The sequence below is a fragment of the Sphingopyxis sp. 2PD genome (assembly GCF_005503695.1).
In the GTDB taxonomy this organism is placed as follows: Bacteria; Pseudomonadota; Alphaproteobacteria; order Sphingomonadales; family Sphingomonadaceae; genus Sphingopyxis.
On sequence record NZ_SCMU01000006.1, the window covers coordinates 55,968 to 112,830 of the forward strand.

Below are 56,863 nucleotides of genomic sequence, written 5' to 3' on the forward strand. Positions count from 1 at the left end.
AGATCCAGCCAGTTGCGTCTTCAGGGCTCGAGGATGATCTTCAGGGTTCCCGCCTCCCGGCGGTCGAACATCGCATAGGCTTCGGCGCCGTCTCGCAGCGGCAGCCGATTGGAGACATAGGTTTCCGGCTTGAGACGCCCCGCCTGGACAAGTGGAAAAAGGGTCGGCAATTCTTCGGGGACCGAGCAGGTCCCGACCCGGAATGTGAGCCCTGCCGCGAACGCGCGTTCGAGCGGAAAGGCGAAACGGCGCGATTGCTGCACACCGATTACCGAGACGGTGCCGCGCGCCCTTACCAAGCGTAATGCCATATCGACCGTCGCGTCGCTCCCGACCACCTCGACGACGGAATCGAGTTTACGTCCTTTCGTCGCCTCCCGGATCACGGCGACGGCTTCGTCAGGGTGCAGAGCGACGGCGCCCGCCGCTGCCGCCAGCGCGCGCCTTTCTGGAACGGGATCGATGGCATATACGATATGGGCGCCCAGCACGAAGGCGGAGTCGACCGTCATGAGGCCGATCGGCCCCAAACCAATTACGGCGACGCTGCTCCCCGGGGCGATATCGGCGCTGCGCGCACCGAACCAGGCGGTCGAAAGGGCGTCTGTCATCAGCAGCGCCTGCTCTTCCGATATCCCTTCCGGGATCAGCACCGCATTGGCGTCCGCGCTGGGGACGCGAACGGCCTCGGCCTGCGAACCTTGAAGCGCGGCGGACAACCCGTAGCAGGCCGCTGCGCCATTCTCGCACCCGATCACATTGCCCGACAGGCAGGGTCGGCAGGCGCCGCAGCCCGCTGCTGCGGGGATCATGACCCGGTCACCGACGCGGAGCCGCGAGACGGCGCGTCCGGTTTCGACCACTTCGCCGACCGCTTCGTGACCGACACAAAAGCCCCGATCCTCGGAAAATCCGTGACCATGATAAATGTGTAGGTCGCTTCCGCAGATCGAGCAGGCGGTGACCCGAACGATGGCGTCGCCCGCCTCGACCGGCATCGGATCGGCCATGCTTTCGTAGCGGATATCCCCTGCCCCGTGATAAAGCAGCGCCTTCATGCCGGCCTCCTACTTCGCCATCGCCGAATATTCGGCGATCTTCTGCTTCCCGAGCTGCGACATGTGCACCTCGTCGGGACCGTCCGCGATGCGCAGATAGCGATTGAGGGTGAAGAAGTAGGCGATCGGGGTGTCGTCGCTTACGCCCATTCCGCCATGAACCTGGATGGCCCGATCCGCGACGGTTTGCGCCATTTGCGGAGCGATCACCTTGATGGCCGCGATCAGATCCTTGGCAACCTTGTTGCCATAGCGGTCCATGGCGTCGGCAGCCTTGAGCGTGAGCAGGCGCGACATCTCGATTTCACAGAAGCTGCGTGCGACGTCCTGGCGGATGCTACTTTGATCGGCGAGCTTCTTTCCAAAAGCGACGCGGCTGTCCGCGCGGCGCGCCATGATCTCGAGCGCGCGCTGCGCCTGGCCGATCGAACGCATGCAGTGGTGAATACGTCCCGGCCCGAGACGCCCTTGCGCGATCTCGAACCCCCGCCCCTCACCAAGAATGAGATTTTCCTTCGGTACGCGTACATTGTCGAAGCGCAGTTCGCACTCGCCGCCCGGCGAGTTCATCGATCCGAAGACGGTCTGGTTGCGCACGACCGTGATCCCTGCCGTATCTCGCGGCACGAGGATCTGCGAATGTTGGGCATGGCGGGGAGCATCGAAGTCGGTCTTTCCCATCACGATGAAGATCGCGCAATCGGGGTGCATCGCATTCGAAATCCACCACTTCCGGCCGTTGATGACATAGTCGTCGCCGTCGGGCTTGATGGACAGCTCAAGATTGGTGGCATCGGATGAGGCGACCTGCGGCTCGGTCATCACATAGGCCGAGCGAATCTCCCCGTCGAGCAGGGGCTGAAGCCACTGCTGCTGCTGATCGGGGGTCCCGAATTTCGCGAGCACTTCCATATTGCCCGTGTCGGGCGCGGAGCAATTGAACACCTGGCTCGACCACGGCGATCGGCCCATCACCTCGGCAAGTGGAGCATATTCAAGATTGCTGAGCCCGGGCGAGAAGCGGCCATATTCGTGTGGGAGGAAGAGGTTCCACAAGCCCTGAGCACGCGCCTCGGCCTTGAGGGCGGGCATTCCAGGCCACTCCTGCCACAGATTCCTCTGGTCGTGGATGAAGTGGTAATACTCTTCCTCATTGGGGTAGATATGCGCATCCATGAACGTTTCGACCCTCTGCAGGAGGTCACGGACCTTTTCGCTATGTTCGAACTGCATGTGTATCTCCTGTCAGAATGGCAAATCAGAGCGTCAGGCCACCATCGACGACCAGCGTGTGGCCGGTGACGTAGGAAGCGAGCGGGGATGCGAGGAATATGGCGGCACCCGCCATATCGGCGGGCGTCCCCATGCGTCGCTGCGCGATCGTGGCGAGCGCGCCGTCGAGACGAGCGGAATTCTGGGTCGTGATCCGTGTCAATTTGGTATCGACGAGCCCCGGAGCGAGACCATTCACCCGAATCCCGTCACCGGCAAAAGCCTGGCCCAGCGTTTTGGTCAGACTGATCGCGGCCGCTTTGGACGCGGCATAAGCCGGGTTTCCGATATTGCCGCGCAAGCCGGACGTCGAGCTCACGATAATAATCGACCCGCCGGACGCCGAAAGCAGTGGCCGGAACTTGCGCGCGCAATGCATCAGGCTGTCGATATTGACCGCCATGACACGATCCCACCCTTCGCGCTCGAACTCCTGGCGCCGATATAATACGGTTCCCTGCGACAAAATGAGGGAGTCCAGCGTGTCGAAGGGAATCTCCGCCGTCTCGATAGCCTCGGGCGTCCCGACATCGACGCAATGATAGCCCAGTCCTTCAAGGTCGGACCCTTCATCGGCGCTGTAGTCGGACGCAGAGGCGCGCGTCCCCCAGATATGAACATTGGCGCCGCGGGCGCGAAACCCTTGGGCTATGCCGTTGCCGATCCCGCTCGATCCGCCGACGACGAGAATATTGCGTCCGCTAAAATCGGTATCGTCGATCATCATCTTTCCTTTTCAACGAATGATGCTGAGGGCGCGCTCGAACAGAGCGAGCGTGTGCGCGTGAAGCCGTTCGCCGGTTTCTCGCGGCGCCTTTCCGGCACAGGCCCGCGCAAAGCTCCCTTCCAGAATGATGCCCAACTTGTAGCAGGCGAGCACGATGTACCAGTCGAGAGCCGCGAGATCCCGGCCGCTTGACGCTGCGTAATGCGCCGCGAGGTCGGCAGGAGATGCAAGATCGGTGAGCTGATTTGCCATGGCGTCCGTGGCGAAGGATGAGCCATCGGTCGGCCATGTCGCGATCAGCCAGCCGAGGTCGAGCAGGGGGTCGCCAATCGTGCTCAATTCCCAATCAACGAGGGCTGCGAGTTCCCCGCTGTCCGGCCGGATCATCACATTTGCAAGATGCGCATCTCCGTGGATGATCCCCGGTTGAAATGCGCTTGGGCGATGGCGATCGAGCCAGGCCGCCACCGCGTCCACCCCCGGGATGGCGCCAGGCCCCGGCCACCCGGCTAGATCGGCATAGCTTTCAAGCTGGCGGCGCCAACGCCCCACCTGGCGTTCCAGGAAATTCTCGGGCTTTCCAAAATCCGCGAGGCCGACCGCCCGATAATCGAGCGCGCCGAGTGCGGCGATCGCCTCGACCACGGCGAGGCCCATGCGGCGGCGCAGCAGCGGCTCGCGAGCGTGCAAGGCGGGGAGCCCGGACATCGGGTTGAAGCCATCGACCGGCTGCATGAGATAGAAAGCAGCGCCAAGGATCGTCTCGTCGCTAGATCCGGCGATGAAGCCAGGGTGAGGAACATCGCTACCGCGCAGTGCCTCGAGGACGCGCATTTCGCGGCGCATCGTCTCATTGGATCCCGCGCGCAGGACCGGCGGCGGCCGGCGGAGAACAAATTCGGACGGCCCGCGATGGAAGCGGAGGAGAATATTCTGGGTTCCGCCAGCCAGAAGCCGGACGCCGGAAATCGAGCCACTTCCAAGGCTCCGGGCTTCCATCCAGCGATCAAGCGAAACAAGATCGACACCCTCCACCGCGCCCTCCGATATTTAATTAATTGCTTGTATAATCGCATTTGACGGCCGCGCATGTCAATGCCAATCCGGAGGCGCGAATGGCGGCGAAGCACGGAAGCGCGCGCGCAATTTGCGCGACGCCGTCGATTGGCTCGATGGCGCTTCTCAGTTTTCGATCATGGAGGTGATGGTGAATTCGATCGAATTGGAGGGCCGCGTTGCGATCGTGACGGGCGCGGGAAGCGGGATAGGCCTTGCCGTGGCAAAGCAATTGCTTGCCGCCGGCGCCGAGGTACTTGCGACCGATATCGATGCCTCTCGCCTTGAGTGGTGCGATGGCACCAAGGGAACGCACGCCTGCCGGCATGACGTGACAAGCGAAGCCGATTGGGAGACGGCGATCGGCTTCGCCGAAAAGCTCGGCCGGCTCGACATTCTCGTGAACAACGCCGGCATCATGCTCGACACGCCTTTTGCGACCGCTCCTCTCGACGATCTGAGAAGGCAATATCGGATCAATGTCGAGGGTCCGTTCATGGGGATGCAGATGGCACTGCCGCTTTTGTCGATGCGTCGTCAGGCGGACGGCACGTCAACCGCCGCCATCGTCAATATCTCATCAATCTATGGGACGGTGGCAGGGGACCGTTATGCCGCTTATAGCGCGAGCAAGGGCGCAATCCGTATGTTGAGCAAGGCTGTCGCGGTCGAACTGGCCGAGCGTGCCGTAAGAGTGAATACAGTGTTGCCGGGTCCGACGGCAACCAGGCTCGGCGCCCATCACGAGAGACCTACCGCCGCGAACGGCGAACCAGCGTGGGTGGAGCAGGTTGTTGCCGCATGGAACAGCAAGATTCCCGTGGGCCGGATGGGCAATGTCGATGACATCGCGCCGTTGGTCGCGTTCTTGGCAAGCGACGGCGCACGCTACATCACGGGTTCCGAGTTCATCGTCGATGGTGGCTACACCGCGGTTTGAGCATCCCGTCGGCGCATCGGCCTGCCCCTTTCGCGCAAAGGGAGGGTCGAAACGCCATCAAGACAGTCCAGACCGGCCATGACATCATTTCCCATTATATTTGACTCAATGGTGGATCGCATAATATAGATACTTGCATCATTTTTGTCGAATTTGAGAACCAAATGCCGACCATAATGTCGAGCAACACAGAGAGATGGGAGAATGGGATGCCTAAGTTTGACACGCTCATCAAAGGTGGCACGATCGTCGATGGCACGGGCTCGCCGCGGTTCGTGGGCGATATCGGAATCAAAGACGGGATCATAACGGACATTGGCGCCGGGATCAGCGGCGACGCGAGCGATGTCATCGACGGCACCGGGAAGATCGTCGCGCCGGGGGTGATCGACGCCCATACGCATTATGACGCTCAACTGCACTGGGATCCCTATGCCACAAACTCTGGCTGGCATGGCACCACGACAATCGGCGTGGGGAATTGCGGTTTTGGCTTTGCCCCCTGCCATCCGCAGGACCGGGAGCGCTACATGCAGATGATGGAGACCACCGAACAGGTTCCCGTAAATGCGATGCGGACAGCGCTCGGCTGGGACTGGGTCAGCTTCCCCGAATGGATCGAGCATCTCAAGCGGGTGCCCAAGGGGGTCAACGTCGCCAGCTATGTTCCCCTCAATCCGCTCCTAATCTATGTGATGGGCCTCGAAGCAGCGAAAAGCCGTCCGGCAACTGCGGAAGAGCGGGAGCGCATGAAGCAGGAACTGCACGCCGCCATGGACGCGGGCGCAATCGGCTTCGGCTTTTCCTACCAGGGCGAGCATAACACCCACATCGACTGTGACGGCACCCCGATGCCGAGCGACACGATGAGCCGCGAGGACATTCTGGCGCTCGCGGAAGTGCTTCGCGAGCGCGGCGAAGGCTCGATCCAGGCCCTCGTCGATACCCCGGGTGCGCGCTTCGGTGAGATCGCGCTAGAGGTTGCACGGGTGTCGGGCCGGCCCGTCCTCCACAATGTCGTCATCGTCAACGACTTTCTGCCCACTTATCATGAGGAAGTCCTCGCTCTGGTCGACAAGGCGCGGGAAGAGGGGCTGGAAATCTTCACCCAGACCCTGACCACGCGCGGCTGGAACGAATTCAAACCGATGGACTGGGATATCTGGAACATCATCCCCGAGTTCCGCGAATTCACCTTCGCGGGCGATCGCGCGGCAAAAGTCGCAAAAGCGGCGGACGAGGATTATCGCACGCGCTTGCGCAACGTGTACAGGCCTGAACTGCTCGCACCGGCCGGCGGACCGCTCGAGCATTATGTCCTGAACGACGCTTGCGGCGTCGCCCCATGGAACCAGTATGAAGGCAAGTCGGTCGGCGAAATCGCGGCCGCCGTTGGCAATCGGCCCACGATCGACGTGTTTATGGATATCGTGGTCGATACCAATGCCGACAGCGATTTCCTCGTGGCCGAAGGCATGAGCTTTGACGACGAGAAAGTCGCACAGGTTCTCAAACATCCGTTCACCATTCCGGGAACCTCGGACGGCGGAGCGCATGTGAAATTCTGGGCTGGCGGTCAATATTCGACGGACGCGATCATCTGGATGGTTCGCGAGACCGGGTTGATGACGCTTGAGGAAATGCACTACAAGCTCAGCGCGGTTCCGGCAGAAGTGCTCGGACTCCACAACCGGGGCACGCTGGCAGCGGGGCAAGCGGCCGATCTTTTCATCTACGACTATGAGGCGCTCGACTATCCGCGGCTCAAATATGAGATCGCCCATGATCTTCCCGATGGCGACTGGCGGCGCGTCTGCAAGCCCCAGGGCATCGAGCGGGTGATGGTGAATGGCGAGACGACCTTCGTCAATGGCACCGAGTGCACTGGTGCGACACCGGGCCGACTGGTCGGGTCGGGCGGTGCCGACATGGATGAGCAGCTGATGCATCCAATGGCGATCGCCGCAGAATGATAGTGAATCTCCGGAAGGGGGCGCAGGCCGTCCCCTTCCACAGGGTCGCTAGTGCGGAGCCCGTGAGCCCGAGTCCCGGCACCTCGGCCGGGTGGGGTCAGCGTTTTCTGGAGACCAGGGCGATATCGAGATTGTGCTTGGCGACCGAGACGATCTCGACCGTTTCTACCCGGTGTACGCCGGATCGCCGCCGTAAATGCATGTGAATAATATCTGCCACGGCCTGACGACTTTGCGCCGCCACGAGCAGAACGATATTGAAGCGTCCTGTCATCAAGGCAGCAAAACTCACTTCGTCGAAACTGGCCATCGCCTCGACCACGTCGCGCGCCGTTTCGGGAGATGTCTGAACCCGCACCAGAACAGCGGTGGTCATTCCCAACGCGGCTGAATCAGCCACCGCCGTGATCTTCGCAGCGCCCGAATCGGACAGCTTCTTCAGGCGTTTACGGACCGCAGTGTCCGAGATACCCAACAGGCGCGCCGCTTCGCGGTTACTGATGCGCGCATCTTCGGCGAGGAGGCCAATGATACGCTGGTCCAGATCATCGAGGCGCATCATTCGGATCCCAGCTTGCCAAAGCGGGGATCCAGTTTCACGATCTCCAGCGCCGTATTGACCTCGTAGGAGGCGATGCCTTCGATCTTCGCAATCTGCTCGTCGACGATCCGCTGGAGCGCAGCGCCATCGGGCGCATTTATATTGGCGAAGATGTCCGGGCTGCTCATCGCCACCGAAACACTGGTGCATGCATCGAGCTTGGCGAGGTCTTCAGCGACATTTTCGGGCGTGCGGCCTTCAACATTGAGATCGACCAAAGCGAACACCGAATAACCCAGAGCGCGCATATCGCGCTGCATCATGACGCGCAGGATATTGGCATCTTCGAGCGCCCGGATCCGGTTCGCCACAGTAGGTTCGGAAACGCCGAGTGTTTCCCCGATGTCCTTGTTCGTTCTGCTCGGATTTTCCTGAAGCGCGGCAATGATCGCCCGATTGAGATCGTCGAGGATGTCGCTGCTCATGGATATCGCCCGTTTCCAGTTAGCCCGCTCCGGCGGATGCCGGCCACGTCTCCGTATCGGTTGTCAGCGCAGCACGCCAGCCCGGAAGTTTGCTCGCAATTCCCGGAGCCGAGCACGGACTTGGGCGGCTCCGGCTTAACGGCCCTCCCCAACCGCCCAAATCGCTTCCATACCAGCGAGGAATTCATCGCGCAGACCATCGGGAAAATTGCGCGACATCGACAGTTGGACGACCAGAAGCGGCAGCGTCACCGCCCTGCGGAAAAACTCGAAATGCTCGACCCTGCGACCCGTCACGCTTTCATAATGGGCCACCCAGCTCGCGTCATCGGGAATCCTGGCGGCGACTTCGGGCGCCGACACAGCTCGATAATAGGAATTTGCCATACATTGCATGGCAATGTCGTAAGCCGGAGCAACGATACCCGCGAGTTCCCAGTCGATGATCGCGCGTACCTCGTCGCCTTCGAGCATGTAATTGCCGAGACTTGGATCGCCATGGATCAGCGCCAGGTCATCATGATGAATATCGGGCTGGTTCGCAAACAGCCAGGACCGCAACCGCTCGAGCCGCTCGCGATGCGGCGGCTGCACCCACTCGACGGTTTCCCAATACCAGTTGATATAGCGTTCGAAATGGGTCCGGCCCGCAGCCTGGCGAACGCAGGACGCGACCGCGCTGCCTTGCCAGTCGGCGCCATGCACGCTGCCCAGGGCCCGGAAAATCGATGCGATCCGCCGCTCGCGCACATCGGGCGCCGCGTCGCCGATCAGCCCGGCGCTGAAGGGCGACGCGTGCGCGACATCGCCTTCGACCTTCTCCATGATGAAGCCCGGCAGCCCGAGCACGGCGCCGTCGGGATCGATCCAGCGCGCGCGCGGAACCGCAAGCCCGGCATCGGCCAGACGCGCCTGCAGTTCATATTGCTGCCTGATGCCATAGTCGAAGAATATGCGGCCCTCGTTGCGGAGCGGCGCATAGCGCAACACGAGCGGCTCGACCTTGCCCTCCAATATTGCATCGAACACGACAACGCCGCTCGACGCGCCCGCATTGGCGCCGCCACCGCGAACATTGGCGATTTCCACCGGCCCCGCGATGTCCGGCTGCTGTGCCAGGAAGCGGGCAATGTCCGCCGGGTCTATATCGGTAAAGTCCGGCTTGGTCGCCCGCATCACGCTCGCGATAACGTCCGGTTTCGGTGTCTCCGCCATCGCGCGCCTCAGTTCGCGCCGAGCTTCATCGACAGGCGGATGCCATAGGTCCGTGGCGGCGAGAATTGTCCGGAAACATAGGCCCCCGTTGCCGCTGCGACGCGGCTGTAGGCATAAAGCTTGTTCGTGATATTCTCGGCGAACAATTGCGCCTGGAACCGATCGCCCGGCGACGACCAGCTCAGGCGGGCATTCAAGATCCAATAAGGCGCTTCGCGGGTTTGCGATTGGAAGGGCGCCTCCCCATTGAACACATCATGGAAGATTTGGCTGGTGTAGGCCGCTTCGCCCCGGAGGGTGAAGGCGCCGGCGTTCGCGGTCTCTATCCGCTGCTGCGCTCCGAAGTTGAGCTTCCATTCGGGGGCCCGGATAAGGCGGTTCCCTTTGATGTCGAGCGTCGCAAGGCCGAGCGGGTCCTGGAGAAGCTGGCTGCCATATTCGCTGTGGATCCACGAACCGGACCCATCGAGCGAGAATCCGGCAAGGCCGCGCGGCGCGAGCATATACTCGGCCTCGATGCCGTAAAGCGTCGCATCGGCGGCATTCCTGATCGTCGAGGAATTGTTGAGATAGGTCGTGAACTGGATGTCGCTGAAATCATAATAGAAGCCCGCCAAATTGACGCGCAGCTGATTGTCGGCGAGCGTCGACTTGAGCCCGGCTTCGTAGGACCAGAGGATTTCGGGGTTGAAACTCCCCGTGCATTCCGCCGGATTGAACCCCCCGGCCTTGTAGCCCCGCGACACCTTTCCGTAGAGCATCGCGCGATCCGAGAGGTCGAAATCCACCCCGGCCGTTCCGGTCCACGCGGTCCAGCTCTTCTTCGACTGGGTTTCGCACAAGGCCGCAGTCGGTACGAAGTTGGAGTGGAGCCGCCGGAAGACGTCCTTTTCATCGCGCGTGTAGCGAAGGCCCGCGGTCACCCGCAACCGATCCGCGATCCGGTAGGTGACTTGACCGAAGCCCGCCAGCGAGGAGCTTTTCTGCTCGGCACCGAAGCCCAGAAAGGCGACGGGCGTCGGTTGCCCGCCATAAAGGGTATTGCCGAGCAGCGGATCGGACCCGAGGAGGAGGAGATTGGGGATGAGAGGCTGCGACAGGTCGAAGACCGGTGGCGGTGCCGCGGTGCCCAGGCTGGCGGAGGCAATGATGAGATCGCCGAGCGAGGGCAGATAGATGTCCGCTTTCAGACTTGCGCGGTCGTGCAGGTAAAAGACTCCTGCGAGCCAGTCCAGCCGGTCGTCGAACGCCTTCCCCGAGATATTCACTTCCTGCGTGAACTGCTTCGAGGTTTGCTGGATCGGATCCTCGTAGAGAATGGCCGCACTGCTGCCGTCATTGTCGGTCTGGATGAACAATTTGCTGAACCGATAAGCCGTGATCGACTTCAGCGATACATTCCCGATGTCCCAGTCGAGTGTCGCACTGGCCCCGCGAAGATTGACTTCGGTCCGCGACGGAAAGTCATTGGCAATGCGGGTCGATTTGGTGGGATCGCCTCCACGCAGCCCGGGCTCCGAGAGGCCAAACAGGTCGGAGATGCTTCGATTCCCCAGCAGCGCGAGGTCCGAGGGCGACAGGAGGCCGGGAATTCCGGCGAGCGCGGTTCCCGGAAGGGAGAAAATTCCGGTCGGCGTTTCGGGTGAGATGCTCGACGGCGTCGGGAGCGCATCGATGAACTGCTGTACCGCGGACGTAACCTGCCGTGACATGTCGCCGCGCAAGGTCAGCTTGATGTCGCTCGACGGCTCGATAAGCAGCGCAGCCTGGCCGCTCAGATGGTCGTTGGCATCGTACCGCTTGCCGTCGAAGACATTGAAGCGGTAGCCGTCTCTCCGGTCATATTTCACCGAGACCCGTGCTGCCACCTTGTCCGGCACGATCGCACCGGTTGCCCCGGCTTCCACCGCGACGCGATCGTAATTTCCATAAGTGAAGGCAAGATTGGCAGCCGTGTCGTAGGACGGCGGCTTGGTGATGTAATTGATCGTCCCGCCGGTCGAATTGCGACCGTACAGGGTACCTTGCGGGCCACGCAGAACTTCGATGCGCTCGAGGTCGAAGCTGGGGACGCTCTGGGCAAAGAGCTGACCCATGTAGACGCCGTCCTGGAACGTCGCGACCGTCGGCTCGCCGGCCGTAACCGTCAGGTCGGAGCCGATGCCGCGCATCGAAAGTTGCGAGTAGCCGGTAAGCTGGGCGAACACCAGCGACGGAACATTGTACTGCAACTGCTGAACGCCGTTGATCTGCTGCTGCTCCAGCGTCTCGGATGTGAAGGCGCTGACCGCAACGGGCGTGCGCTGGAGCGACTCGCTTCGCTTCTGGGCCGTGACGATGATTTCGCCCAGCTGCGACGGTTCGTCGGCCGCAGGCGCTTCGGGCGCCGTTTGGGCCCGCGCTGCCCCAGCCCATGCCAACACGCCGATCGACGCACAAAGTGCCAGTGCCTTGCTCCGCATTCCAATTCCCTCCAGGAAGCCGTCTCGCGGCTCGCCGTCGGCAGCGCTGCTGCCGCGTCGATGGAGCCTGAGACGCGATGATGAGGGGATGAGGCCATCCGCGATAGCGCGCGCCGATCGATGCATCTGCCCATCCGGTCTCTTGCCGTAGCGCATTGTCAGCCTCCTCCCATTGACCGCCGGAGATTGCCTCCGTGCATTCGCGACCCCGAAGGTTCGCGAGCTTCATAGTGGTGGCATCATTAGGATTAATGTCAACGCAAAATATATATACGATCGTCCATATAGTTATAATTCGACCTTAGAGCGCCATCAGGGGTTGGGGCAAGCTTCTCCCGCGGCGCGTTCCTGCGCCTTGCTGTTCCGGGCATGGCAAAAGGAGACGTACGGCACGGCCGACGCCTTCGATATCGATCGGGCCAGTGCTGACCGGCAGTCGGCTAAGTTGCGGGACGCAGGCTCTTCACCACGGCGTTGGCGAGATAATTCGAATATCCTTGCTTCATGGGCTCGTCGATCGCGCCGATGCCGAAGATATGCTGCATTTGATAACGGCCATGGAAGAATTGATCGCAGGCACCGACGATGTGAAAATAAAGATGAAGCGGATCGACCTTTGCGAAAACTCCCGAGGCCTGCCCTTCGGCGAGGATGTTCCGGAGAATCGTTGCCGCCCGCTTGCTGAACTCCTCCGCGATCAGCGGACCGTAGGTTTCGGGCTCTTCGGTGACGAGTTGGTGGGTCAGCGGGTTGATGAACGGGTAAGTGAAATAGCTGTCGATCATCCCGCGAACGAAGCCCGACAGCTTCTCTTCAGGCGACAATTGTCGCTGCGAGAAGGCATCGAGCTTTGATATGTCGCCGCCCAGAACCGAGCGAAGCAACTCCATCATCAGCCCCGCCTTGTTGCCGAAATAGTAGCTGATCAGAGCAGAATTGAGATCGGCCCGCCGTGCAATATCGGCGAGCGAAACATCAATTGATCCTCGCTCAACCATGAGATTGGCCGTTGCCTCAACCAGCCGATCGCGCGGCGGGGTTTCCGGCTCGGCTGTCTTGGCCCGTCGGCCTCTTGGTTTCATCGCAGGCGCCCTCATCGATCTCCCCAGCGCTTCCTGAATTCGGTCCCGTCGTGCCGACAGGACTCAAGCATACCAGCCGCACCGGCTTTAACAATGGCATAGCGACCGCCTGGGCCGCGCGGCGATGCCAGTATTGCACTTGGAGACCGCGGCGCAGTCTCGCAGGTAGACCAGGCTCGAAAATGGCTTGAGGCGATAAAAACATCTCATGCTCTGTATCAGCGGTTCCCCGAGCCGCTCCGTCCTCGCTTTGCGCCACATCGCAAGATTGCCCACCTGGAGCCCTTGGCGCGCGGAATGACCGCACCGCCGAGATGCAAACTTGTCATCGTTTAATTAATCGAGTAATTTTAGGCTCGGACCGCGGCCGGCTCGATCCTGCGAAGATCGGGTTTTGATCCCGAATCCTGAGGCCTCGAGATGTTGAAGGTAAAAAAATAGTGGAGAGACCGATGAGCCTGTATTCTGCGATTGATTTGCCCCATCACCCTGGAAATCATCCGTTCTGGCAGGAATCCTGGGTATTGGTGTTTCGTGATCCGGACACTGGCCTCGTCGGCTTCCTGCGCACGGGATCCTATGTGAATCAGAAGACCACGCAGACGCATTGGGGGATGGCATTCCCCGACGGAACCCGCTTCCGTCGCCACCTGCTCGACCGTCCTCTGGAGGCAGGCGATCGAACCGATGTCATGGCCAGTTCCGGAACGATGCGATTCACGATTCCCGATATGGAATATTGTCGCTTCGAGGCGTTCGACGACGATGCGGAAGCGGACCTGCGCATCTATGATTGGTATCCTTCGCAGGAATGGGAGGTGGTCGGAGGACCGGGTCATGGAACATTGACTTCGGGAGGCGACGATCATGGCCACCCGGAAAGCGCCGGCCGGGTGGAAGGCCGCGTCCGGATCGGCGACCGGGTGGTCACGATCGAGAATGGCATCGGCTACCGCGATCATGGCTACGGACCGCGCCCGCTACCGATGTTTCGCTCGGCGCGCTGGCATGCCGGCACGGTGGGCGAGAAGCTGAGCTACTCGCTGCTCACGATGCAGGCCGAGGATGGCGCCTTCGCCAAGATGGGCTATGTGATGCTCGATGGAAAGCGCGAGCCTATCCGGGATTTCCATACCGTCAATTGCACGCTGGGCGACGGCCTCTCGTCGATCGGCGGCTGGACTGTGGCGCAGCTCGAGAACGGCCAGACCCTTCGTATCGACGTCGAAGCTGTCGATGGCGTCGTGACTTCCACAGACCTCAACAATGGCGGTCCGAACTCTTCTCCGGCAGGGATCGAAGTTCTGTCTATCCCCAGGTGGCAAGGCCTGGAGGGCGTGTGCGATTTCAACATGATCGATAATGCCCATCGCGGCAATCAGGCGGTGTCGCACCTCTTTCTCGCCAACACGAACGACGGAATTTCCCAGCGGGGATTTGACCCCTCCTGGCTCCGCTAAAAAAGGCAGGCGACCGCGTATGTAACTGCTGCGGTCGCCGCAGCCGCAAGGACTCGCGATCTCGCGAGCGTCGCAGTGCGGAGAGGACGCTCGGGGTCGAGCGAACAAGTGGACCCTAAATTTCAGTCGATCGTGCCCGACGGCGGCAGCAAAATCTCCAGTCCGACCCTGGCGGCCAAATCCGCGGCGATCTTCGGCCCGCGTTCGATGACTGGCAACAACTGGCGCAATATGGGCTCCGGGAAATGCCGGAACGTCAGCACGTTGATGACCGCCAGCCGATAGGCCGTAAACAGCTCGAAATAGGGCATGTTGCGAAGCTTGCGCCCCGACAGTCGCTCATATTCTGCAATCCGCTGCTGATAACTCAGCGTCCCTTCCAGAGCCGGGACATCATTCTGGATGATCTGGTCGCCCATATGCGTGAAACAGACATCGCATTCGGGCGTCCCGAGAAAGCTCATCTCCCAATCGACCACGGCCGACACCGCAGTCCCGAGATAGAGATAATTGCCGAAGTTCGCGTCGCCATGACACAGGACCGTATCAATGTCGGCCGGCTCATTTGCGACGAGCCAATCCCGGAGCGGTCGCAGCGCTTCGAGATAGGGCTTGCAGTCGGCATATTCGAGCGAATCCCAATACCAATTTACCTCGCGCTCGATCGGACGCGCACCCGCCGCGCGCTTTTCCAGCCATTCGAGCCCGAGCGCCCGCCAGTCCAGCGCATGCACGCGCGCGAGCGCTTCGAGATAGCCCAGTTGCATCTCGCGCCGCGCTGCCGGCTCAGCGTCGGCGATGATGCCCGAAGTCATCCAGGTCATCGGCGCGCTCGCCCCCTCGACCATTCCCATCACATAGCCCGGGCGACCGAGAAGGTTGCCGTCCGGATCGAGCCAGATCTGTGGCGGAACCGGCACATCGGTGGCTTCAAGCGCGCGCTGCAGGTTGAACTGCGCGGTGACGTCATAGGCGTGGAACAGGCCGCGCGTCGGCATGAAACGCAAGACGAGACCCGACGAGCGCGGCTCGCCGTCTTCGGTCCAGCTTGCCTCGAACAGAAGAGTTCCGTTCGAACCACCCGCAGCTGTGCCGACTTCGCGCACGTTGGCGACTCGGACGTCCGAGACTCCCGCCTGCGCGCCGATAAACTGCATGAGCCGGTCGCCCCATTGATCGGGAGTGGTTTCGGCGAACCGCGCACCACGCTGATGCTTGACGATAGCTGCGCCAATCTGATCGACATCGAGTTCCGACATGACTCTCCCGTTTCTGTTCTGCCGCGCGGCCGGCTCTCGACCGCAGGTTGGCGCCCATCGCCCAGGCGGGATCCTCGGGCGATCATCCGCGGTGCTCGAACGATTGTGCCATGTTTCGTGACCGCAGACGACGCTCCCGCAACGAGGGCGAAGCACCATCGGGCCGATTGAGCAGCGAAAGTCAACGGATAATTAATTGAATACCTAAAAAATTCGTGGCGCGTGCCCGCTGCCCGTTCCTCCGCCGCAACGCACCGTTAAACCCGCCGCAGCAGCAGCCCTGTTGACGGCGGAAAGAAAATATAATTAGATGAGTAATTAATGAACGAACGATTTCCCGGGTTTCGAGGAATCGCGCGCAATGCGCAATGAAGGGACGAGGCCATGGAAATTTCGAAACTGTCACCGCTGCCGGATGATGTCGAGCTTCCGCACGATCCTGGGGAAGATCCGCAATGGCAGGAAAGCATTGTCCTTGGCTGGGCCGATCCCTCCCAGGAAATCGGCGGCTTCATCCGGATCGGCCATCAACCGAACCTCGGCCTTACCCGGTCCTGCTTTGGCGTGACCTCGCGTAACGGGCTCAACTATTCCCGCACAGCTGAAGGGCTTCCCCTTCGCGAAGCCGACCGGTCCGTCGACACGTTCCATGCCGATGGTTTCCAGTCCGCCACATTCGGCGTCCGCTCAAGCCGGTGGCGTGCCAGCGACGAGAATGTCGATCTCGATATCCAGGTCCGCGATGTGCACGCACCCTATGATTTCTGGGACCTCACTGGCATGCGGAACGAAACGAGCCGCGTGATGGCAGCCAATCATCTCCAGGCCGGCGGCACTTTTTCCGGGTCCGTTCGGATCGGCGACGAGCCCGAGCGCGCCATTTCGGGCTTTACCTATCGCGACCATAGCTGGGGCCCACGGCACATGGATAACCCCAATGCCGACATGTCTGCCGCCTGGTGGCTCGTGGGCTCGCTTGGTGAGGATTTTTCTTTTGGCTTCGGCGGCGGGCGTATGCGCTCCGGGCTCGAAAGTCTTTTCGGCTATATCGTAAAGGATGGCGAAGTGGACACCGCCGTGATCGAGGATGCGTCCGTGCTGATGGCATTTGACGGGCTATCCAATCGGGGCGGAACCGTCGTGGCCGTTTCGGAAAAATTTGGCCGGCTGACGTTCGAGGCCGAAGGATATGGCAATGTCTGGCTGGAACTTGGTCAGAAGCATTTCGAGATGGCGATGCCATGCACAATACGTTGCGGCAATCGCACGGGCGGTGGCCTCATCGACACGATCTTGAACCCACGCAATGGAACCGATCGTCCGACCTTCGTGGCGAGCGGCAGACTCGACAACGGTCTTTACCGCAGCCGGGCCGGGTTGAATCATCCATGAGCGGCTCGCAGACGATCGACCGCGAGGCGATGCGGAAAGGCCTTCGGGCCTGGCTGCGGCAGAAATTCGCCGAACTGGGCGACCTGACCTTGTCGCCCCTGCGTTTTCCCAGCGGCACGGGTAACTCCGCTGAAACGATGTTCGCTACCATGGCTTATGAAGCCGATGGCGAACATCGTGAACGCGCACTCGTCATCAGGCGACAACTCGCCGGGACGGACCTTTTCCTGGACGCCGATATCAGGCTGCCGCACCGGATGATGGAGGCGCTCGCGCTCCACCCCCATATTCCTGCCCCGCGCGCGCTCGGTGTCGAACCCGACCCGGCGCCGATCGGGAGCCCCTTCCTCGTGATGGAGGCGATCGAAGGACGGGTCGTTGACCAGGTGCCGAATTATAACGTCGAAGGGTGGCTCGCCGATTTGCCGATCGAACAGCGACGCGACATATGGCTGCGAGCGATCGGAACGCTGGCGCGGCTCCACCGGATCGACTGGCGGCAAGGCTTTTCCTTTCTGGACGACCGCCAGCGGGGCGAACCCGGCATCGATCAGTTCCTTGCCTGGACCAGAGACTGGTATATCTGGGCCAAAGCTGGTCGCCGGCTCGAAGTTGCCGACGCCGCCCTCGACTATCTCATGGCAAACAAGCCCCGGGACACCGATGTCAGCGTCCTTTGGGGCGATCCGACACCTGCCAATATGATGTTCGGACCCGACCTCAGCGTAGCAGCCCTGATCGACTTCGAAATGGCTTCCCTCGGTCCCGGCGAAGCAGATCTCGCATGGTGGCTCGAGGCCGAGGAAAATTTCTCGACGCTGTCGGGGGTAGCGCGGCTCGAGGGTCTGCCAAGCCGCGCCGAGATCATCGCCCATTACCAAGCCGAACGCGGTCGGCCGGTTGCCGATCTGGACTATTATTCGATGCTCGCCTGGTTCCGCATGAACATCGTGGGAATTCGCTTCTCGGATCGCCTCGTCGGCGAAGGGCGGATGCCAGCGGGGACGGACGTGCTGACAAACAATCCCGCGACGATGCTGATGGCGCGCAAACTCGGTATGCCGGACGCATCGCCGGGCGAAGGTTTCATGGCGATGGTCAATGGCATGGCCGGTGCGGGGGCGTGATCTTTAGTCATTACAAACAGAAAAGAAGGGATTGAGGTAATGGAAGCCGTGTTCTCGGATCATTGGGATTGCCCGCACCAGTTCAGCGACGAACCTAGCTGGCAGGAGAGCGATTGCTACTGGTTCTATGATGTCAAATTGGGCGTGGGAGGCTTCCATCGCATCGGCCAGAAGCCGAACAAGGGCACGGGCCAGCTGATGCTGTTCGTCTTCAAGACGGGCGGTGAACGCTTTGTCCTCAACAGCGCCCCGCGCAACGAGGTAAAATTAGGTGCGGACGCGCGCCAGTCCCGCAAGCAGGTCGTTGGCAGCCACACGGCCGAGGCTCTCGGCGACGGCAGGATGCGCTACACCTGGGACGAGCCTGAGTCTTCGGCTGATATCGAATTTTACGAGAGCTTCTATACACCGCGCAACTGGCCGTCGGGCAAGAATACAGAGCATTTCGAAGAAGCTACCAATTCCGATGGTCACCTCGAATGCGGCGGCCGCATTCGCGGGAAAGTCCGAATTGGCGACAATGAATATGAAATTGACGCTCTTGCCCATCGCGACCGGTCATGGGGGAAGCGCAGCGACAGCGCGCCCATGATGCATCGATATCGCATGTATACCGGCACCTGTGGTTCCGAACTCAGCTTCGCGGGCTTCTTTCTCGATTTCAACGAAACGACCCCGATGACAATGGGCTTCGTCGATCGCAACGGCAAGCAGGAGGCGATCACCAACCTGCGGGTTGCCGTGACCTTTGATTATGATGGCCTGACTCCGCTCGGGAGCATCGGCATCATGACGCTTGAGTCCGGCGAGCAGCTCAGGATCGAATCCAAGGTCGTTCAGGGGTTCCTCACACCTCTGCCGGCGATGGGCACATTCTCGCAGGACAATATCTCGACCTTTGAATATGGCGGGAAAACAGGGTTCGTCGATCTCGAAATGTGTACGAATCCTGGCCGGGGTTCATATATCCCGAACCAGGCGGACGTCAGTTTTCTTGCGATTGCCGAGGGGCTCAGCAAGGCCGAGGATTATATTATTTGAATCGACGTGGGTTGCCGGCGCCCGGAAAAGGCGCCGGCACGGCGACGCCCAGCCGGCAATCGCGTTTGAGAATGCGCGAAAGTGCCGGACCCGATGCTAATGATAGAGGGGCCGCGCAGCTGGCAAGCTGCGCGGTCCCTGTCCATTGTGTTGCTTCTCGGGCCGGGTGCTGTCCGCCATGCCCCGATCCGCGGCGTCAATCGCCGTATATGCGTTTCGCGTTGGCGAGTTCGGCATGAAGGTGGGCGAGATAATAGGTCCAGACCTGTTCGAAGGCTGGCTGGAAGCTCCGCCCCGATAGCAGGATGCACTGCGTCTTGAAGAGAGGAAACAGTTTGAAAAAGTCATAATGTTCCGCCGGAGCGCCGGCCTCTTCCTCGAACCGAGCAAGATATTCTGCCTCGGTCGGTGTCCCGTCGACATGCTTGTCGAGCTGTTTCATCGTCTCGGTGAGGAAGACGATGAGCGCAAGGTCGGCCTCATTATGGCCGAGATAGGCGAGTTCCCAATCGAGCACCGCCGCAAGCCGCCCGTCGCGAAACATCACATTCGCGATCTGGGAATCGCCCTGTACAAGCGTTCCCTCGCGAACGGCTGGCTGGTGCGCGACCATCCAGCGGTGAGCCTCGACGATGGGCTCGAGCTTCGGATCGTCCGGCTCGGAGCTTAGCCTTGCTTCCGCGAGGAACCAGTTGAGTTCGCGTTCGATATCGGTTTCACCGCTTCCGCGCGCGAGCAGATGCGGCAGTTCGTCGCGTCCGATCGCCTCGCGGCGCAGGCGACCATGAAAGCCAGCGGCCTCGAGCATCATCGCCTTGCGCGCTTCCGGACTGACGTCGGCGAGCGGCCCCTTGGAGTACATTGCGGACGCGGGAGGCGTGCCCTCGATCCGCGCCATGACGAAAGACGGATAGCCGACAGCGGAACCGTCCGCGTCAAGCCATAGCGGCTCGGGCACGGGCAGACCGCGCTTGTATGCCGCGACGAGAGTCAGGAACTCGTCAGAAAAGCTCTTCTGCTTGATCATGGTCGTGCCAGGTGCGTAACGCGCGACCATGTCTTCCCGGCGACGCTCGCCGCTCCGCCCGAACTCGGCCGTGAACAACAGAATGCCGTTACTGGCACCGGATGATTGCGGGACAATGAAATTGCTGAGCGTGACGGGGGGTTCGATGCCGGGCTGCGCAGCAATGAAGGCTGCCAGCCGATCTGCGTCAATTTCCGGGTAGCCCGACTTCGCAGCCGCGACCGACTTGTCGTAGAACCCCTGCAATTCTTCAGTTTCCGCACTCATTTCAAATCAACTTTCCGTGTTCAATATTCTTCGGCGACGGGCCGGCCCGCAGGCCGGCCCTGGTGCCTCAGCGGATTTTCAGTGCCAGTTCCACACCATAGGTGCGTGGCGGATTATAGACCCCCGTGACCCCATTGAGCTGCACCACAGTCCCCTGGATATAATTTGTCTTGGTGATGTTCCGGACAAAGCCACGCACGGTGACCAAATCATTGGGTTCGTACGTCACGAATGCATTATACAGTTCATATGCCTTCTGCCGCAGCGAGGGATCATTATATTCGCGGAGGCGGTATCCGCTTGTAAAATAGGCCTCGCCGCGAAGCGTGATCTTGCCCGAACCGACGGGAAATTCGAGTTGCGTGCCGATCGTACCGGACGCACCCGGAGCCTTGTTGAGAGCCCGTCCCGCCAAATCGGTACCATCGGGCTCGCCAAAGATCGCGCCACCCGTCGACAGGAAGCGCTTATATTCGCTGTGTACGAAGCTCGCGTTGCCATCGAAGCTCAGCATATCATTGACCTGCAGCCGCCCGTCGATGTCCAGCCCGTAGATCTCGCTTTTCGGAGCGCCTACGACATTGGTCCCGAATATCGTCGACTGCTCGACCGAGATATTCTTGTAATCATAGTAGAAGGCCGAGAGGTTAAGCGTCGCACGCCTGTCAAGAAACCGCGTCTTGAGTCCCGTCTCGATGGCGTTGACCGTTTCCGGTTTATACTGATTGCCGCAGGTACTGTTGGAAAAGCCGCCGGACTTGTACCCACGCGACAACTGCCCATAGGCCATGACATCGTCCGACAGATCATGCTGCAGGCCTATGCGTCCCGTAGCCGACCAGTCGGTCACGCGCTGAAGCGGTGCGCCCGGACTGCAATCGGTCTGAACGACCGTGCCGCCGGGAAGCTGGAACGTCACCAACAGATCATTTTGCGACCGCTCGTAAAGACCCCGGACGCCACCAAACAGCCGGGTAGCGTCGCTCACGCTGATCGTGGCATCTGCGAATATGGAGGCGCTTTCGCGCTTCGAGCGGCCGTTGGACACACGGATGAGTGCGGACGGGCTGCCAAGCAGCCGTCCGTCGAGGGTAACTGAGCCGGTCGTTCGGTTGATTTCATTATAGTAAAAGGCCCCCACCAGCCAGTCCACCGGCCCACTGTCGCCCTTGAGGTTGAATTCCTGTGAGAAGGTCGAAACCCGGACACCCTGGGCGATCGGAATGGTCAGATTTGCAAAGATCGGGTCATTCGGATTTCCTTGCGCCAACGAGTCCAGCGAATTGTAATTGACGCGCAGGCGAGAAGCGCCGGTGATCGAGACAAGATTTACGTTGCCGCCGAGATCGAACGTGTTTTTCAGCGATGCCAGCGCGATGGACCGATTGCCGTCAAAAATGAGCGGTGAGTTCAACCGGCGAGGGGTGACGATCGTATCCTGGATCGGCAAGGACAGGCGGTTGAGGTCATAGGGCTGACGCACCGGGCCGTTGCTGGCTTCGCGCCGGTAGGTCAGGCGCGCTTCCATATCCCACCCGGGCGACACGTCGGCGTCGATACCGAAACGGCCACCGATGTAGCGCAGATCGTCGAGATCCTGGCCGGTCTGGAGATTCTTGACATAGCCATCGCGTTGGCCACCTTCGATGTAGAGCCGCGCGCGCACTCCGTCGCTAAGCGGGCCGCTGACATAAGCCGAGCCTTTGAGGTCGTCATAATTCCCGTAGCCCGCCGTAACGCCCGCTTCGAACTCGCGGGTAGGCGCCGCCGATATGAAGTTGACGATACCCGCCGTGGAATTCTTGCCGTAAAGTGTCCCTTGCGGGCCACGCAGCACTTCGATCCCGCCAAGGTCGAACTGGCCGAGGCCAGCGCCCTGAGGGCTCGAAAGATAGACGCCGTCGAGATGCAAGGAGACCGAATTTTCGCCCGCGCCGGTCGTGAAGGTGGTGCCGACGCCGCGAATGGAAATGTTGGAGTTGCCGGAAACAGGGTCGAACTTGAGGCCCGCAACCGCCCCCTGAAGCTCTTCAAGACCGCCAATCTGGCGATCCTCGATCATGCCCGCGTCGAGCGCGTTAATTACTGCAGGAACATCTTGGAGATTCTGGGACCGCTTCTGAGCTGTCACAATAATTTCGTTTAGCCCCGTCGAACTTCCATCGGTGTTGGCCGAGGCATCACGGCTTGCTGGCGCCTCGCTTCCCTCGATAGTGTCAGCCGCGCTGGCAGACGTCGATACACCGAGCATGATGCCCGCCATTGCCAACGCGGACACTGTGGCAAGCTGGTTTGATCGATTAATCACTTCAGTCTCTCCCTTCCCATTCGCGCGTCTCGGCGCGCATCCTTATTTTTGCGGGCTGTGATCTTTGAGGCGCAGACATGCAGCGTGCCCAGCGGCTAAGCGGTAGGCGCCGCACACCCGGCTAAAATCTTCAAAAATATATGATTTTCCATCCTCCCGTCGACTAGCTCAAGCCAGCCCCGAAACCCGCATAGTTTCAACTGGTCTGCGCCAGCATTCAGGCATAAATCCCCCAAGTGGTCATAATTGTCAATATAATAACGTTTTCGCCCAGTTTGCTTTTCAATTCGCCCCTTGAGTTGGGCTGATTGATCGGAAAATGAAGTTTGATCGCACCCCGCAAAGCGCTCGATCCTGATTTGCCGGCAGACTTGTCCGCGCCGGAAACGCAGCATCCGCCACATCAGAAATGGCAACACGCCGCTAAGAGGGACCTGGGCCGGCAAGATCGGGACCTTGGCAAAGCAGTTGTTACGGCTCGACCTGATGCTGCTCGATAAGCTTGGATATCCGCCCTTCAGACGAAGGGAGGGCGCTGCTCCCTCTGATCAGCAAGGCCTATGAGCGCTTCAGTGTGCACATCACTACAAACCCCGCGTTAGCAGACTGGCCCATCATCTTCGGTGATCCCAAGATGACTACGGCGCTGCTCGACCGCGCGATCTCGTCAGGACCGGGGAGGAAAGCCAGCGATGTCAAACGGCGTTCAAAAGGGACCCCCGATCGGCGTCGAAGAGGGACCCCTTTTTCGGATATGATGCTGGTTAGTTGAGGGTCGCCTTGCGCTGCGTGCGGCGGAGGGCGGGCGTAGCCCGACCGGAGGCGCGCGCAGCGCAAGATAGATTTTTGAAGGCGCCGAAGGTGGCGGTCAGCTGCGGTTTTTGAAGCGCCAGCTGTCGTTGCCCGTCTCGATGATATCGCAGTGGTGGGTGACGCGGTCGAGCAGCGCCGTAGTCATCTTGGGATCACCGAAGACGGTGGGCCACTCGCCGAAGGCGAGGTTGGTGGTGATGATGACGCTGGTGCGCTCATAAAGCTTGCTGTTGAGGTGGAACAGCAACTGCCCTCCGGAGCGGGCGAACGGCAGATAACCGAGCTCGTCGAGCACGATCAGGTCGAGCCGCGACAGCTGCGCCGCCAGGGTCCCCCCCTTGCCGATCCGGGTCTCCTCTTCGAGGCGTGTCACCATCGACGCGAGCCTTTGTGCCGTGGGCACGAGGTTTTTACGCCCTAGAATCCGGTGATTGCTGGGTGATTGCTGGGTGATTGCTGGTTGGATTACCACTGGGATTATTCCCCATAAAATCTATATTTTACAATATTTTAATTGAATAGGGGCATGAAATCTGGTATTTTCGCTACCGGCGCCGCTAATCACCAAATTCGCGACGCACATACAAATGGGGCGGCCTCGTTATGAGTGCCGCCCCAGTTTAGTGGAACCGTCGGGGAGAGGGAGAGGACGGTCCGGAGATTGGTGTCAGTATGTCTTAGCGCGAAGCCATGCGGCTTTCGGTTTCGACTTCGGCGACGCCGGCAATCTTCAGCGCGGCGCGGAACTGCTTGGCGGCGGCGCGTTCATTGCCCGCTTCGCACAGCTTCTTGCCGGTCGAAACGAAGCGCTTGGCGCTCGCCTGCTTGCCGCCTTCGACGCCGGTCGCGGCGACATGGGCCTGTTCGGCCAAGCCAGCGCAACGATAGTCGCCGCCCGACTGGGCGTAAGCGGGGGTTGCGGTTGCCATCAGGCCGGTGAACGCCAGCGCCGAGGCGGCGACAATGGCGAAAGCGGCAGGAAAGCGGCGGAAAGAGGAGATCTGATAGGCCATGGGAGAGATTCCTTTCGTTTTGTTGTGCAACCTTTTTAGGCGCGGTTGCGCAGATAGATAATCCTCTATAATCTGCAAGTGCTTTGAAGCAGGATTTAACAATCCCCCATGGGGCGCTCGACGGGATCGAAGCTTTCCTGCGCGTCGCGGAAAGGCGCAGCTTTTCCGCCGCCGCATCCGACCTCGGGGTATCCCCATCGGCGATCAGCCAGACGATCAAGGGGCTGGAGGCGCGCGTCGGCGCGCCCTTGTTCATGCGCACGACGCGCAGCGTCGGGCTGACCCAGGCGGGCGAGATGTTCTTCGAGCGCGCCGCCCCTGCCTATTCGGGACTAGCCGAGGCCTATGAAGCCGCCCGCAACCTGGGCAACCGGCCCGCCGGACGGCTGCGCATCAACCTGATGCGCGGCGCGATCCAGCCAATGTTCGAGCCGATCCTGGCGGGTTTTTGCGACGCGTACCCCGAAATCGAGCTGGAGATTTTTGGCGATGACGGCCTGAGCGACCTCAGCGCCGGGGGCTTCGATGCCGGAGTGCGGATGGGCGAATCGCTCGACGCCGATGTGATCGCGGTGCGGCTGACGTCGCCGTTCCGTTTCACCGTCTTTGGCGCCCCAAGCTATTTCGAGCGGCATGGCCGTCCGCGCGATCCGGCTGACCTGCGCCATCACCGCTGCGTCCGGTTGCGGCTCGCGAGCGGGGGATTGCTGCCCTGGTCGTTCATGGAAGGCAATCGCGAAGCCGAAGTGCCGGTAACCGGCCCGGTGATCGTCAACGAACAATCGGCGATGATCATGGCGGTGCGCAGCGGCGTCGCGCTGGGCATAACGGCCGAACCGGTGCTGAAGGAACATATCGAACGCGGCGAACTGGAAGTCGTCTTGGGTGAACGTGCCGTGTCGACCGCGGGGCTGTTTCTTTATTACCCGAGCCGCAAACAGGTCATGCCGAAACTGCGCGCGTTCATCGACTACGCGCGCGACCATCTGCCCGACGACCTGAGCCGCTGACCCGCCGCCGACCGCTCCATTGGGCGCGCAAACAAATCCCTTCATCGGCAGCAGAAAAATTGGACTCGCATCGCGCGCCGAATCCCGGCAGCAGGTTGTCAACTAAAAGGGTTGGGATGATTTGATGAGCGAATTTTTTGCGACGATCGACTTTACCGCCCTGCTGCCCTTCATCCTGATTGGCTTTGCCGCGCAGCTGGTCGATGGCGCGCTGGGCATGGCGTTCGGCGTGATCTGTAACACGCTACTCGTCGCAGTCCTTGGTGTACCCCCGGCGACCGCGTCGGCGCGCATCCATGTCGTCGAGATTTTCACGACCGGCGCGTCGGGGCTGAGCCATTTGTTCCACCGCAACATCGACTGGCCGCTGTTCTGGCGGTTGTTGATTCCGGGCGTGATCGGCGGGGTGCTGGGCGCCTATGTCCTGACCTCGCTGCACGCCGATGTCGTGAAGCCTTTCGTCCTTGGGTATCTGGTGCTGATCGGCGTGTGGCTGCTGGTGCGCGGCCTGCTTTACCCGCCGAAAATCTCGAAGCCGAAGGTCGTTGCCCCGCTGGCGGTCGTCGGCGGCTTTCTCGACGCCGCGGGCGGTGGCGGCTGGGGACCGGTCGTGACGTCGAACCTGCTGGTCCAGGGCGGCGAACCGCGCAAGATCGTCGGCACCGTCAACAGCGTCGAATTTTTCCTGGCCGTCGCGGTATCGGTCGCGTTTATCGCCAATCTGGGGTTCGAGGAGATCCTGGGCCCGACATTGGGCTTGATCATCGGCGGCGTCGCCGCAGCGCCGCTGGGCGCCTATATGGCCAAGCGTTTTTCGCCCAAGGTGATGCTGGTGATGGTCGGGGTGGTGTTGACCGCGACGAGCGCGTTCGGGTTGTACCGGGCGTTGATTTGATAGAGCCGTCGGTTACGGAACCCTGATCCTCCCTGTGGCGAAGCCATGGGGAGGTGGCAGCACGAAGCGCTGACGGAGGGGCTGTTGCGCTACCGTCGTCGCCCCTCCACCGTCGCCTGCGGCGACGGTCCCCCTCCCCATCGCTGCGCGACAGGGAGGATTTAACATTCGCTACCCGTTGGCCCGCCAACCACTCAATTCGCCGGCTTCGTCTCGTCGATCTTTTCGACCCATTCCGGGTAAAAGCTCGGTTCGCGCGCCGACCACCCGGGGGCGGTTGCGGCGGCTTCGCTGATCGACTGGAGCAGCAATCGCCGCTTGTCGGGATGCAGGTGCGGCAGCGAGGCGGCGGCGCAGAAGGCGCCGGGCAGCCAGGGCCGCGCATGTGCGCCGAGCAGGCGTTCGTAAAGGAAACGATACGAGGCAAAGCCCGGCAACCGGTCCTGCCCCAGGTCGAACGCCGACACCGCGACGAGCGGCGCCATGAAGCCTTCGAGCGCGTCGAGGCCGCTGTCGTCGGGAATATGGGCGCGAATATCGGCGATCCGCTGATAGACGCGCGCTTGGACGCGGATCGCGGTTTCCTCGACCATGTCGCGCGACCAGCGGGCGATCGCATCTTCGCGTTCGAGCCCGATGTCGAGCGAGCGGCGGATGTACCGCTGCGTCGCCCCAGGGAAGCCTGCAAATTCCTTGATTTCCGCAATCGACAGATCACCGGCTGCCGGTCCCGAACGCGTCGCCATGGTCGTGCTCCTGCACGGCGCCCGGGGAGCCATCCCCCCGGAGGCCTGCAACTCTGCAATGTGCCACTAAAATGGTTAGCGGCGGGTTAACCATGGTGTCGGCGATCGTTCAGCCAGTCGAGGGGCGTTGCGCGGCGGCGCGAGCGGGCCTAATCAGCGTGCCTTGAAACCATAAGACACTTGCAGGTCCATCATGTCACACACACCGCAGCCGGTCATTTCCGCAACCGGCCTTTTCACCCCCGCCGAACGCATCGCCAACGAAGAACTTGTCGCGAGTTTTAACGCCTATGTTGCGTTGCACAATAGGGAAAATGCGGCGGCGATCGCGGCGGGCGAAATCGCCGAACTGACTGAGTCCAGTGTCGAATTTATCGAAAAGGCGAGCGGCATCGGATCGCGCTTTGTCGTCGACAAGGCGGGCATATTGGACCCCGAACATATGGCGCCGCGGCTGCCCGAACGCAGCAATGACGAGCTGTCGATCCTCGCCGAAATCGGCGTCGCGGCGGCGAAGGACGCGCTGGCGCGCGCCGGGCGCAACGCGGCTGACGTCGACGCGGTGCTGTGCGCGGCGTCGAACATGCAGCGCGCCTATCCCGCCATGGCGGTCGAGATCCAGGATGCGCTGGGCATCGACGGTTTCGGTTTCGACATGAATGTCGCCTGCTCGTCGGCGACCTTCGGGATCCAGACCGCCGCCGATTATATTCGCGCCGGGCATGCGAAAAGCGTGCTGGTGGTGAACCCCGAAATCTGTTCGGGGCACCTCAACTGGCGTGACCGCGACAGCCATTTCATCTTTGGCGATGTCGCGACCGCGATCCTGGTCGAGGACAAGGATATTGCACCCGCGGGGCATTGGGACATTCTTGGCACCAAGCTCAAGACCGTGTTTTCGAACAATATCCGAAACAATTTCGGCTTCCTCAACCGCGCCCACGGCGGGATCGAGCAGGACGGGCCGAAGACCGACAAATTGTTCGTCCAGGAAGGCCGCAAGGTGTTCAAGGAAGTCGTGCCGATGGTCGCGAACATGATTGTCGAACAGATGGAAGTGCTGGGCCTCGAGGGCGCCGACATGCGGCGGCTGTGGCTGCATCAGGCGAACACCAACATGAACCGGCTGATCGCGCAGCGGGTGCTCGGGCATGAGGCGAGCGAGGACGAGAGCCCGACGGTGCTCGACACCTATGGCAACACGTCGAGCGCCGGGTCGATCATCGCCTTTCACCTGAACCATGACGACATGGCCCCCGGCGACACCGGGCTGATCTGTTCGTTCGGGGCAGGGTATAGCGCCGGGACGGTGTTTGTGCGGAAGACGTGAGGCGTCATTTTTTGCATCGTCACCCTGAACTTGTTTCAGGGTCCATGGTCCGACCTCGCATAGAGCGCGGCGCCGAACGAGAGCTTTGACCATGGATGCTGAAACAAGTTCAGCATGACGAGAATGAGAGGCGGCGGTTCTACGGCACAAACGTCGTGAACAAATAGATCGCGAACAGCATCAGGTGGATCACCCCCTGCAGCACCGTGGTGCGCCCGTTCGCCAGCGTCTGTGACGCGACGATCAGCGACAGGAAGAGCAGCACGGTCGACTTGGCATCGAGGCCGAGGCTGATCGGCAGGTCGGTGACGATCGACAGCACCGCGACCGCGGGAATCGTAAGGCCGATCGTCGCGAGCGCCGAGCCAAGCGCGAGGTTGAGGCTGGTCTGGAGCCGGTCAGCCTTCGCCGCGCGCACCGCCGCCAATCCTTCCGGCGCCAGAATGACGGCGGCAATCAACACCCCGAGCACCGCGGGCGGCGCGCCCCAATCGGCGAGCAGCGCGCCCATCACCGGCGACAGATTCTTGGCCAGCAGCACCACCGCGAACAAGCTGGCGAGCAGCAGCGCGCCCGAAATCGCGGTGCGCTGAAGCGTCGGCGGTTCGGCATGGGTGTCGGGCACGCCGTCGCCGTCGATGTCGATATCGGCATCAGGCAGGAAATAGTCGCGGTGGCGGACAGTCTGGACCAGCGCAAAGGTGCCGTAGAGAATCAGCGACACCCCGGCGACGAAACCGAGCTGGGTGGCCGAATAATAGGATCCCGGCGCGCTCGACGTGAAATTGGGCAGCACCAGCGTCACCACCGTCAGCACCGTCAGCGTCGCCAGCGCGGCGCCCATTCCGGTGCGCTGGAACCGCTGTTCATGATGGCGGATCGCACCGCTCAAGAGGCAGAGGCCGAGGATCAGGTTCACGATCACCATCACCGCCGCGAACACCGTGTCGCGCGCCAGCGTCTGCGCCTTTTCGGGTTCGGCCTGCATCAGGGTGAGGATCAACCCGACCTCGATCACGGTCACCGCGAGCGCGAGGATCAGCGTGCCGAAGGGCTCGCCGACGCGATGCGCGATAACCTCGGCATGGTGGACCGCCGCGACGACGGCACCCATCAGGATGATCGCCACTATCCACGCGTTGAGCGGCATAGCGAGGCTGGCCATCGCGGTGAGGAAGCCAAGGATCGGGAAGAGATCGTGGGTCCGGTCGGCGAGGCGGATTTTCGAGGTCATGGGGCTTCTATTGCAGCCCGATTCGGCCTGCGCCACCCCCGTGAGCAGATTAATGCGCGCGAACGGGCAATCCCGCAGCTGCGAGCCGCGCATGGGCATCGGCGATCGTCGCTTCGCCGAAATGGAAGATGCTGGCGGCGAGGACCGCGCTGGCGCCGCCGTCGATCACGCCCGTGACGAGATGGTCGAGATGGCCGACGCCGCCCGACGCGATCACCGGGACGCTGACCGCGTCGGCGATGGCGCGGGTCAGCGCGAGGTCGTAGCCGTCCTTGGTGCCGTCGCGGTCCATGCTGGTAACGAGCAGCTCCCCCGCGCCGAGTTCGGCAAGGAGGACCGCATGATCAAGCGCGTCGATCCCGGTCGGCTGGCGCCCGCCGTGGGTGAAAATTTCCCACCGACCGTCGGCCACGCGGCGCGCGTCGATGCTGCCGACCGCGCACTGGCTGCCGAAGCGGTCGGCGATGTCGGCAACGAGCTCGGGGCGCGCGACCGCGGCGCTGTTCACGGCGACCTTGTCGGCGCCCGCCAGCAGCAGCGCGCGGGCATCATCGGCGCTGCGCACGCCGCCGCCGACGGTGAGCGGCATGAAGCAGACTTCCGCGGTGCGGCTGACCATGTCGAGCAGGGTGCCGCGACCTTGGTGGCTGGCCGAAATGTCGAGAAAACAGAGCTCGTCGGCGCCGGCGGCGTCATAGGCGCGCGCGGCCTCGACCGGGTCGCCCGCATCGCGCAGATCGACGAAGTTCACGCCCTTGACGACGCGCCCGTCGGCGACATCGAGGCAGGGGATGACGCGGACGCGGACGGTCACCGGCCCCCCTCCCATTTATGGGAGGGGTTGGGGGAGGGCATGTTGGTGAAGGTGGGCTTATAAAACATGCCCTCCCCTAACCCCTCCCGCCAGCGGGAGGGGAATTTCCCACCGCGATCGCGTCGGCGAGATCGAGCCGCCCGTCGTAGAGCGCCCGCCCGGTGATCACCCCCTCGATGCCGTCGGCGACATGCGGGCGCAGCGCATGGATGTCGCCGATGTCGGCGACGCCGCCCGATGCGATCACCGGAATGGCGACCGCCTTCGCAAGTGCGACCGTCGCTTTGACATTGCAGCCCTTGAGCAGCCCGTCACGACCGACGTCGGTAAACAGCAAGGCGGCGACTCCGGCATCCTCGAAGCGGCGCGCGAGATCTTCGACGCGAACGTCCGACACATCGGCCCAGCCCTCGGTCGCGACCATGCCGTCGCGGGCGTCGACGCCGACTACGATCCGGCCGGGCAAGTCGCGCGCGACGGATTTGACGAATGCGGGGTCTTTCAGCGCCGCGGTGCCGATGATGACGCGCTCGACCCCGAGCGCGAGCCAGCGGTTGACACCCGCGCGATCCCTAATCCCGCCGCCGACCTGCACCTTGCCGGGGAAAGCCGCGATGATGCTTTCGACCGCGGCGCCGTTGATGCTGGCGCCCGCAAAGGCGCCGTCGAGATCGACGACGTGGAGGTGGGTCGCGCCTGCATCGGCGAACAGCCGCGCCTGCGCCGCCGGGTCGTCGCCATAGACGGTCGCGCGGTCCATATCGCCCTCGGCCAAGCGCACGACCTGCCCGCCTTTAAGGTCGATCGCCGGGAAGATGGTCAGGGCCGCCACTTCAAAAACCTTTCGAGCGTTGCGAGGCCGTAGGCCTGGCTTTTTTCGGGATGATATTGGACGCCGACGATATTGTCCTTTGCCACCGCGGCGGTGAACGTCGCGCCGTGGCTGCTGGTGGCGGCAACGTCGGTGGTGTCAGCGAAATGATAGCCGTGGAGGAAATAGGCCTCGCCCGCCGCGATCACCGGATGCGGCGCCACCGGCACGACGTCGTTCCAGCCCATGTGCGGGATGCGGAGACCCGGCGCGGGGTCAAAGGCGCGCACGGTACCGCCGATCCAGCCAAGCCCCGCGTGCCGCCCATGCTCCTCGCCCGCGTCGGCGAGCAATTGCATGCCCACACAGATGCCGAGGAACGGCGCGCCGTCGGTCCGGACGCGGCGGTCGATCGCCTCGACGAGGCCAGGGATTGCGGTCAGCCCGTTCATGCAGGCAGCAAACGCGCCAACGCCCGGCAGCACAATGCGGTCGGCCTTGGCGACGGTATCGGGATCAGCAGTCACCGCGACATCGGCAGCACCCGCCGCGACGAGCGCATTATGCACCGAGCGAAGATTGCCCGCGCCATAGTCGATCAGGGCAATAGCGCTCATGGACGGCTCCTAGAGCACACCCTTCGTGCTGGGGATCGCATCGCCCTTGCGCGGGTCGATTTCGACCGCCTGGCGCAGCGCCCGCGCGAGCGCCTTGTACATGCTTTCGGCAATGTGATGGTTGTTCTCGCCGTAGAGCGTCTCGATGTGCAGCGTGATCCCCGCGGTCTGCGCGAAGCTGTGGAACCAGTGCGGGAACATCTCGGTGTCCATCTCGCCGAGCCGCGGCTGCGAGAAGCTCGACTTGTAAACGCAGTGCGGGCGCCCCGAAATGTCGAGCACGCAGCGCGTCAGCGTTTCGTCCATCGGTGCATGCGCCTCGCCATAGCGGGCGATGCCGCGCTTGTCGCCGAGCGCCTTCGCGACCGCCTCGCCGAGTGCGAGTGCGCTGTCCTCGACCGTGTGATGCTGGTCGATGTGGAGATCGCCCTTCACCTGCATCGAGATGTCGATCAGCGAGTGGCGCGACAATTGTTCGACCATATGGTCGAGGAAACCGATGCCGGTCGACACGGCATAATCGCCGGTGCCGTCAAGATTGACGGTTATGGCGATGTCGGTTTCCTTGGTCGTGCGCTGGACGGTGGCGGTTCGCATGGACTGCCCCATAGCAGCCACTTTTCACCATGCAAGGCGACTCTCCCCCCTTGACCCATCGGTTCCGCCCGTTCATCCCCCTGCCCCATGACCGATGACGTTCGCGACAGCCTGATTCCCTATGACGAAATCGTGCAGGACGCGCTGCGCGCCGTGGTCGGCCGCGTGCTGCGCCAGATCGAGGGTTATGACAGCCTGCCGGGCGAGCATCATTTCTACATCACGTTCAAGACGCAGGCGGCCGGGGTGTCGATTCCGGCGCATCTGATCGCGAAATTTCCCGACGAAATGACGATCGTACTGCAGAACCGCTTTTGGGATCTGAAGGTCGCCGCCGATCATTTCAGCGTCGGCCTGTCGTTCAACCAGACGCCGTCGATCCTGACGATCCCCTATGCCGCAATCACCGCCTTCGTCGATCCGTCGGTCGATTTCGGGCTGCAATTCCAGGTCAGCGACGACGAGACGAGCGCCCCCGAGCCGCATGACGAAGCCGACAATGATCGCCCCGACATGGCGAGCGAGGACGGGTCGAACGTCGTGACGGTGGATTTCGGCAAAAGGAAGTAGAGGGGCCAGGCTCCGCCCGTAACGCCTTCGAGGTTTGAGGCGATTTTGTTCAGGGCGAGGAAGCGAGGCGTAGGCATATGATTATATTCCAAGGCTCGCTGACGCGGCCATGGACAAAATCGGTCAAATCCCGAAGGGACGACGAAATGGCTTCGATCTCGAGTTTGCGTGGCCTGACGGTTAGAACCACTAACCGCTGCGGCCATCCAAACCCGATATCTTCGCCATTTCGACGCCTCGAAGGCGTTACGGGCGGAGTCTGGCCCTGATGGCGTCGCCATGGCCCCCCAGCCGGTTCTGGCAATATTGGGCGCTCGCCGGGATGCTGGTCCTGACCGCCGCATTCTGGTGGAGCATCGAAGGCTTTACCCTGTTCGAAGAGGCAACGTCGCGCGGCCAGATTGCCGATGGATTGCTGCGCTTCAGCCTGTTGATCCTGACCCCGATGCTGGTGATCGTCTGGCTGCTCGCCGCGTGGATGCGCCGCCGCGTCGGTGAAACGGGATATTGGAAGATGCTGGGCCTGGTCGCGATGATCTGGGGCGGGTCCGTTCTGGTGACGCAGTTGCTGGTCGGATGAGCACGCGAACGGAAAGCGACAGCATCGGCGCGATCGAGGTTCCAGCCGAAGCCTATTGGGGGGCGCAGACCGAACGCAGCCGCCACAATTTCGCTTTCCCCGCCCATGAACGCATGCCGTTGCCGATCGTCCATGCGCTCGCCCGGATCAAGGCCGCGGCAGCGCGGGTCAACCGCGCGCACGGGCTGGATGCCGGGCTGGCCGACGCAATCGCCGATGCGGGCGATGCGGTCGCGGCAGGGCAATATGACGATCAATTTCCGCTCGCCATCTGGCAGACGGGCAGCGGCACCCAGTCGAACATGAACGCCAACGAGGTGATCGCAGGCATCGCCAACGAAAGGCTGGTGGGCACGCGCGGCGGCAAGACGCCCGTCCACCCCAACGACCATGTCAACATGGGCCAGTCGTCGAACGACAGCTTCCCGACTGCCATCCATGTTGCGGTGGCGGTGGAGACGACCGCGCAGCTGCTACCCGCTTTGACCCGATTGACCGACGCGCTGGCCGCCAAGGCCGACGCCTGGCGCGACATCGTCAAGATCGGCCGCACCCATTTGCAGGATGCGACACCGCTGACGCTGGGGCAGGAGTTTTCGGGCTATGTCGCGCAGCTGATCGCGTGCCGCGCGCGCATCGAGGGCGCGCTCGCGCACAATGTCTGCAAACTTGCGCAGGGCGGGACCGCGGTCGGCACCGGGCTGAATGCGCCCGTCGGTTTTGATGCCGCGATGGCGGCGGAACTCAGCCGCGCGACAGGGATCGCGTTCGAACCGGCGCGCAACAAGTTCGAGGCGCTGGCGTCGAACGACGGTCTGGTCTTTTTCTCGGGCGCGCTCAGCACGCTCGCCGTCGCGCTGACCAAGATCGCGAACGATATCCGCCTGCTCGGCTCAGGCCCGCGCGCGGGCCTCGGCGAGCTCGAGCTGCCCGCGAACGAGCCCGGCAGCTCGATCATGCCCGGCAAGGTCAACCCGACCCAGTGCGAGATGCTGACGATGGTCGCCGCCCAAGTGATCGGCAACCATCAGGCGGTCACCGTCGGCGGGATGCAGGGGCATCTGGAACTCAATGTGTTCAAGCCGCTGATCGGAGCCAATGTACTGCGATCGATCGACCTGCTCACCATCGGCATGGCAGGCTTCACCGAGCATTGCGTAGCCGGGATCGAGCCCGATCGGGCGCGCATCGACGAGCTGATGAGCCGATCGCTGATGCTGGTCACGGTGCTGGCGCCCGAAATCGGTTATGACAAGGCGGCGAAGATCGCGAAGCACGCGCATGAGAGCGGCGGTACCTTGAAGGAGGCCGCCCTCGACCTCGGCTATGTCGATGCCGCGACGTTCGACCGGCTGGTCGATCCGCGAACGATGCTGGGGCCGGAACCCAACCCCCTGTCCGCGGATTGAGAGGGGAGAAGGAGATATGGGCATGATCGGCAGGATCGTAGGCGGCGTGCTGGGCAGCGCCATCGGCAGGCAAAAAGGCAATCACCCGGTCGCGGGCGCCGTGATCGGCGCGGGCGCGCTGTTCGCGGCGCGGCGATTGTTCCCGCAACGCTATGCCGCGCTCGCAGCGACGGTCGCCGCGGGATACCTCACCAAGAAATGGGCCGAGCGCGCCGAAGCGCGGCAGGCCTCGGAAAAGGCGCACGCCGCCGATCCGCAGCTGGCACAGGCGGGCGTGGTCGACAGCTATGCCGGCACCGCGGGTCCGGCGCCCGATGGCCAGACAATGGGCGACGCATTGCCGCCTGCGATTCCGATCGACAATGATCGGCCGACCGCCATCCACTGACGGGTGAACCGGTACCTTGTCATCGCCGCCACGAGCTGTATTGCATAGACAATACACAGGTGAAACGGGGTGTCCAATGGTACGGAATCGATGGGTTTTAGCGATGCTGGCAAGCGTCGCCGTCGGCAGCGCGGGTTCGGCGAACGCACAAGTGCCTGACGCCGATCCGCCTTTGGCCACCGCCCCCCCGTCGGCAGAGGACCAAGCGTTTGCCGCCGATTTCGAGCGTTTTCTGGATCGGGCGATGGCGCGCTTTCCGTCGATGCCCGCGATATCGGTCGCGATCGTCCATCGCGGCGTGCCCGTGTTCGTCGACGCAAAGGGGCGCGCCGACGTCGAAGCGGGTATTGCCGCAACGCCCGACACGCCATTCTATATCGCGTCGTCGACCAAAAGCTTTGTCGGCACCGCCTTGGCGTTGCTCGATGCGCGCGGGACGATCGACCTCGACTGGACGATGCGCGAACTGGCGCCCGATATCGCCTTCGCCCCCGATGTTCCCGCCGACAAGATCAGCTTGCGCGACCTGCTGGCGCATCGCCATGGCCTCGCGGGCGACGCGATGGCGTTCCGGCTCGCCTATAGCGGCGAATATGATGACGCGACGCTGCTCCGCTTGCTGGCGCAGATCAGGCCCGACCCCGGCACCCCGCCGGGCAGCTTCCGCTATGGCAATATCGGCTACAATATCGCCGCGCTGCTGGTCGAGCGGCGCATCGGGCGGCGGTGGCAGGACATCGTGCAGGATGAACTGCTCGCGCCGCTGGCGATGACAGAAACCCTGACCGAAGGGATCGCCGAGCGCCGCGGAGCGCCCGTTGCCGCACCCTATCGCGGCGCCGAGCGCCTCTATTTGGTCAAGGACGATCGCACGATGCATGCCGCAGGCGGCATGTATGCGAGTGCCAGCGACATGGCGCGCTGGCTGACGCTCCAACTTCAGGACAAGCGCGAATTGGCGCAGGCGGCGGCGACGGCGCGGGCGCCGGTGGCGACGCTTGATGGCGCTTTCGGGCCGTTTCGCCGGACAGGCTATGGGCTCGGCTGGTACGCGGGACCCTATGCCGAACAGACGCTGTACCACGCCTTTGGTTCGTTCGTCGGTGCGCGCGCGCATGTGTCGGTGCTACCCGCCGCGGGGCTGGGGGTTGCGGTGGCGACCAATGACGAGGGCGCGGGGTTCCGGATCGTCGACCTAGCCGCGCTCTATACCTATGACTGGTACCTCCATGGCGCGGCGCACGCCGACGCCAAAGCAGCGGAGCAAATCGAAAGCCTTGCCGGACAATGGGCGCGGCAGGTCGAAAAGGTCGCGGCGCAGCGCGCCGAACGCGCCGCGCGCGCGTCGCAGCTGACCCTGCCCGCCGCCGCCTACACGGGTGATTATTGCAACGCCGATTACGGTACGATCGGCGTCACGCCGCAAGGCGCGGGGCTCTATCTGACGATGGGTCGGCTGCATGCGAGCACCGAGGCCGGTGCCGCGCCCGACACCGTGCGTGCCGAACTGATTCCCGGTCAGGGCGAGGAATTTCGCTTTGTCGTCACAGGCGGCGTGGCAACCGCGATCGAAGCGTTCGGCAGCCGGTTCGACCCCTGCATCGATAGTGGCGGAAAGGCTATGCCGCCGCCTGCCATTCCTTGATCGCCTCGACCGGCGAGACGAGCATGAGGACGTTGAGGGTCAGATTGTCGCGGATCGTCCACAGGGTGAAGAGTTCGAAGGCGATCGCGATGATCAGCGTGACCCACCAGCGCATCCGGCTGGCGGCGAGGAAGCCCGCGATCATGAACAGCGCGTCGCTGACCGAATTGAGGATCGAATCGCCGCTGTAGCCGAACGCCATCGTCACCTCGCGGTAGCGGTCGATGATGACCGGCGAGTTTTCGAGGATTTCCCATGCGGCCTCGATCCCGATCGCGAGCGCGAGCAGGATCCAGAGCGGCTGGCGCGGCAGCAGCCAGCGACCGAGCCCGAAGAAGATGAAGCCGTGAATGATGTGGCTGAAGCTGTACCAGTCCGAAATCTGCTGGCTGTTCTGATCGGATTGCACGACGCCGTGCCACAGGCTGATCGTGCCGCACGGGCAGAGCGGCGGGCGGCCCATCGCGAACAGGATCGCGGTGAAGACCGCGAGCAGGCCCGCGGCGACAATCCAGCCGGTGCGTGAAATCCCCATCATATGCCCCGCCCTTCGCGCTTGACCGTTGCCGTCCGTCAGGCGAATAGCGCGCATGGCTGAAAGCGTCCATCTCGACCGCCGCGGCGTGTTGTTCGTCCTCTCCTCGCCGTCGGGCGCGGGCAAGACCACCATTTCGAAAAAGATGCTGGGGGTCGACCCCGACATCGCGCTGTCGATTTCGGCGACGACGCGGCCACCGCGGCCCGGCGAGGTCGACGGCAAGGATTATCATTTCGTCGACACCGAGACGTTCAAGCAGATGGCGGCCGATGGCGAATTCCTGGAATGGGCGCATGTGTTCGGCCACCGTTATGGCACCCCGCGGGCGCGGGTCGAAGAGCTGTTGGCGGCGGGCAAGGACGTGCTGTTCGACATCGACTGGCAGGGCGCGCAGCAGTTGTATCAGGAGGCCGGCCCCGACGTGGTTCGCGTGTTCGTGCTGCCGCCGACGATGGAGGAACTCGAACGGCGGCTGCGCGCGCGCAAGACCGACAGCGACGAAGTGATCGCCGCACGGATGGCGCGCGCCGCGAACGAGATCAGCCACTGGGACGGTTATGACTATGTGCTGATCAATGACAATGTCGACGAATGTTATGGCGAAGTGATGGCGATCCTGCGCGCTGAGCGATTGAAGCGGCGGCGACAGATCGGGCTGATCGGCTTTGCCCGCGACCTGATCCGGTCGGTGCCCGAGGGCGATACGGCGATTTAGAGTTCGTTTGGTTGAGGTTTAACCGTAGCCCTGAGCCTGTCGAAGGGCGCTTCTCGGTGAAGCGCCCTTCGACAGGCTCAGGGCTACGGTGTCATGTTTCGGTCGGCGTCACCAGATTGGCGGTCAGTTCGGCGACCATCTCCGCCCGCAGCGGTTTGGCCTGACCAGCGGTGCGGCACACGACCACGGTGTCGCACGTCGCGATGCAGCGGCCGTTCTGGAACATCGCCTGGACGATCGTCCAGCTCGAGGTGCCGAGGCGGCCGATGCCGGTCGCGATCTCGACCGGATCGGGGAAATTGCCCTCGGCCAGATAATTGATCTCGACCGCGGCGACCATCGTGCGTTCGTTCGCCGGACGCTCGCCGAGCGGACGCACCTGCCGGTTGAGCAGCACCCGCCCGCTTTCGAACAAGGCTGCAAAGGCCACATTGTTGAGGTGGCCGTTGATGTCCATATCCTGAAAGCGCGTCTGGAATTCGGTGCAGACGGGGTAGCTGGCGGCGTTCAGCCGCCAGCTCTCCGGTTTGGCCATATCAGCGCGGACCCATGCGGATGCCGCCGTCGAGGCGCACGTCCTCGCCGTTGAAATAGCCGTTCTCGATCATGCACAGCGCCAGGGCCGCATATTCGGGCGGATTGCCGAGGCGCTTCGGGTTGAGCACCGACGCGCCGAGTGCGTCGCGGACATTCTGCGGCGCGCCCGCGAGCAGCGGGGTGTCGAAGATGCCCGGCAGGATCGTGTTGACGCGGATATTTTCCGACGCGAGGTCGCGCGCGATGGGGAGCGTCATGCCGACGACGCCGCCCTTCGACGCCGAATAAGCCGCCTGGCCGATCTGGCCGTCTTCCGCAGCGACCGACGCGGTGTTGACGATCGCGCCGCGCTCGCCGTCTTCCATCGGGTCGAGCGTCATCATGCCCGCCGCCGACTTGGCGATGCAGCGGAAGGTGCCGACGAGGTTGATCTGGATGATCCAGTTGAACGCATCGAGCGGGAAATGCTTGATGCTGCCGTCTTCCTTGCTGCGGCTCGCGGTCTTGATCGCGTTGCCCGTGCCGGCGCAATTGACGAGGATACGCTCCTGCCCGATCGCTTCGCGCGATTTGGCGAAGGCGGCGTCGACCGATGCGTCGTCGGTGACGTTGCATTCGCAGAACACGCCGCCGAGTTCGGCGGCGAGCGCTTTGCCCTTTTCTTCCTGCAGGTCGAAGATCGCGACCTTGACGCCCTTTGACGCGAGCAGGCGCGCGGTCGCGGCGCCGAGGCCCGAGGCGCCGCCGGTGACGACGGCGGATACGGTGGAATCGAGTTTCATGAGGACATCCTTTCCAAAAAATAGATGTGCATTCCGGCGAAAGCCGGAACCCAGGGCGTCAGAACGCAACGTCGGCGCCACATCGCCCTGGGCTCCTGCATTCGCAGGAGCACGAAGCGAGGCTAAAGCCGTTCGATGATCGTGACGTTGGCCTGACCGCCGCCTTCGCACATCGTCTGGAGACCATATTTGCCGCCGGTGGCATCGAGCACGCCGAGCAAAGTCGCCATCAGCTTGGTGCCGCTGGCGCCGAGCGGGTGGCCGAGCGCGATCGCGCCGCCGTGCTGGTTGATCCGCGCGGGGTCGGCGCCAAGATATTTGAGCCAGGCGAGCGGCACCGGCGCGAACGCCTCGTTGACTTCATAGGCGTCGATGTCGCCGATCGACATGCCCGCCTTCTTGAGCGCGCGCTCGGTCGCGAACAGCGGCTCCTCGAGCATGATCACCGGGTCGCCCGCGGTCACCGAGACGTGATGGATGCGCGCGCGCGGGGTCAGGCCATGATCCTTCAGCGCCTGTTCGGACACGACCAGCGCGGCGCTCGCGCCGTCGCAGATCTGGCTGGCCGACGCCGCGGTGATCGCGCCGCCTTCCTGCAACAGCTTGACGCCCGCGATACCCTCGAGCGTCGCATCGAAGCGGATACCCTCGTCGACGAGGTGCATTTCGCGACCTTCGGGGGTGTCGATCTCGACCCCGACGATCTCGCGCTTGAAATGGCCCGCTTCGGTTGCGGCGGCGCCGCGGCGATGGCTTTCGAGCGCGTACGCGTCGAGGTCGGCCTTGGTCAGCCCGTGCTTCTTGACGATCATTTCGGCGCCCATGAACTGGCTGAACATGATGCCGGGATATTTTTCCTCGAGCCGCTCCGATTTATAGTGGCCGAGCCCTTCCTTCATGAACAGCGTCGCGACGCTGCCCATCGGCACGCGCGTCATGCTTTCGATGCCGCTGGCAAGCACGATGTCCTGCGTGCCCGACATCACCGCCTGCGCGGCGAACTGGATCGCCTGCTGCGACGAGCCGCACTGGCGGTCGATGGTGACCGCGGGGATCGAGTCGGGCAGCTTCGAGGCGAGCACGGCGTTGCGGCCGACGTCCATCGTCTGCTGGCCGCCCTGGCTAACGCAGCCGGTGATGACGTCGTCGATCTTCGACGTGTCGAAATCATTACGGTCGGCAATCGCGTCGAACACTGCGGCGCCAAGATCGACGGGGTGGACGCCGGCGAGCTTGCCGCCGCGCTTGCCGCCGGCGGTGCGGACGGCGTCGACAATATAGGCTGTGGCCATTGGAGAGTTCCTTTCACTTCACTCCCCTCCCGCAGGCGGGAGGAGTTGGGGGTGGGCGCGAGCGGAGCGAGCATCCGGGGGTGAGGAAGCCCACCCCGCTGCGACTAGGGAGCAAGCTCCCAAGTCTCGCTGCCCCTCCCGCTTGCGGGCGGGGAAATTACAGTTTCCGCCCGATCAGTTCCTTCATAATCTCGTTCGTGCCGCCGAAGATGCGCGTCACGCGCGCGGCGCGCCACGCGCGGGCGATCGGATATTCGTTCATATAGCCCGCGCCGCCGTGGAGCTGGAGGCATTTGTCCATGACCTCCCACTGCAGGTCGGTGTGCCACAGCTTCGCCGCGGCGCCTTCCTCCGGGGTCAGTTCCTTTTTCAGGTGCCGCGCCAGCGCCCAGTCGAGGTGCGCCCAGCCGACCTGCAATTTCGCCTTGAGGTCGGCGAGGACGAAGCGGCTGTTCTGGAAATCGAGGATCGGCTTGCCGAACGCCTTGCGCTCGCGGGTGAACTCGACCGTGTCGTCGAAGGCGCGCTGCGCCGACGCCTGCGCCGACACCGCAATCGACAGGCGTTCCTGCGGCAATTCGCTCATCAGATAGATAAACCCTTGCCCCTCTTCGCCAAGGCAGTTGGTGATCGGCACGCGCACGTCGTTGAAGAACATTTCCGACGTGTCGGCCTCGTCCTGCCCGATCTTGTCGAGGTTGCGGCCGCGCTCATAGCCTTCGCGGTCGGCCTCGACGAGGACGATCGACACGCCCTTCCACGCGGGTTGCACTTCGGTGTCGGTCTTGACGCAGACGAGGATCAGGTCGGCATTCTGGCCGTTGGTGATATAGGTTTTCGACCCGTTGATGACATAATGATTGCCATCCTTCTTCGCCGTGGTCCGCATCCCTTGCAGGTCGCTGCCGGTGCCGGGCTCGGTCATCGCGATCGCGGTAATGACTTCGCCCGCGACCATCTTGGGCAGCCAGTGCTTCTTCTGCTCCTCGCTGCCATATTTGACGATATAGTTGGTGACGATGTCCGACTGGAGCGAGAAGCCGGTGGTAGCGCGGCCGTAATAGGCGCTTTCTTCGTCGACGATCGCGTTGTAGCCAAAATCGAGGCCAAGCCCGCCATATTCCTCGGGGGCCGTCGGACATAGCATGCCCAGCTCGCCCGCTTTCGGCCAGATCGATTTGGGGACGATGCCGTCCTCGGCCCATTGCGCGGCGTTGGGCGCGACCTCCTTTTCCAGGAACTGGCGGACGGTGGCGCGAAACGCCTCATGATCGTCGGTGTAGGCAGAGCGCGACAACGTATCGAGCGACATGGCTTTCCTTTCCCTTGCGGCGGCCGAACGCAAGCGGGGAGTCGACCGCAACTTTTCGGTCGCCAAAAGACCTTACGTTTACGTGCACGTCAAGTAGAAAGACGTTACGGCAGGAAACTCTTTTGTCGCTACCGCGAAGGCGGGGGCCGCTGTCGGTTAACGCGGCAGCGCCGCATAAGGCTTGCAGCGGCCCCCGCCTTCGCGGGAGCGACGGATAGCCTGAGCGACGAATAGGTTTGCAGCCGCTGGGCAGCGCCCCCTCGCCGCGCTACGACAGGCGCCATGGTCCAACTCCTCCTCGATGCCGGCGCGCTGCTCGGCGAATCGCCGCGCTGGAGCGTGGCCGAACAGCGTCTGTACTGGGTCGATATTGAAGGACGGTCGATCCACCGCACCGACCCCGCAACCGGCGCGGACGAGGTGATGCAGCTGGACCAGCAGGTCGGCTGCGTCGCCCCGCGCGCGGGCGGCGGGCTGGTCGCGGCGTTGGAGGATGGCTGCGCGCTGATCGACGCGTGGGGTGCGGCGCCGCGTCCCTTTGGTCCGGCGGCGCTGGCCGACAAACCCGAACAGCGTTTCAACGATGGCTGTGTCGATGCCGCGGGCCGACTTTGGATCGGCAGCCTGACCAGCGACAAGGCGCATCCGGCCGCGACGCTGTATCGGCTCGATCCCGACGGTTCGCTGACCGAAATCTTTGGCGGCCTCACCACCAGCAACGGCGCGGCGTTCAGTCCCGACGGTCGCATATTCTATCATGCCGACACGCCGACCCATGCGATCCGTGCCTTTGACGTCGACCCCGTGACCGGAACGCTCGGCAATGGCCGCGTCTTCCACCAGTTTCCGTTCGGCAACGGTCGCCCCGATGGCGCGGCGGTCGATGCCGAAGGCTGTTACTGGTCGGTACTTTGGGACGGGTGGCGCGTCGTCCGCCTGTCGCCCGCGGGCGAGTTGCTCCAGACCGTCGAGCTGCCGGTGCAGCGCCCGACGATGATCGCGTTCGGCGGACCGGACATGCAGACCGCCTTTGTCACCAGCGCGGGCAAGAATTTGTCCGACGAGGAGCGCTTGGGCCAGCCGCATGCGGGCGGGGTGTTTGCGTTTCGGGTCGCGGTGCCGGGGTTGGTGCCGACGCTGTTTGGGGAGTGATGATCAGGGCTACGGTGAACGAATGCCGACGCAAACGTGCGACCAGCCCCCGCCCGCCAACCTTGCACATCGTCGTCACATAAGGTTAAGACGTCCGCAACATGGTTTCCGCCGAAACCGTTTCCCCGGGGAGATTCACCTATGCCGCGCCACGCGCTTCCTTTCCGCCGCCCGCTGTCGCTGTTGCTCGCATCCAGCGCGCTGCTCGCGGGTTGCACCAATATGGACCGACCGATGACCGCATCCGCCGAACCCGTCGGCGCCCCGGCGCCCGCCCCGACCACCGTCAGCACCAACCCGATGCTGGCTGAATGGACCGGCCCCTATGAAGGGGTGCCGCCGTGGGACAAGATGGACCCCGAACTGTTCCCCGACGCCTTCACCAGGGCGATGGCCGAGGTGAAGGCCGAGGTGCAGGCGGTGATCGACAATCCGGCAGCGCCGACGTTCGAGAACACCCACGTCCCGATGATGCTGGCGGGAGAGACGATGGAGCGCGTGTCGGCGCTGTGGGGCGTGCAGACGTCGAACAAGTCGAACGACCGCGTCGAGGATATCGACGCCGAATGGAGCCCCAAGCTTACCACTTTCTACACCGAGCTGTTCCTCGATCCCAAGCTGTTCGCCCGTTACAAGGCGGTGTACGACGCGCGCCAGACGAGCGGGCTCAATGCCCAGCAGATCCGGATCGTCGAGCGCGCCTATGACGAGATGGTTCGCGACGGCGCCAATCTGTCGGCGGCCGACAAGGGCAAGCTGGTCGCGATCAATTCGAAGCTGGAAAGCCTGTTCTCGGCCTTTTCGTCGAAGCTGCTGGGCGACGAGAAGCTGTACACTTTTGTCACCAACAAGGCCGACCTCGCCGGACTCGACGCAGGCTTTATCGCCTCGCTTGCCGCCGCCGCCGAGGCCAATGGCAAGCCCGGTCAGTGGGCGATCAAGAACACGCGGTCGTCGGCGCAGCCGGTGCTGCAAAATGCCAGCAACCGTGCGCTGCGCGAAAAAGTCTACAAGGCGTTCGTGAGCCGCGGCGACAATGGCGATGCCAACGACACCAATCAGACGATCGCCGAAATCCTGGCACTCCGCCAGCAACGCGCCGAGCTGCTGGGGTTCCCGACCCACGCGCATTACCGGATGGCCGACACGATGGCCAAAACCCCCGAAAATGCGATGGCATTGATGATGAAGGTATGGCCCGCCGCGGTGGCGCGGGTGAAGGAAGAGGTCGCCGACATGCAGGCGATCGCCGACGCGGACGCCAAGGCTGGCAAGGGACCGAAAATCACCATCGAACCCTGGGATTATCGCTTCTATTCGGAAAAGGTCCGCAAAGCGAAATACGACCTCGATGAAAGCGAGGTGAAACCCTATCTCCAGCTCGACAAGCTGGTCGACGGCATGTTCTGGTCGGCGGGGCAGCTCTATGACATGGGCTTCCGCGAAAATACCGGCACGATCCCCGTGTTCGACCCCAAGGTGCGGACGTTCGAGGTGTACAACCTCAAGTCAGGCAAGAATATCGGGGTCTTCTACCTCGACAATTTTGCGCGCGACGGCAAACGGTCGGGCGCGTGGATGACCACCTATCGCAGCCAGCAAAAGCTGGGCGGCGCGCGCAACGTGCTGGCGTCGAACAACAATAATTTCACCGAAGCGGCGAAGGGCGAACCGACGCTGATCAGCCTCGACGACGCGTCGACGCTGTTCCACGAATTTGGTCACGGCATTCATTTCCTGCTCTATGACATCAACTATCCCGCGCTCGCCGGGGTGCCGCGCGACTTTGTCGAATATCCAAGCCAGGTGAATGAAAATTGGCTGATGACCCCCGAGGTGCTGTCGAAGTTCGCGACGCACTATAAGACGGGGGCGCCGATGCCGCAGGCGCTGCTCGACAAGATCGAGGCGTCGGGCAAGTTCAACCAGGGCTTTGAAACGGTCGAATATCTGGCCAGCGCGATCGTCGACATGAAGCTGCACGATCGCAAGGTACCGCCGACCGACGTCGACAAGTTCGAACGCGAGACGCTGGCCGCGATGGGTATGCCGCGCGAAATCGTGATGCGCCACCGCCTGCCGCAATTCGGGCATCTGTTTTCGAGCGACGCCTATTCGGCGGGCTATTACAGCTACCTCTGGTCGGAAACGATGGACGCCGACACCTGGGCGGCGTTCATGGAAGCGGGCGGCCCGTGGGATCGCACCGTGGCCGACAAGTTCCGCACGATATTGCTGATGACCGGCAACGAAACCGACCGCGCCGAAGCGTACCGCGCTTTCCGCGGACGTGATCCGGACGTGTCGGCGCTGCTGAAAAAGCGCGGCTTTCCGACCGACTGATCTGGACAAAACCGGGGAGGCAAAGGGGGTCTTTATGGCCCCCTTTGTTTGCCTGGCGCGCCGGGGTGACGAATGGCGGGAAACGAACGGTTGCGGACATAGCCGATCCTCCCCCAATGGGGGAGGGGGACCACCCGAAGGGTGGTGGAGGGGCACCGGCGGTTTACGCGGCGCTGGGCGAGAAGAGCCAAGCGTTCCGGGAACGTAGCAATGGAGCACGACTTCGGCGGCCAGGCAAACCGATGGTGCCCCTCCACCAGCTTCGCTGGTCCCCCTCCCCGTTCCGGGGAGGAGCGCTCCGTCCGCTCGCCACCCCAAAGCAGACGCCGCCCCCTCCCCATCCGATTCCGATTGACCACCACCCAAAACGATATAAATATGATATCATCTTTATATCGAATCGGAGGGTAAGATGGTTGAAGGAGGGACACCGGCGCTGAACCGCAGCCGCGAGACGCGCGCGCTGACGCAGAGCGGTTATCTGATGCTGCTGGTCTGGGTGCTGTTGCTCGGCCTGGCCCTGTGGGCGGGGATCAGCAATGCGACCGCCGAATTTCAGCTCGCTTGGAAATGGGTGATCGTGGCGGTGTCCGCGGTCGTCGGTTTCCTGATCCTGTGCGGCTTTTACCTGATCAATCCCAATGAAGCCGCGGCGATCCAGCTGTTCGGCGCCTACAAGGGCACCGACCGCGAGGAAGGGCTGCGCTGGGTGCTGCCGTGGCTGACGCGCAAGAAGATTGCGGTGCGCGCGAACAACGTCATCTCGGACAAGATCAAGGTCAACGATCTGCGCGGCAACCCGATCGAGATGGCGGCGCAGGTCGTGTGGCGCGTCACCGACACCGCGCAGGCGCTGTTCGACGTCGACGATTACAAGGAGTTCGTGATGGCGCAAATCGAGGCTGCGGTGCGCTCGATCGGCTCGCGCTATCCCTATGACGACATCGAACATCAGGAAATCACGCTGCGCGGCAACCATGACGAGGTTGGGGTCGAGCTGCGCAAGGCGCTGATCGAGCGGCTGGAAGTCGCCGGGATTACCGTCGACGAATGCGGCCTGACGCACCTCGCCTACGCTCAGGAAATCGCCGGCGCGATGCTGCGCCGACAGCAGGCCGAAGCGGTGATCGCGGCGCGCAAGAAACTGGTCGAGGGCGCGGTGACGATGGTCGAGATGGCGCTGACCCAATTGTCCGAAAAGCAGGTTGTCGACCTGGACGACGAACGCAAGGCGGTGATGGTATCGAACCTGATGGTCGTGCTGTGCGGCGAACGCGACACCCAGCCGGTGGTGAACGCCGGATCGCTCTACTGAGCCTGCCGGTGCTTTAGTCGATGCCCGCGTCCGCCAAAAAGGCCTTTGCCCTCCGCCTCGATCCCGCGCTTTACGCGGCGATCGAGCGGCTGGCGGCGGACGAGCTGCGCAGCGCCAATGCCGAGATTGAGATGCTGCTGCGCGAGGCGCTGGCGCGGCGCGGGGTCAGCCCCAAGGTCGCTGCGCCGCCACGGCGCGGACGACCGCCGAAAGAGGAGAGCGGATCATGATGCATATGTTCCTGCGCGAAGGGCCGTGGTTCCGCGCCAAACGCCGCGGCTATGGCACCGGGATGCCGATCGTCTGGCAGGGCTGGTTTTTGCTGGCGCTGCATATCGCGTTGATCATGGGGGTAGCGGTCGCGCTACAGGGCCGACCTGTGGCGATGACCATCGCGGTCATCGTCGCGGGGCTGGCGCCGATGCCGATCTATCGCGCCAGGACCGAAGGCGGGTGGCGCTGGCGGTGAGTTTGGCCGAGGCGACGGCGGCTTTTGGGGTAGGGAGCGGATGCCAAATCCTCCCCGGAACGGGGAGGGGGACCAGCGAAGCTGGTGGAGGGGCACCATCGGTTTGCCTTGACGCCGAAACAGTGCTCCGCCGTTAGATTGCCGGGAAATATCGCTCACCAAGTCTAGCGCGACGTAAACCGCCTGTGCCCCTCCACCACCCTTCGGGTGGTCCCCCTCCCCCGTTGGGGGAGGATCGCTGACGCCCCAACAAGCTTTTCCACCGCTAGCGCCGCGACCCCGCTTGCCCCCCAAGGGGTTGATGGTTAAGGCCGATGGTGATGACTAGTACGCCCGCCCCCGTCCGCATCGCCCCGTCGATCCTGAGCGCCGATTTCGCCGCGCTGGGACAGGAAGTGCGCGCGATCGAGGCGGCGGGTGCGGACTGGGTGCATATCGATGTCATGGACGGCCATTTTGTCCCCAATCTGACGATCGGCCCGGCGGTGGTGAAGGCGCTGCGTCCGCATAGCGCCCTGCCCTTCGACGTCCATCTGATGATCAGCCCGGTCGATCATTTCCTCGACGCCTTTGCCGCGGCGGGCGCCGACATCATCACCGTCCACCCCGAGGCGGGGCCACATATCCATCGCAGCATCCAGCACATCAAATCGCTGGGCAAACAGGCAGGCGTGTCGCTGAACCCGGCAACCCCGGCCAAGATGCTCGACTATCTGATCGACGATATCGACCTGGTGCTGATCATGAGCGTCAATCCGGGCTTTGGCGGGCAGAGCTTTATCACCAGCCAGCTGCGCAAGATCGAAGCGGTGCGCAAGATGATCGACAAGAGCGGCCGCGACATCCGGCTGGAGGTCGATGGCGGGATCGACGCGGGCACCGCACCGCTGGCAATCGCGGCGGGCGCCGACGTGCTGGTCGCGGGCACCGCGACCTTCAAGGGCGGGCCCGATGCCTATGCGGGCAACATCCGGCGGCTGCGCGGCGAGGACTGAGCGATGGAGGGGAGACCGTTAAATTCGGCCCCTGCCGACCCGCCGCTCGATCAGGCTGACGACGCGCCGCCGATCGACGATTCGATCGAGCCCGGCAAGCGGCTGATCCGCCTGCCCGCCGACAAGGGGCTGTCGCTCGGCGACCGCGTCGCCAATGCGATCACCCGGCTGACCTGGCGCACGCCCTTGCACGCCTTTCGCCTGAAGGGCCGCTTTCCGCTCAAACTGCTGGGCGTTCCCGTCGACCCGGTCCCGGGCGACACCCGCGCCGGGACGGCGATCCGCGCCGGCCACTTCCTGCACCGCGGGCTGAAGCTGCCGCTCGGCGAGCTGGATTTTGCCGCGCTCGACGTTGCGCCGACCTTTGCCGATTATCTGCACAGCTTTGCCTGGCTGCGCGATCTCGCCGCCACCGGCACGCGCGCCGACGGAGTGCCGATCGCCGAGGCGGTCGTGCGCCACTGGCTGGGCACACACGGCGAGACGGTCAGCGAACCGGCATGGAAGGCCGACAACACCGCCTGGCGCATCCTGTTCTGGGCGTGCCATGCGCCGCTGATCCTGTCGTCGAGCGACCTCGTCTATCGTTCCGCGGTGCTGAACCACCTCGCGCGCGCCGCGCGGCACCTCGACCGCGTCGCCGACAAGACGCGCCCGGGTACGGGGCAGATGGTTGCGTGGGTCGGGATCGTCGCCGCATCGCTGCTGATGCCCGGCGGCGAGCCGCGGCAAGTGTTCGGTGAGGCGGGGCTGCGCAAGGTGCTCGAGACGAGCTTCTACGCCGATGGCGGCAATATCTCGCGCTCGCCGCAGGCACAGCTCGACGCGGTGATGGCGCTGGCGATGCTCGCCAAGGTTTATGACATGCGCCGGATGGAAGTACCGCCGTTTATCCAGGAAGTGCTGGCGCGCGCGGTCCCGGCGCTGCTCGGGCTGCTCCACAGCGACGGCGGCATGGGCAGCTGGCAGGGCAGCGGCGCGACGTCGGCTGCGCATGTGCAGGCGATCGTCGCCGCGAGCGGGGTGCGCACCCGGCCGCTGAAACAGGCGCGTGACTGGGGCTATCAGCGGCTGGTCGCCAACAAGGTCGTGCTGCTCGCCGATGCAGCGCCGCCGCCGATCGCGCGCGTCACGGAGGCGGGCTGCGCATCGACGCTGGCGTTTGAACTCAGCGATGGCGACGAACGCATCGTCGTCAACTGCGGCGGCGCAGCGCTGACCGGCGCGACGATCCCCGCCGATCTGGCGCGCGGTCTGCGCACCACCGCCGCCCATTCGACCCTGATCCTGGCCGACAGCAATTCGACCGCGATCCTGGCGAATGGCACGCTCGGCAAGGGCGTGACCGAAGTCGAGCTCGACCGGCGCGAGACGCCGCAGGGCAGCCGCGTCGAAATGAGCCACGACGGCTATGCCCGGCGCCACGGGCTGATCCACCGCCGCCTGCTGATCCTGTCACCCAATGGCCGCGAGCTGCGCGGCGAGGACATGCTGCTTCCCGCCCCGCGCACCCGGCGCAAGGGCGACAAGGGGTTCGCACTGCGCTTTCACTTAGGGCGCAACATCTCGGCCAGCCTGACCGCCGATAAATTGGGCGCGCTGCTGCGGATCAACGGCGGCCCGCTGTGGCAATTCCGCACTTCCGAGGGCGCGCTCGACGTCGAACAGAGCCTGTGGGTCGACGGCGAAGGCCGCCCGCACCCGACCGAGCAGCTGGTCGTCACCGGCACCGCGCCCGCGGGCGGCGTCAGCATCGGGTGGATTTTCAAGCATATCGGGTAGGCTGCGAGCTTACGACAGATCCTCCCTGCCGCGAAGCGGTGAGGAGGGGGACCATCCGAAGAATGGTGGAGGGGCAGCGACCTCGCGTCCTTGCCCCTCCGTCAGCGGCTTCGCCGCTGCCACCTCCCCATCGCTTCGCGACAGGGAGGATTGACCAGCAACCGGCGCCCCAGGGACTGAGCGCCGGTCACCGAAGCGTTAGAAAGCGTAGCGCGCCATCAGCTGGAACACCGGACCGGCCTTTTCGCTTTCGAGCTCATATTCGTCGAATTCACCGGGACCGCGTGATTTCTGATCGCCAATCGTGGTGAATTTGTTGAACGTCTCGCGCTTGGCACCGTTGAGCAGGTTCGAACCTACGGCGCGGATCGTGAAGCTTTTACCAAAACGCTTTTCGACGAAGATTTCGAGGTCGGCGCCATAGCTGGTGAATACCTCTTCGCCGACGGTGCGGTCGAACGCGCCGCCCTGTTTGCGATAGGTGGCGCCGAAAGCCGCGCCGACCGAGGGGATGTCCTGGATCACCCCGAAATTATACACATATTCGCTCTGGCCGTTGAAGCGGCGCTTGCCGAATTCGTCGATGATCTTGCTGTCGAGCCACGAGATATTGCCGAACACCCCGGTGTCGGGCAGGCCGACGAAGCCAAGGTCGGTCGACAGGTCGAATTCGATCCCCCACACCTTGCCATCGCCGATATTCTGCGGCTGGTACACAAAGGTGCCCGCACCTTCCGACCCGGTGACGCCGGTGTTCGTCAGCTCGATGAGGTCGTTCACCTTGCGATAAAAGACGTTGATCCCGGCGATGCCGGCGCGGCCGAGGCGCTGTTCGAAGCCCAGATCAACGCCCCATGCGGTTTCAGGATCGAGCAAGGGATTGCCGAGCAAGTCATTGTCGCCGAGCTCGGCGTCGAGCTGCGCCGGCGAAATGAAGTTGAATTCGGGACGGCGGCTGGTGCGCGCGATCGATGCGGTGACGCGGCCGCGGGCGCCGACGTCGATCTTGACCGATGCCGATGGGAGCAGCTTTTCGTAGTCATTGTCGATGCGCGTTGCGGGCGGGGTCAGATCAACGATGGTGAGGTCGGTGGTTTCATAGCGTACCCCCGCTTCCCATTTGACCCCCGGCATGTCGCCCTCGACCAGAATAAAGCCGTCGAGACGCTTTTCTTCGATCGTGTTGATCCCGCCAACCGCCGGGACAAAAGTGCCGAAGGGACGAACAAATTCGGTCGGATTGCGGGTGAACTGGTCATAACCCTGCCGATTGGCCGCGGTCAGATTATAGCGGTCGCGTGGTGCCTCGGTAATCGCGGTTGATCGGTCCTTGTCCTGCCACAGGCCGCCGAACAGCAGCTTGGTGTCTTCCCCCAGCGCGATTTCATGCTCGACTCTGACCGAAAATTCCTTGTCGGTGATGCCGGTCAGCGTCTGGTCGCCGGTAAAGCGCGGCAGCGCGCGGTCGAATTCGACCTCATATTCGGTTTCGAACCGATCTTCGTCGAAATAGGCGTAACCAACCTTCAGGCTCGTTTCGCCCGCCGACCAGCGGTGTGCGAGCTTGCCATTGACGCTGTAATTGTCCTGGTCAATCGTCGCGATATTGGCATTGTCGACGGTCAGATTGCCCGGCGGCGTCGCGCGGATCGGGCCGTTGATGTTGGTCGGGTGATTATATTCAAAGCTGCGCTCAGTTTCGGTGCGATCGGTGTGGACGTAAAAGCCGTTCAGCGAGAAATCGGTTGTATCGCCCTTGATGTCATAGGTCGCGTTGAACGAATAATCCTTGCCGTCGCGCGTATCGACCTGGTCTTCGCGATTCTGGAAATTGTTGGTGGCGAAGTTAGGGTCATTTTCGGGCGACTCGTCATAGCGCAGCGAGAATTTCTTCTTGGGATTGTGGCGCCCCTGGAAATTGCCGCCGATCAGGAAACGCCCCGGCCCGAGCGCGCCGCCGATCACGCCGCCGACACTGGGTTCGAGCTCCTTGTCGTCATAATAAAGCCCGCCGGCGCGCAGGTAACCGCCGTCGAGTTCATAGCCGTCGCGCAGCTTGATGTTGAGCGTGCCCGCAACCGCGTCGCCGGTGCGGCGCGCCGACGACGAGCGGACGATTTCGACACGGTCGATCAGCTCGGCGGGGATGCGATCAAGGAAAAAACTGCGGTCGGCGTTCGATCCCGGCACCTTTTCGCCGTTGATCAATATCTGGGTGTAGCCGGGCGGCAGCCCGCGCAGGCGCGCCCCGTCGCTTTCGATCACGTCGGACAGGAAGGTCACCGACGGCACGCGCTTCAGTGCGTCGCCCGCGGTCAGCGGTTCGAACCGCTGGAAAAATTCGCTGTCATAGGACAGCACGGGTTCGGCCTGATCCTCGCTGCGGTTGCGGTACCCGATGCTGCCCAGCACGACGATGTCCTGCGACGTGGTGATCGTGCCGTCGGCATTCTGGATCGGCGCCATATCCTGCGCGGCGGCGGGCGCAGCGATCATGGCGGTTGCGAGCGCAAGCGCGGCGGCGGAATGCAGGCTGAAAATACGAATCATGTTGGTCGAGCCCCCTTTGTGGTTGCCGGGCCTCTAGGGTGGTCCTGTGACAGTTTGCGACGAGCATCATGACGTTTGCATGACAGTTAAGTGACGGAAATATTGTGGGATTGACGCAGCGCAACTTTGCTGGAACGGGGCGCGGCCAACCGCGCTGCGGCGCGTCCGCAATCAGGGGAAAGACGATGTCGGCCATCCATCATGCGAAGCTTTTGTCTTCGTTCGCTTTTGCGATCGCGCTCGCCGGATGCGCGGCTAGCCAGCCTGCGATCAACGGCCTGCCGCCAGTGCAGGTGACCGCGAGCGCCGAGACCGCGCCGGTCGGAACCGGCCGCGCCGATGCCGCCGACGACCCGGCGGTGTGGGTCGACCCCACCAACCCGAACCGCGCGCTGATCGTCGCAACCGACAAGAAGGCGGGGCTGCACGTCTATGACCTTAGCGGCAAGGACATCGCCTTCACGCAGGCGGGTCTCGTCAACAATGTCGATGTCGTCGGCGACATCATCGTCGCGAGCGACCGCAACGACGGGGTGAGCGCGCATCTCGCGCTATTCCGCCTCGACGCCGACAAGCCCGCGATCACCCCGCTGGGCCGCGCCGCGGCGGGCAGCGGCGAAGCCTATGGCCTCTGCCTGAAACGGACCGCGCCGGGCGCGCCGATCACGGCCGCGCTGATCGTCAAGGATGGCACGGTGCGCGTCGGCACGCTGGCGGTGAACGGCACGCCGACCTTCACGGTCGAGTGGGAGCACAAGATCCCGACCCAGTCCGAAGGCTGTGTTTTCGACGGCGACACGCTCTATGTCGGGGAGGAAGATGCCGGTGTGTGGCGGCTCGAGCCGAACGGCAAGGCGGCGACTGCGACGATGGTCGCGCCGGTCGACAACCAGCGCCTCGTCGCCGATGTCGAGGGACTGGCGACGATCGACCACAAGGGGCAGCGCTACCTGCTCGTGTCGAGCCAGGGCGACAACGCCTTTGCGGTCTTCAAGCTGCCGTCGATGGACTATGCCGGGCGTTTCGCGGTCGCCGCAGGCCCCTTCGGCGCGGTGAGCGAGACCGACGGGATCGAGGCAGCCGCGGGCAATTTTGGCGCCGCTTTCCCGGACGGGCTTTTCCTCGCACAGGACGGGCATAACGAGCCGCGTGCCCAGAATTTCAAGCTGGTACGCTGGGACCAGATCGCGGCGGCGCTGGGGCTGTAGCCTTCGCTGCTTGAAAAATTCAGTGTCCCCGCGAAGGAGCATCGGGTCGGGTCGTCCCCCGGACGATCCTTGAACATGCGGGGCATGTTCAACCCGATACTGACCCATCTCCGGCCGGTTCAAGGTCGCACGCACAGATGATGTGCTCCCGCCTTCGCGGGAGCATACGGCCCGTTAACCGGTGGTCGCACTTGCCCTGACCGCCCTTCGCGCCTAGGGGAGCCGCGTCTTTCCCTTCCTGCAAAGGCCGCCCTTTCCATGACCGACCTGATTCCCGTCCGCCGCGCCCTCTTGTCCGTCAGCGACAAGGCGGGGCTCGCCGAGCTTGCCGCCGCGCTCGTCAAGCATGGCGTCGAACTGGTATCGACCGGCGGCACCGCGAAGGCGTTGCGCGAGGCGGGGCATAATGTGCTCGACGTGGCGGATCTCACCGGTTTCCCCGAGATGATGGACGGCCGGGTCAAGACGCTGCACCCGACCGTGCACGGCGGCATCCTCGCGGTGCGCGACGACGCCGCGCATGTCGCGTCGATGGAGGAACATGGCATCGGTGCGATCGATCTGGTGGTCGTCAACCTTTACCCCTTCCTTCAGACGGTCGCATCGGGCGCCGATCGCGACACCGTCATCGAGAATATCGACATCGGCGGCCCCGCGATGGTGCGATCATCGGCGAAGAACCACGCATTCGTCGGCATCGTTACCGAGCCTGAAGATTATGCCGCGGTGATCGAAGAGTTGGACGCCAATGGCGGTGCGACCACGCTCGCGCTGCGCAAGCGCCTTGCCGCGACCGCCTTTGCCCACACCGCAAGCTACGACAGCGCCATCGCGCGCTGGTTCGCGATCGTCGATCAGGGCAAGACTTTCCCCGACACGCTGCCGCTGACCGCGAAGCTCGCCAGCGAATTGCGCTACGGCGAAAATCCGCACCAGAAGGCGGCGCTCTATATTCCGGCGGTCCCCGGACCGCGCGGGATTGCCGGCGCCGAACAGGTGCAGGGCAAGGAGCTTTCGTACAATAATATCAACGACGCCGACGCAGCGCTCGAACTCGTCGCCGAATTCCGCGACGCCGATCCGACCTGCGTCATCGTCAAGCACGCCAACCCGTGCGGGGTCGCGAGCGCGGCGACGATCGCCGAAGCCTATGACGCGGCGCTGAAATGTGACGATGTGTCGGCGTTCGGCGGGATCATCGCGGTCAACCGGCCGCTCGACGGCGCGACGGCGGAGCTGATCAGCGGTATTTTCACCGAAGTCGTCTGCGCGCCCGACGCCGATGCCGACGCGCGCGCGGTGTTTGCGAAGAAGAAGAATCTCCGCCTGCTGCTCACCGGCGAGTTGCCCGATCCATCGCGCGGTGGGCTGATGCTGAAGGGGATCACCGGCGGCTGGCTGGCGCAGAGCCGCGACAATGGCCGGATCAGCCGCGACGAATTGAAAATCGTCACCGACCGCGCGCCGACCGACGAGGAACTCACCGACGCGCTGTTCGCTTGGACGATCGCCAAGCATGTGAAATCGAACGCGATCGTCTATGCCAAGGGCGGGTCGACCGCAGGCATCGGCGCCGGGCAGATGAACCGCCGCGACAGCGCGCGCATCGCCGCAGTGAAGGCGCGCGAGGCGGCGGAAAGCCATGGCTGGGCCGAGCCGCGCACCGTCGGCAGCGCGGTCGCGAGCGACGCCTTTTTCCCCTTTGCCGATGGCTTGCTGGCGGCGGTCGAGGCCGGCGCAACCTGCGTGATCCAGCCGGGCGGGTCGATCCGCGACGATGAGGTGATCGCCGCGGCGAACGCGGCGGGGCTCGCGATGGTGTTCACCGGCATGCGCCACTTCCGGCACTGATCGAGAGGCGCATAAATGGCTATTCAGATCGACCCGACGGCGCGCCCCACTGCGCGCAGCATGCTCGCCCATCTCTACAACTGGACGATCGCCAAGGCGTCGCACAGCCATGCCCAATGGTGGCTGTTCGCCATCGCCTTCGTCGAATCGAGCTTCTTTCCCATCCCGCCGCATCCGGTGCTGGGGCTGATGTGCCTCGCCGATCCCAAGCGCGCGGTGCGCTATGCCGCAATCTGCACCATCGGATCGGTACTCGGCGGGCTGTTCGGCTACGCCATCGGCTATTTCCTCTATGAAAGCATCGGCTTGTGGTTGCTCGGCGCGCTGGGACTGACCGAGAAATTCCCCGTCGCGGTGTGCTTCCTCAACCAATATGACGCGGAGGCGATCATCATCGCGGGCGCCACGCCGATCCCGTTCAAGCTGATGACGCTGACCGCGGGCTTTACTGCCATGGACCTCGCGACCTTCATCGGGGCGAGCATCGTCGGGCGCGGCATGATCTTCATGGCCGTCGGCATCCTGTTCCGCGTCTTCGGCGCGCCGATCAAGGCATTCATCGAGAAATATCTCGGCATGGTGACGACCGCCTTCGTCGCGCTGGTCATCGGCGGCTTTGTCGTGGTCGGGCTGCTTTCGGGTGACGGCGACAAGAGCACCGACGCGTGCAGCGGCGCGACGTGGGAAAGCATCCAGCGCCGCTAAAGCGAGACGGCGTGCAACCCGGCGGCGCGCCAGGGATTAGGGGGTTGCCGCGTCGGCCGCAGCACGGAGCATCCCATGACCAATACCCCCGCGCGCAGGAACCAGGCGTCGGCCACCCGCCACCGCGATCTGCGCACAGGCCAGTCGATCTGG

At 63.2% G+C, this 56,863-nt stretch carries 51 protein-coding genes and 2 pseudogenes (1 of these 53 running past the window's edge); 27 read left to right on the top strand and 26 right to left on the bottom strand.

Annotated features, from left to right (window positions below; translation table 11 throughout):
• Nucleotides 1–20 precede the first annotated feature (20 nt).
• The 4 genes from FFS18_RS07280 to FFS18_RS07295 are packed head-to-tail and all read right to left on the bottom strand — an operon-like array spanning nt 21 to nt 4,092.
• Nucleotides 21–1,058 (bottom strand): alcohol dehydrogenase family protein, encoded by a 1,038-nt coding sequence (locus FFS18_RS07280; protein ID WP_054586682.1) that lies wholly within the window; start codon nt 1,056–1,058, stop codon nt 21–23.
• A gap of 9 nt (nt 1,059–1,067) precedes the next feature.
• Nucleotides 1,068–2,291 carry an acyl-CoA dehydrogenase family protein gene (locus FFS18_RS07285; protein ID WP_054586681.1) on the bottom strand — a complete coding sequence of 408 codons (1,224 nt, stop codon included), beginning with the start codon at nt 2,289–2,291 and terminating at the stop codon, nt 1,068–1,070.
• A gap of 25 nt (nt 2,292–2,316) precedes the next feature.
• Nucleotides 2,317–3,054: an SDR family NAD(P)-dependent oxidoreductase gene (locus FFS18_RS07290; RefSeq protein ID WP_054590045.1), complete on the bottom strand. Its 738-nt coding sequence runs from the start codon at nt 3,052–3,054 to the stop codon at nt 2,317–2,319.
• Between the two features lie 12 nt (nt 3,055–3,066).
• Nucleotides 3,067–4,092: a phosphotransferase family protein gene (locus FFS18_RS07295; protein WP_232014778.1), complete on the bottom strand. Its 1,026-nt coding sequence runs from the start codon at nt 4,090–4,092 to the stop codon at nt 3,067–3,069.
• Between the two features lie 112 nt (nt 4,093–4,204).
• Between FFS18_RS07295 and FFS18_RS07300 the strand changes: the two genes are divergently transcribed.
• Complete coding sequence (locus FFS18_RS07300; protein ID WP_197715647.1) at nt 4,205–5,053, top strand: SDR family NAD(P)-dependent oxidoreductase; 849 nt, start codon at nt 4,205–4,207, stop codon at nt 5,051–5,053.
• A gap of 209 nt (nt 5,054–5,262) precedes the next feature.
• A complete protein-coding gene (locus tag FFS18_RS07305; RefSeq protein WP_054586679.1) occupies nt 5,263–7,026 on the top strand; it encodes an N-acyl-D-amino-acid deacylase family protein in 1,764 nt (587 codons plus the stop codon).
• Nucleotides 7,027–7,123: 97 nt separating this feature from the next.
• On the opposite strand, the gene FFS18_RS07310 is transcribed toward FFS18_RS07305, so the two are convergent.
• The 5 genes from FFS18_RS07310 to FFS18_RS07330 all read right to left on the bottom strand — a co-directional run bounded on the left by FFS18_RS07310 (nt 7,124) and on the right by FFS18_RS07330 (nt 12,811).
• The gene (locus tag FFS18_RS07310) at nt 7,124–7,588 is read right to left on the bottom strand and encodes an Lrp/AsnC family transcriptional regulator (protein ID WP_054586678.1); all 465 of its coding nucleotides are present in this window, start codon (nt 7,586–7,588) and stop codon (nt 7,124–7,126) included.
• Nucleotides 7,585–8,052, bottom strand: coding sequence for an Lrp/AsnC family transcriptional regulator (locus tag FFS18_RS07315; protein WP_054586677.1), 468 nt, complete (start codon nt 8,050–8,052; stop codon nt 7,585–7,587). Before FFS18_RS07315 ends, FFS18_RS07310 begins: the two co-directional genes overlap by 4 nt.
• A gap of 135 nt (nt 8,053–8,187) precedes the next feature.
• Complete coding sequence (locus FFS18_RS07320) at nt 8,188–9,228, bottom strand: phosphotransferase family protein (protein ID WP_249340340.1); 1,041 nt, start codon at nt 9,226–9,228, stop codon at nt 8,188–8,190.
• 47 nt (nt 9,229–9,275) lie between these two features.
• On the bottom strand, nt 9,276–11,885 hold the full coding sequence (locus tag FFS18_RS07325) for a TonB-dependent receptor (protein ID WP_084758112.1): 2,610 nt from the start codon (nt 11,883–11,885) through the stop codon (nt 9,276–9,278).
• Nucleotides 11,886–12,169: 284 nt separating this feature from the next.
• On the bottom strand, nt 12,170–12,811 hold the full coding sequence (locus FFS18_RS07330) for a TetR family transcriptional regulator (RefSeq protein ID WP_158213701.1): 642 nt from the start codon (nt 12,809–12,811) through the stop codon (nt 12,170–12,172).
• 452 nt (nt 12,812–13,263) lie between these two features.
• Here FFS18_RS07330 and FFS18_RS07335 point away from each other — a divergent pair, with 452 nt between their 5' ends.
• Nucleotides 13,264–14,271 carry a DUF7064 domain-containing protein gene (locus FFS18_RS07335; protein ID WP_058801215.1) on the top strand — a complete coding sequence of 336 codons (1,008 nt, stop codon included), beginning with the start codon at nt 13,264–13,266 and terminating at the stop codon, nt 14,269–14,271.
• A 122-nt stretch (nt 14,272–14,393) separates the two neighbouring features.
• On the opposite strand, the gene FFS18_RS07340 is transcribed toward FFS18_RS07335, so the two are convergent.
• Entirely contained in the window at nt 14,394–15,530 is a 1,137-nt protein-coding gene (locus tag FFS18_RS07340; RefSeq protein WP_054586672.1) for a phosphotransferase family protein, read from the bottom strand.
• Between the two features lie 384 nt (nt 15,531–15,914).
• On the opposite strand from FFS18_RS07340, the gene FFS18_RS17425 reads away from it, so the two are divergent.
• From FFS18_RS17425 to FFS18_RS07350, 3 genes are read left to right on the top strand one after another with little or no spacing between them, the layout of a single operon-like run.
• Entirely contained in the window at nt 15,915–16,922 is a 1,008-nt protein-coding gene (locus FFS18_RS17425; RefSeq protein WP_054586671.1) for a DUF7064 domain-containing protein, read from the top strand.
• The gene (locus FFS18_RS07345; protein WP_054586670.1) at nt 16,919–18,049 is read left to right on the top strand and encodes a phosphotransferase family protein; all 1,131 of its coding nucleotides are present in this window, start codon (nt 16,919–16,921) and stop codon (nt 18,047–18,049) included. The genes FFS18_RS17425 and FFS18_RS07345 overlap by 4 nt, the downstream gene beginning before the upstream one ends.
• A 39-nt stretch (nt 18,050–18,088) precedes the next feature.
• On the top strand, nt 18,089–19,090 hold the full coding sequence (locus FFS18_RS07350) for a DUF7064 domain-containing protein (protein WP_054586669.1): 1,002 nt from the start codon (nt 18,089–18,091) through the stop codon (nt 19,088–19,090).
• Between the two features lie 196 nt (nt 19,091–19,286).
• On the opposite strand, the gene FFS18_RS07355 is transcribed toward FFS18_RS07350, so the two are convergent.
• Both FFS18_RS07355 and FFS18_RS07360 read right to left on the bottom strand, forming a co-directional pair.
• Entirely contained in the window at nt 19,287–20,363 is a 1,077-nt protein-coding gene (locus FFS18_RS07355) for a phosphotransferase family protein (protein WP_171005256.1), read from the bottom strand.
• An 88-nt stretch (nt 20,364–20,451) separates the two neighbouring features.
• Nucleotides 20,452–22,647 carry a TonB-dependent receptor gene (locus FFS18_RS07360; RefSeq protein ID WP_084758109.1) on the bottom strand — a complete coding sequence of 732 codons (2,196 nt, stop codon included), beginning with the start codon at nt 22,645–22,647 and terminating at the stop codon, nt 20,452–20,454.
• A gap of 486 nt (nt 22,648–23,133) precedes the next feature.
• Here FFS18_RS07360 and FFS18_RS07365 point away from each other — a divergent pair.
• Nucleotides 23,134–23,350 (top strand): annotated as a pseudogene (locus FFS18_RS07365) (ATP-binding protein); the annotation flags it as partial.
• 210 nt (nt 23,351–23,560) lie between these two features.
• Here the strand turns inward: FFS18_RS07365 and FFS18_RS07370 are convergent.
• Both FFS18_RS07370 and FFS18_RS07375 read right to left on the bottom strand, forming a co-directional pair.
• A pseudogene (locus FFS18_RS07370) lies at nt 23,561–23,881 on the bottom strand (ATP-binding protein); the annotation flags it as partial.
• A gap of 301 nt (nt 23,882–24,182) precedes the next feature.
• Nucleotides 24,183–24,518: a hypothetical protein gene (locus FFS18_RS07375; protein ID WP_120215213.1), complete on the bottom strand. Its 336-nt coding sequence runs from the start codon at nt 24,516–24,518 to the stop codon at nt 24,183–24,185.
• An 83-nt stretch (nt 24,519–24,601) separates the two neighbouring features.
• Between FFS18_RS07375 and FFS18_RS07380 the strand changes: the two genes are divergently transcribed.
• The gene (locus FFS18_RS07380) at nt 24,602–25,528 is read left to right on the top strand and encodes a LysR family transcriptional regulator (protein ID WP_120215212.1); all 927 of its coding nucleotides are present in this window, start codon (nt 24,602–24,604) and stop codon (nt 25,526–25,528) included.
• Between the two features lie 124 nt (nt 25,529–25,652).
• Nucleotides 25,653–26,423, top strand: a complete 771-nt coding sequence (locus FFS18_RS07385) for a sulfite exporter TauE/SafE family protein (protein ID WP_120215211.1) — start codon at nt 25,653–25,655, stop codon at nt 26,421–26,423.
• A gap of 194 nt (nt 26,424–26,617) precedes the next feature.
• Here FFS18_RS07385 and FFS18_RS07390 read toward each other — a convergent pair whose 3' ends face one another.
• Nucleotides 26,618–27,169, bottom strand: a complete 552-nt coding sequence (locus tag FFS18_RS07390) for a hypothetical protein (protein WP_137870338.1) — start codon at nt 27,167–27,169, stop codon at nt 26,618–26,620.
• Between the two features lie 193 nt (nt 27,170–27,362).
• On the opposite strand from FFS18_RS07390, the gene FFS18_RS07395 reads away from it, so the two are divergent.
• Complete coding sequence (locus FFS18_RS07395; RefSeq protein ID WP_137870339.1) at nt 27,363–28,499, top strand: beta-ketoacyl-ACP synthase III; 1,137 nt, start codon at nt 27,363–27,365, stop codon at nt 28,497–28,499.
• A gap of 139 nt (nt 28,500–28,638) precedes the next feature.
• On the opposite strand, the gene FFS18_RS07400 is transcribed toward FFS18_RS07395, so the two are convergent.
• The 5 genes from FFS18_RS07400 to hisB form a co-directional block, all read right to left on the bottom strand.
• Nucleotides 28,639–29,733: a calcium:cation antiporter gene (locus FFS18_RS07400; RefSeq protein WP_137870340.1), complete on the bottom strand. Its 1,095-nt coding sequence runs from the start codon at nt 29,731–29,733 to the stop codon at nt 28,639–28,641.
• A gap of 49 nt (nt 29,734–29,782) precedes the next feature.
• The gene (hisF, locus tag FFS18_RS07405) at nt 29,783–30,547 is read right to left on the bottom strand and encodes an imidazole glycerol phosphate synthase subunit HisF (protein WP_137870341.1); all 765 of its coding nucleotides are present in this window, start codon (nt 30,545–30,547) and stop codon (nt 29,783–29,785) included.
• Between the two features lie 76 nt (nt 30,548–30,623).
• Nucleotides 30,624–31,379, bottom strand: a complete 756-nt coding sequence (gene hisA / locus FFS18_RS07410; RefSeq protein ID WP_137870342.1) for a 1-(5-phosphoribosyl)-5-[(5-phosphoribosylamino)methylideneamino]imidazole-4-carboxamide isomerase — start codon at nt 31,377–31,379, stop codon at nt 30,624–30,626.
• A complete protein-coding gene (hisH, locus tag FFS18_RS07415; protein WP_137870343.1) occupies nt 31,367–31,975 on the bottom strand; it encodes an imidazole glycerol phosphate synthase subunit HisH in 609 nt (202 codons plus the stop codon). The genes hisA and hisH overlap by 13 nt, the downstream gene beginning before the upstream one ends.
• A gap of 9 nt (nt 31,976–31,984) precedes the next feature.
• The gene (gene hisB, locus FFS18_RS07420; protein ID WP_120215205.1) at nt 31,985–32,572 is read right to left on the bottom strand and encodes an imidazoleglycerol-phosphate dehydratase HisB; all 588 of its coding nucleotides are present in this window, start codon (nt 32,570–32,572) and stop codon (nt 31,985–31,987) included.
• Nucleotides 32,573–32,659: 87 nt separating this feature from the next.
• Between hisB and FFS18_RS07425 the strand changes: the two genes are divergently transcribed.
• The 5 genes from FFS18_RS07425 to FFS18_RS07445 all read left to right on the top strand — a co-directional run bounded on the left by FFS18_RS07425 (nt 32,660) and on the right by FFS18_RS07445 (nt 37,164).
• On the top strand, nt 32,660–33,142 hold the full coding sequence (locus FFS18_RS07425) for an SspB family protein (protein ID WP_137870344.1): 483 nt from the start codon (nt 32,660–32,662) through the stop codon (nt 33,140–33,142).
• A gap of 268 nt (nt 33,143–33,410) precedes the next feature.
• Complete coding sequence (locus FFS18_RS07430; protein WP_137870345.1) at nt 33,411–33,722, top strand: hypothetical protein; 312 nt, start codon at nt 33,411–33,413, stop codon at nt 33,720–33,722.
• The gene (gene fumC, locus FFS18_RS07435) at nt 33,719–35,131 is read left to right on the top strand and encodes a class II fumarate hydratase (RefSeq protein ID WP_137870346.1); all 1,413 of its coding nucleotides are present in this window, start codon (nt 33,719–33,721) and stop codon (nt 35,129–35,131) included. The genes FFS18_RS07430 and fumC overlap by 4 nt, the downstream gene beginning before the upstream one ends.
• Nucleotides 35,132–35,153: 22 nt before the next feature.
• Nucleotides 35,154–35,519 carry a hypothetical protein gene (locus tag FFS18_RS07440; protein ID WP_249340337.1) on the top strand — a complete coding sequence of 122 codons (366 nt, stop codon included), beginning with the start codon at nt 35,154–35,156 and terminating at the stop codon, nt 35,517–35,519.
• A 103-nt stretch (nt 35,520–35,622) separates the two neighbouring features.
• On the top strand, nt 35,623–37,164 hold the full coding sequence (locus FFS18_RS07445; protein WP_212743030.1) for a serine hydrolase: 1,542 nt from the start codon (nt 35,623–35,625) through the stop codon (nt 37,162–37,164).
• Here FFS18_RS07445 and FFS18_RS07450 read toward each other — a convergent pair.
• On the bottom strand, nt 37,139–37,699 hold the full coding sequence (locus FFS18_RS07450) for a DUF2585 domain-containing protein (RefSeq protein WP_137870384.1): 561 nt from the start codon (nt 37,697–37,699) through the stop codon (nt 37,139–37,141). The genes FFS18_RS07445 and FFS18_RS07450 overlap by 26 nt on opposite strands.
• 55 nt (nt 37,700–37,754) lie before the next feature.
• On the opposite strand from FFS18_RS07450, the gene gmk reads away from it, so the two are divergent.
• A complete protein-coding gene (gene gmk, locus FFS18_RS07455; RefSeq protein ID WP_137870349.1) occupies nt 37,755–38,417 on the top strand; it encodes a guanylate kinase in 663 nt (220 codons plus the stop codon).
• A gap of 91 nt (nt 38,418–38,508) precedes the next feature.
• Here gmk and FFS18_RS07460 read toward each other — a convergent pair whose 3' ends face one another.
• From FFS18_RS07460 to FFS18_RS07475, 4 genes are all read right to left on the bottom strand, one after another.
• Complete coding sequence (locus FFS18_RS07460) at nt 38,509–38,952, bottom strand: acyl-CoA thioesterase (protein WP_137870350.1); 444 nt, start codon at nt 38,950–38,952, stop codon at nt 38,509–38,511.
• A gap of 1 nt (nt 38,953) precedes the next feature.
• Nucleotides 38,954–39,736: an SDR family NAD(P)-dependent oxidoreductase gene (locus tag FFS18_RS07465; protein WP_137870351.1), complete on the bottom strand. Its 783-nt coding sequence runs from the start codon at nt 39,734–39,736 to the stop codon at nt 38,954–38,956.
• 122 nt (nt 39,737–39,858) lie between these two features.
• The gene (locus FFS18_RS07470) at nt 39,859–41,028 is read right to left on the bottom strand and encodes an acetyl-CoA C-acetyltransferase (RefSeq protein ID WP_137870352.1); all 1,170 of its coding nucleotides are present in this window, start codon (nt 41,026–41,028) and stop codon (nt 39,859–39,861) included.
• 157 nt (nt 41,029–41,185) lie between these two features.
• Nucleotides 41,186–42,340, bottom strand: coding sequence for an acyl-CoA dehydrogenase family protein (locus tag FFS18_RS07475; protein ID WP_137870353.1), 1,155 nt, complete (start codon nt 42,338–42,340; stop codon nt 41,186–41,188).
• Nucleotides 42,341–42,622: 282 nt separating this feature from the next.
• On the opposite strand from FFS18_RS07475, the gene FFS18_RS07480 reads away from it, so the two are divergent.
• From FFS18_RS07480 to FFS18_RS07510, 7 genes are all read left to right on the top strand, one after another.
• Complete coding sequence (locus tag FFS18_RS07480) at nt 42,623–43,492, top strand: SMP-30/gluconolactonase/LRE family protein (protein WP_137870354.1); 870 nt, start codon at nt 42,623–42,625, stop codon at nt 43,490–43,492.
• Nucleotides 43,493–43,633: 141 nt separating this feature from the next.
• Complete coding sequence (locus FFS18_RS07485) at nt 43,634–45,835, top strand: M3 family metallopeptidase (RefSeq protein ID WP_137870355.1); 2,202 nt, start codon at nt 43,634–43,636, stop codon at nt 45,833–45,835.
• A 412-nt stretch (nt 45,836–46,247) separates the two neighbouring features.
• The gene (locus FFS18_RS07490) at nt 46,248–47,150 is read left to right on the top strand and encodes an SPFH domain-containing protein (RefSeq protein WP_137870356.1); all 903 of its coding nucleotides are present in this window, start codon (nt 46,248–46,250) and stop codon (nt 47,148–47,150) included.
• A gap of 20 nt (nt 47,151–47,170) precedes the next feature.
• Nucleotides 47,171–47,380, top strand: a complete 210-nt coding sequence (locus tag FFS18_RS07495; RefSeq protein ID WP_137870357.1) for a type II toxin-antitoxin system antitoxin — start codon at nt 47,171–47,173, stop codon at nt 47,378–47,380.
• Nucleotides 47,377–47,619 carry a hypothetical protein gene (locus FFS18_RS07500; RefSeq protein ID WP_137870358.1) on the top strand — a complete coding sequence of 81 codons (243 nt, stop codon included), beginning with the start codon at nt 47,377–47,379 and terminating at the stop codon, nt 47,617–47,619. Before FFS18_RS07495 ends, FFS18_RS07500 begins: the two co-directional genes overlap by 4 nt.
• A 320-nt stretch (nt 47,620–47,939) precedes the next feature.
• Entirely contained in the window at nt 47,940–48,614 is a 675-nt protein-coding gene (rpe, locus tag FFS18_RS07505) for a ribulose-phosphate 3-epimerase (RefSeq protein WP_137870359.1), read from the top strand.
• A 3-nt stretch (nt 48,615–48,617) separates the two neighbouring features.
• Nucleotides 48,618–50,396 carry a heparinase II/III family protein gene (locus FFS18_RS07510; RefSeq protein ID WP_171005257.1) on the top strand — a complete coding sequence of 593 codons (1,779 nt, stop codon included), beginning with the start codon at nt 48,618–48,620 and terminating at the stop codon, nt 50,394–50,396.
• Between the two features lie 198 nt (nt 50,397–50,594).
• Here the strand turns inward: FFS18_RS07510 and FFS18_RS07515 are convergent, their stop codons facing one another.
• Nucleotides 50,595–52,946, bottom strand: coding sequence for a TonB-dependent receptor plug domain-containing protein (locus FFS18_RS07515; protein ID WP_137870360.1), 2,352 nt, complete (start codon nt 52,944–52,946; stop codon nt 50,595–50,597).
• A 185-nt stretch (nt 52,947–53,131) separates the two neighbouring features.
• Between FFS18_RS07515 and FFS18_RS07520 the strand changes: the two genes are divergently transcribed.
• The 4 genes from FFS18_RS07520 to FFS18_RS07535 form a co-directional block, all read left to right on the top strand.
• Nucleotides 53,132–54,154, top strand: a complete 1,023-nt coding sequence (locus tag FFS18_RS07520; protein ID WP_137870361.1) for a phytase — start codon at nt 53,132–53,134, stop codon at nt 54,152–54,154.
• A 258-nt stretch (nt 54,155–54,412) separates the two neighbouring features.
• Nucleotides 54,413–56,005, top strand: coding sequence for a bifunctional phosphoribosylaminoimidazolecarboxamide formyltransferase/IMP cyclohydrolase (gene purH / locus FFS18_RS07525; RefSeq protein WP_137870362.1), 1,593 nt, complete (start codon nt 54,413–54,415; stop codon nt 56,003–56,005).
• 60 nt (nt 56,006–56,065) lie between these two features.
• Nucleotides 56,066–56,710, top strand: a complete 645-nt coding sequence (locus tag FFS18_RS07530) for a YqaA family protein (RefSeq protein ID WP_137870386.1) — start codon at nt 56,066–56,068, stop codon at nt 56,708–56,710.
• 75 nt (nt 56,711–56,785) lie between these two features.
• Nucleotides 56,786–56,863, top strand: the 5' end (the start) of a protein-coding gene (locus FFS18_RS07535) for an NAD(P)/FAD-dependent oxidoreductase (protein WP_137870363.1). The gene runs 1,176 nt beyond the window's last position; 78 of the gene's 1,254 nt are visible here — the first part of the coding sequence; it begins with the start codon at nt 56,786–56,788; its stop codon lies beyond the right edge, outside the window.

Bases quoted from the DNA above. Each gene is read 5' to 3' on its own strand.
- FFS18_RS07330 (WP_158213701.1), bottom strand. From the start codon at position 12,811: ATGAAACCAAGAGGCCGACGGGCCAAGACAGCCGAGCCGGAAACCCCG.
- gmk (WP_137870349.1), top strand. From the start codon at position 37,755: ATGGCTGAAAGCGTCCATCTCGACCGCCGCGGCGTGTTGTTCGTCCTC.
- FFS18_RS07390 (WP_137870338.1), bottom strand. From the start codon at position 27,169: ATGGCGACGCGTTCGGGACCGGCAGCCGGTGATCTGTCGATTGCGGAA.
- purH (WP_137870362.1), top strand. From the start codon at position 54,413: ATGACCGACCTGATTCCCGTCCGCCGCGCCCTCTTGTCCGTCAGCGAC.
- FFS18_RS07465 (WP_137870351.1), bottom strand. From the start codon at position 39,736: ATGAAACTCGATTCCACCGTATCCGCCGTCGTCACCGGCGGCGCCTCG.
- FFS18_RS07495 (WP_137870357.1), top strand. From the start codon at position 47,171: ATGCCCGCGTCCGCCAAAAAGGCCTTTGCCCTCCGCCTCGATCCCGCG.
- FFS18_RS07350 (WP_054586669.1), top strand. From the start codon at position 18,089: ATGGAAGCCGTGTTCTCGGATCATTGGGATTGCCCGCACCAGTTCAGC.
- FFS18_RS07385 (WP_120215211.1), top strand. From the start codon at position 25,653: ATGAGCGAATTTTTTGCGACGATCGACTTTACCGCCCTGCTGCCCTTC.
- FFS18_RS07475 (WP_137870353.1), bottom strand. From the start codon at position 42,340: ATGTCGCTCGATACGTTGTCGCGCTCTGCCTACACCGACGATCATGAG.
- FFS18_RS07375 (WP_120215213.1), bottom strand. From the start codon at position 24,518: ATGGCCTATCAGATCTCCTCTTTCCGCCGCTTTCCTGCCGCTTTCGCC.
- rpe (WP_137870359.1), top strand. From the start codon at position 47,940: ATGACTAGTACGCCCGCCCCCGTCCGCATCGCCCCGTCGATCCTGAGC.
- hisH (WP_137870343.1), bottom strand. From the start codon at position 31,975: ATGAGCGCTATTGCCCTGATCGACTATGGCGCGGGCAATCTTCGCTCG.
- FFS18_RS07450 (WP_137870384.1), bottom strand. From the start codon at position 37,699: ATGGGGATTTCACGCACCGGCTGGATTGTCGCCGCGGGCCTGCTCGCG.
- FFS18_RS17425 (WP_054586671.1), top strand. From the start codon at position 15,915: ATGGAAATTTCGAAACTGTCACCGCTGCCGGATGATGTCGAGCTTCCG.
- hisB (WP_120215205.1), bottom strand. From the start codon at position 32,572: ATGCGAACCGCCACCGTCCAGCGCACGACCAAGGAAACCGACATCGCC.
- fumC (WP_137870346.1), top strand. From the start codon at position 33,719: ATGAGCACGCGAACGGAAAGCGACAGCATCGGCGCGATCGAGGTTCCA.
- FFS18_RS07325 (WP_084758112.1), bottom strand. From the start codon at position 11,885: ATGCGCTACGGCAAGAGACCGGATGGGCAGATGCATCGATCGGCGCGC.
- FFS18_RS07430 (WP_137870345.1), top strand. From the start codon at position 33,411: ATGGCGTCGCCATGGCCCCCCAGCCGGTTCTGGCAATATTGGGCGCTC.
- FFS18_RS07460 (WP_137870350.1), bottom strand. From the start codon at position 38,952: ATGGCCAAACCGGAGAGCTGGCGGCTGAACGCCGCCAGCTACCCCGTC.
- FFS18_RS07360 (WP_084758109.1), bottom strand. From the start codon at position 22,647: ATGGCGGGCATCATGCTCGGTGTATCGACGTCTGCCAGCGCGGCTGAC.
- FFS18_RS07510 (WP_171005257.1), top strand. From the start codon at position 48,618: ATGGAGGGGAGACCGTTAAATTCGGCCCCTGCCGACCCGCCGCTCGAT.
- FFS18_RS07280 (WP_054586682.1), bottom strand. From the start codon at position 1,058: ATGAAGGCGCTGCTTTATCACGGGGCAGGGGATATCCGCTACGAAAGC.
- FFS18_RS07395 (WP_137870339.1), top strand. From the start codon at position 27,363: ATGTCACACACACCGCAGCCGGTCATTTCCGCAACCGGCCTTTTCACC.
- FFS18_RS07345 (WP_054586670.1), top strand. From the start codon at position 16,919: ATGAGCGGCTCGCAGACGATCGACCGCGAGGCGATGCGGAAAGGCCTT.
- FFS18_RS07485 (WP_137870355.1), top strand. From the start codon at position 43,634: ATGCCGCGCCACGCGCTTCCTTTCCGCCGCCCGCTGTCGCTGTTGCTC.
- FFS18_RS07440 (WP_249340337.1), top strand. From the start codon at position 35,154: ATGATCGGCAGGATCGTAGGCGGCGTGCTGGGCAGCGCCATCGGCAGG.
- FFS18_RS07480 (WP_137870354.1), top strand. From the start codon at position 42,623: ATGGTCCAACTCCTCCTCGATGCCGGCGCGCTGCTCGGCGAATCGCCG.
- FFS18_RS07500 (WP_137870358.1), top strand. From the start codon at position 47,377: ATGATGCATATGTTCCTGCGCGAAGGGCCGTGGTTCCGCGCCAAACGC.
- FFS18_RS07520 (WP_137870361.1), top strand. From the start codon at position 53,132: ATGTCGGCCATCCATCATGCGAAGCTTTTGTCTTCGTTCGCTTTTGCG.
- FFS18_RS07530 (WP_137870386.1), top strand. From the start codon at position 56,066: ATGCTCGCCCATCTCTACAACTGGACGATCGCCAAGGCGTCGCACAGC.
- FFS18_RS07515 (WP_137870360.1), bottom strand. From the start codon at position 52,946: ATGATTCGTATTTTCAGCCTGCATTCCGCCGCCGCGCTTGCGCTCGCA.
- FFS18_RS07315 (WP_054586677.1), bottom strand. From the start codon at position 8,052: ATGAGCAGCGACATCCTCGACGATCTCAATCGGGCGATCATTGCCGCG.
- FFS18_RS07340 (WP_054586672.1), bottom strand. From the start codon at position 15,530: ATGTCGGAACTCGATGTCGATCAGATTGGCGCAGCTATCGTCAAGCAT.
- FFS18_RS07290 (WP_054590045.1), bottom strand. From the start codon at position 3,054: ATGATCGACGATACCGATTTTAGCGGACGCAATATTCTCGTCGTCGGC.
- FFS18_RS07335 (WP_058801215.1), top strand. From the start codon at position 13,264: ATGAGCCTGTATTCTGCGATTGATTTGCCCCATCACCCTGGAAATCAT.
- FFS18_RS07490 (WP_137870356.1), top strand. From the start codon at position 46,248: ATGGTTGAAGGAGGGACACCGGCGCTGAACCGCAGCCGCGAGACGCGC.
- FFS18_RS07425 (WP_137870344.1), top strand. From the start codon at position 32,660: ATGACCGATGACGTTCGCGACAGCCTGATTCCCTATGACGAAATCGTG.
- FFS18_RS07285 (WP_054586681.1), bottom strand. From the start codon at position 2,291: ATGCAGTTCGAACATAGCGAAAAGGTCCGTGACCTCCTGCAGAGGGTC.
- FFS18_RS07310 (WP_054586678.1), bottom strand. From the start codon at position 7,588: ATGATGCGCCTCGATGATCTGGACCAGCGTATCATTGGCCTCCTCGCC.
- FFS18_RS07305 (WP_054586679.1), top strand. From the start codon at position 5,263: ATGCCTAAGTTTGACACGCTCATCAAAGGTGGCACGATCGTCGATGGC.
- FFS18_RS07470 (WP_137870352.1), bottom strand. From the start codon at position 41,028: ATGGCCACAGCCTATATTGTCGACGCCGTCCGCACCGCCGGCGGCAAG.
- FFS18_RS07400 (WP_137870340.1), bottom strand. From the start codon at position 29,733: ATGACCTCGAAAATCCGCCTCGCCGACCGGACCCACGATCTCTTCCCG.
- FFS18_RS07320 (WP_249340340.1), bottom strand. From the start codon at position 9,228: ATGCGGGCGACCAAGCCGGACTTTACCGATATAGACCCGGCGGACATT.
- FFS18_RS07445 (WP_212743030.1), top strand. From the start codon at position 35,623: ATGCTGGCAAGCGTCGCCGTCGGCAGCGCGGGTTCGGCGAACGCACAA.